We start from the raw sequence: 57207 nt of genomic DNA on the forward strand, positions 1-57207 counted from the left end.
ACTGCTCGGCCAGGTCGCCGTCGTCGGCCGGGACCAGCACCAGGAACGCGGCGCGGATCGCGGGCCATGCGGCCTCGTCGGCCGGGCGGGCCGTCAACGCGTCGCGCACCGCCGCCCCCAGGGCCACGGTGTCGCCCATGACCAGGTCTTCCTTGCTGGCGAAGTAGTGGAAGAACGAACGCCGGGAGATGCCGGCCGCGGCCGCGATCTGGTCGACCGTCGTCGCCTCGAAGCCGTGCTCGCGGAACAGGCGCAGCGCGGTCGCCGTGATCTCGGCGTGGACCGCGCGGCGGGTGCGCTCGCGCAGCGACGGGGGCTTGGTCATGCCCTCAGTGTAGTAACTTGCACCGGGTGCAACATTCTGCATAGAGTGCAGCGCATGGGTGCTATCGATTTTCGTGGACAGACCACTGTTGTCACCGGCGCCAGCTCCGGCATCGGGGCCGCGTTCGCCCGCGAACTGGCCCGGCGCGGGTCGGACGTGGTGCTCGTCGCCCGCCGGGTCGACCGGCTGGAAACGCTGGCCGGTGAGCTCGAGGACGCGTACGGGGGAAAGGTGTTGATCGTCGGTCTTGATCTGAGCGTGCCGGGCGCCGGGCAGAAACTCGCGGCCGAACTGGCCGGGCGCGGAGTCGAGGTGACCGGGCTGGTGAACAACGCCGGCTTCGGGACCGACGGCGCCTTTCACACCGAGGATCCGGCGCGGCTGGCCGACGAGATCACCGTCGACGTGGCGAACCTGGTCGACCTCAGCCGCGCCTTCATCGAACCGCTGCGCCGGGCCGGCACCGGCATCCTGGTCAACGTGGCCAGCATGGCGGCCTACACGCCGAATCCGGGCATGGCGGTCTATGGGGCGTGCAAGGCGTTCGTGCTCAGCTTCACCGAGGCGCTCTGGTACGAGTCGCGGGGCACCGGTCTGCGGGTGCTCTCGCTGGCGCCCGGCCTGACCCGCACCGAGTTCTTCGACGAACTGGCCGGCGGCGCCTACAGCGGCAGCTATCAGATGCCGGAGCAGGTGGTGGGTGAGGCGATGCGGGCGCTCGACCGGGGGCGGCGACCCAGCATCCAGTCGGGGTGGCGCAACGCGCTGGTGGTCAGCCTGCCGCGGTTCCTGTCCCGGCGGCGCACGGTGATGGTGGCCGGCCTGTTCGGCGCCCGCTCCCGCCAGGCCTAGCGGTAGCCGTCGTCGCCGGCTGGGCGGCCGGTCTGCATGACCTCGGTGAAGTAGCGCGGGAAGTCGGGGCGGGTGCCGTCGGTGTCGGTCAGGTCGTAGGTGTGGGCCAGGTCGATGCTGGACAAGGTCTGGCCGGTGAACCGGTCGTGGGCCGGGTCGGCGGCCAGCGCGGCCACCCCGCGGCCGACGAAATGCGGGGACTCGGTGATGCAGAAGTGCGGGTCGCGGGCGGTTCCGTCGCGCCAGGCGGCCTCGGTGGCGCCGTACTTCTCGAGCATGCGCTCGGAGCGCAGCCAACCCGGTGTGACCGCGACGGCGGTGGTGCCGTGCGGGCGCAGCTCGGCCGCCTGGGCCTGGGCGAGCCGGATCACCGAGACCTTGACCAGGTCGTAGTAGACCGACTCACGGTATTCGCCGTCGACCGCCTTGCCGTCGGTCATCTCGACGACCAGGCCACCCGGGCGGCGGATCAGCAGCGGCAGCAGGTGGTGGCTGGTGATCAGGTGGGTGTCGACGCCCTGGTGCAGCATGCGCAGGCCACGCTCGACCGAGTGCTCCCAGAGCGGCTTGCCCCACTCGGTGAACATGTCGCCGCCCCACACGTTGTTGACCAGCACGTCGAGGCGGCCCTGCTCGGTGCCGATCCGTTCGGCGAGAGCCGCTACCTGGGCCGGGTCGCTGTGATCGACGCGTACGGGGAAACCGGTCTTGATCTGCGCCGTTGTCTCCTCGATGGTCTCGGGCCGGTCCATCTCGGAGCGCCCGGCGGCCGACGACCGGCCGGTGACATAGACGGTGTAGCCCGCCTCGCCGAGGGCGATCGCGATGGCACGGCCCGACGCGCGGGTGCCGCCGGCCACCAGAGCTACGGGAGCGGTCATATCGGGGCACCGCCCAGCTGGTCGAAGATCTGTTTGACGATGGCGCGGACGCGGTCGCCCGAGGACGACGGCGGGGGAGTGGGGCAGTCGGGGCGGTTCGAGATGCAGTAGACCCAGCGCTGCTCGTCCTGGTCGAGTTTGGCCGGGCGGCTGCCGCCCGAGCAGCTCGAACCGAGCGTGCTGTAGATGCGGTCGATCGAGCACAGCGGCTTGTCGCCGACCAGGATGAAGAAGACCTGCACGCCGCGGTCGCGGTAGCGGCGGATCCCCTCGATGTCGCGCTGCTGCTCGGCCGAGCTTCCGGCGCCGGCCTGCTCGCCGTCGGTGATCACGATGACGGCCTGCTTGCGCGGGTTGTCCGCGTTGGCGCCGACCTCGTCACGGACCAGGTCGGCGGTGTCGCGGACCGCCTCGATCACCGGACTGTTGCCGCCCCGGTTGGGCACGTCGGGCACCGCTATCCGGGTCGGATCGCCGAAACCCTCGGGCGGGGCCAGCGGTTCGTACGCGGCGCCGCCCGCCCCGGGAAAGCCGTAGAAGGCCACCCGGTCGGTCGCCGACAGGCTGCGCAGGGCACTGGTCATCGCCGCGGCGACCTCGCGTTTGTACGGTTCGGTCGAGCCCGACTGGTCGATCGTGACGGCCAGGCTGATCCGTTTGCGCAGCGTCTCGCGCCAGCGTTCGAGGATGGCGCTGACCACCGGGCCGTTGCGCGGGGTGAGCCGGTGCGGGGCGTCGGCCTCGAACCCGTTCGCGTCGAACTCGGCCTGCCACTTGCTGCTGGTGAGCGTCTTGTGGAAGGCCTCGGCCAGCTCCTGCTTGCGGTGGTCGAGCTTGGGGCGCACCAGGAACGGGTGGTCGAGCGTCGGGTCGGGCCCGGCCAGGTCGAGTCCGCGGTAGTAGCGGGTGAGATCGGGGAAGCCCTCGGCCACGGCCTCCTCGTTGATCAGCGCGGTGGGCAGCGAGCCGACGTCGACCGGCGGCTTGAACGAATTGAGGTAATCGACGATCTCGCCCGGGTAGGACGCCACCGACCGCTCGATGGGTGCGGCCAGCTTGTCGAGCCGGCCGGCCCGCACGTCGTCGGCCGAGATGCCGCTGCCGCCGCCCGCCGCGGCCTCGAACGCGAGGATGGTGGCCATCGCGCCCGACGTCGAGTTGAGCGCGTTCTCCTTGAGCAGGTCGAGCCGGCCGTCGGTGGCCTGCTTGGCCAGATCGTTCCAGGTCACCGAGCCGGAACCGCCGAGTGCGGAGTCGAGCGGGGAACCGGATTTCACGTACAGGCGCATCCGGCTCGAGGCGAACGAGCCGAGGCTCTCGTCGTAGCGGGTCTCGTCGGCGAGCATCGCGTTCCAGAACGAGTGGGTGGGCAGCCACACGTCCGGCAGCTCGGCCGGGTTGGCCGAGCCCGCGATCGCCTGCTCGGCGAAGCCGGAACTGATCGGCACCACCGTCACGCATGAGTATTCGCGGGCGGCGCGCTGGACCACCCCGTTCGGCGGGTCGGTGCGGGCCTTCCCGGGCTCGGTCGACGACCAGACGATGATCGAGGTGCCGTGGCACTTGTCGCCGGACGGCAGCGCGACCTCACCCAGCACGTAGGCCAGCAGGCCCGCCACCACCACACTGAACAGGCTGACCAGGGCCCGTCCGCCCCGCAGGAAGTCGACCGTCATCGCAGCACCCAGATCGAGGTCAGGACCCGGATCGCATAGGCCGCGACGCCGCAGATCAGGGACAGGGTCAGCACGGTCCAGAACGATCCGGCGTCGGCGGCCGAGAGGCGGATGGCGAAGTAGATCGAGGCGCCGATGGCCACGAACGCGCCTACCGCGAACGACTGCGGGTCGAGCACGCTGTCGAGGTATTTGGACTGCGGGATCTCTTCGCGCCGCACCTCGCGGACCGCGTCGGCGACCGCGCGGGCGAGCCGGCCGGCGTCGGACGGGAGCTGGTCGGGCCGGTGCGTCTCGACCCGCTCGCGGAGCAGCCCGATCCGGCTGTCCGGCTTGTTGTAGTCGTCATCCTGGTGCCCGAGGGTCCAGTGGGGCTGGCGGGGGAGAACTCGCCACAGTCGCAGGCGGTTGCCGCCGTGATGCTGGGCGGCCACGGCCAGTTCGAGATCGCTGACCGACCGCTTGGTCGCGTCGAGCTCGCCGTACTGCCAGGCGTACAGGCCGACGAACATCTTGGCCTTCTCGATCGCCGCCGCGCGCTTCTTGGGCCCGGGATTCTCGACCAGCTCGACCGGCTGCCGGGCCAGGCGCTTCTTGACGGCCTCGCGGTGCTCCTCCATCTCGTCGTAGGACGCGCCGAGATAGACCGGCACCTTTTCCTCGGCCGACGCCCGCCACCGCCGGAACGGCCAGCTCACCGCCGCGACGAGGGCGGTGACCACCACGGACCCCAGGTAGGAACTGAGATTGTCGGTGATGGTGCGCCAGAGATCGGTCAAGGCCGCCCCTCCAGGGTGGATGGAGGCCCCATCGTAGGACGCGTTTGCTACAGCACGTGTACCCGAATGTGCGACGGGTGATCGGCGTCGTGGAAGATCTCGAACGCGCAGTCGCGCCCCTCGGTGGCCACGCCGAACGGCTCGGCCGTGCCCATGTTGCGCGCGTAACGCGGGAACGCACCCCCGCTGACCTGCACCCGCAGCCGATGTCCGGCCTTGAACCGATAGGCCGTGGGAAAAAGTTCCACCCCGATCTCCCGTACGCCGTCGGGGCCGGGCGCCTCAGCCGTCGTGCGCGGGTCGAGGCGTTGGATCCCGTCGACCACGTTGCGCGAGACGCCCTTCGGGTCCACATCGCACAGACGGACGAAGACATCCGCGTACGGAATGGAGGTGCGCGCGAACACGGTGGCGTTCACCGGGCCGACGACGTCGAGATCGTTGTCGAGCACCGGGCCGGTGAACACGAGCACGTCGTCGCGTTCCTCGATGAACCGGTTGTCGGCCTGCTTGCCCGGTGGTTGCAGCATCGGCCCGCCCACGGTCGGCGTCGGCCGTGCCGGCGAATACGTGAAACGGCTCGTCGCGCTTGTCTCGTCGGGCTTTTCTTTCAGGCCGCCTTCGCCCGACAGGTGAAGATCCTTTTCCCGTACGGCGGCGGGCGGCCACTCGTCGAACTCGAGCCACCGTTTCGCCTGTTGCAGATAGACCCGCACCGGTGCGCCCTCGGGTGCCGGGCCTCCGTTGAGGTGGTGGTCGAGCCATTTCGCGTCGCTCTGCAGAATGGCCCGCAACTCGCCCGGCTCGCCGTGCAGCCACGGCCCGACCACCAGCCGCGCCGGCACCCCGGCCGCGCGCAGCGCCGTGTAGTCGGCCAGGTTTCCGGCCACGAACAGATCCCACCAGCCGGTGACCGTGCTGACCGGCGGCATGCGGGTCAGGTCGGCGCCGTCGTGGTCGGCCTGATCCCAGAACGTGTCGCCCGGCTCGGCGTGCGCCACGAAGTCGCGCCAGAACGGCACGGCGGCGCCCGCCACCAGCACGTCGACCGCCTGCAGGGGCAGCTTGCCGAGCGCCCGCCGCACCCGGGTGCGTGCCCGCGGGTCGGGTAGCCCGGAGAGCAGGCCCGGCTGTTCCTGCGTGCCGATCGACGCGGACCAGGTCAGCGCGGTCTGGATCTGCGGGACGCCGTGCTCGTAGAACAGCCGGTCGGTCATGTTGGCCGAGGTGATGTGCGGGGCGACGCAGGTCAGCGGCGGGTCGGCGTAGGGCGCGACGGCCCACTGGGTGTGGCCGAAGTAGCTGCCACCGGCCATCGCGATGCGCCCGTCGCACCAGGACTGCTTGCGCAGCCAGTCGACGGTGGCCAGGCCGTCCGCACGTTCGGTGGTGAACGGCCGGAACTGGCCGCCGGAACCGAACGTGCCCCGGGTGGCCTGCATGAACACCTGGAATCCGCGCCGGGCCAGGGGAGCGGCGAAGACCTGCCCGTAGACGCCGGACCGCCCGTAGGGCACCCGGATGAGCACGACCGGCATCGGCTCGTCGCGGCCGGCCGGGCGGTAGTGGTTGGCCAGCAGCGTCACGCCGTCGGGCATCGGTGTGGGGACGCCCTCGCGCAGCTCGTAGGGAACCGCCCTGGTCGGCAGCCCCAGCGCCTTGTCGGCCACCAGCCCGGCCACCCGCGTGAATCTCGCCATGCCAGAGAACCTAACGCGCCCGGCCGTCCGGGGCACAGCTTCCGGGTGGTCATGTCATGCCCTGGCTATCGGGCCGGTCCGGCGGCAGGATCGGAGACATGCACGAGTCGGCACGCATCATCGAAGCCCGCGTCGAGCGGTTCGTCCGTGAGCACCTTCGGCCCGCTGTCGAGCGGCGACGATACGCGCTCGACGTGGAGGCGTGGGATGTGCCGGGCGAGCCGGTGCCGTTCGCCGAGGCGGTGAAGCAGCAGTTCACGCCGACTGCGCCCGGGGTGGCGTGGGGCCGGCCGTGGGGCACGACGTGGTTCCACGTCACCGGCGAGGTCCCGCCGTCGTGGGGAGCGGCCGACGGCGTACGGGAAATGGTGGTTGATCTCGGGTTCTCGCGGGCCCAGCCCGGGTTCCAGGCCGAGGGGCTGGTGTTCCGGCCCGACGGGTCGCTGGTCAAGGGGCTCGAGCCGCGCAACGACGCCGTACCCCTGGCGCCCGGTCCGATCGACCTCTACGTCGAGGCGGCGTCCAATCCCGATGTCAGCGCCAATGTGCCGACGCCGATGGGTGACCGGGCCACCGCGGGTGACGCGCTGCTCTACACGTTGCGGCGGATCGACGTGATCGACCGTGACCTGACCGTTTTCGGACTGTTGCAGGACATCGCGGCCCTGATCGGCCTGATGCGGGAGCTCGATCCGTCACTGCCCCGGCGGGCCGAGATCCTGCGCGCGCTGGAACGGATGGTCGACGCGATCGACCCCGACGACGTGACCGGCACCGCGGCCGACGGACGTGCGGCGCTGGCGGCCGTGCTCGCTTCCCCGGCCCACGCCAGCGCGCACCGGGTGGTGGCGGTCGGGCACGCCCACATCGACTCGGCCTGGCTCTGGCCGATCCGGGAGACCATTCGCAAGTGCGCCCGGACGTTCTCCAACGTGCTGGCGCTGATGGACGAATATCCGGACTTCGTGTTCGCCTGCTCGAGCGCGCAGCAGTACGCGTGGATGAAGGAGCACTATCCGGCGCTGTTCGAGCGCATCCGCGAGCGGGTCGCCGAGGGCCGGTTCGTGCCGGTCGGCGGCATGTGGGTCGAGTCCGACACGAACATGCCGGGCGGCGAGGCGCTGGTCCGCCAGTTCGTGCACGGCAAGGGTTTCTTCCTCCGCGAGTTCGGGTTCGAACCCGACGAGGTGTGGCTGCCCGACTCGTTCGGCTACACGGCGGCGCTGCCGCAGATCGTGCGCGCGGCCGGCTCCCACTCGTTCCTGACCCAGAAGATCTCGTGGAGCGAGACCAACCGGATGCCGCACCACACGTTCTGGTGGGAGGGCATCGACGGCAGCCGGGTGTTCACGCACTTCCCGCCGGTCGACACCTACAACTCCGACCTGGGCGGCGCCGACCTGGCCCGGGCGCAGCGGCAGTACGCCGAGAAAGGGCTGAGCAACATCTCGCTGGTGCCGTTCGGATTCGGCGACGGGGGCGGCGGCCCGACCCGGGAGATGCTGGAGGCGGCCGCGCGGACGGCCGATCTGGAGGGCTCGCCCCGGGTCTCGCTGAGCACGCCGCGGCAGTTCTTCGACGAGGCGCGGGCGTCGCATCCGGAGCCGGCCACCTGGTCGGGGGAGATGTATCTCGAACTGCACCGGGGCACCTACACGACCCAGGCCAACACCAAGCAGGGCAACCGGCGCAGCGAGCATCTGCTGCGCGAGGCGGAGTTGTGGTGGGCCACCGCGGCGTGGCGGGGGCTGGGCGACTATCCGTACGAGGAACTGGAATCGGCCTGGCAGACCGTGTTGCTGCAGCAGTTCCACGACATCCTGCCCGGGTCGTCGATCGCGTGGGTGCATCAGGAGGCCGAGCGCAACTACGCTGCTCTGGCCGACGCGGTGTCCCCGTTGATCCGGCGGGCGCAGGAGACGCTGGCCGGGCCGGGCTCTGCCGACGTGGTGTTCAACGCGGCGCCGGTAGCGACCGGGGCGCTTCAGCCGCTTTCGGCCGACGTGGTGCCGCCCTCTTCCTTCACCGCGCCTGTTGCCGGTGACGGCGGCTGGGTGCTGGACAACGGTGTGGTGCGGGCGGTCTTCGACGAGGCCGGGCTGCTGGTGTCCTTTGTGGTGGGCGGCCGCGAGCTGATTGCCGCCGGGCCGGCCGCGGTGCTGCTGGTCTTCCGGGACATCCCGAACCATTGGGATGCCTGGGATCTGGACGCGCACTATCAGCGGCACGTGACCCCGCTCCTCGAGGCGGACTCCGTCACGGTGTCCGCGTCGGGGTCACTGGTGGTGCGGCGGTCCTACCGGCGGTCGTCGTTCGTGCAGACGTTCCGGCTGGCCGAGGGAGCGGGCGAGCTCGAGATCGAGACGCGCGTCGACTGGCACGAGACGCAGAAGCTGCTGAAGCTGGCGTTCCCGCTCGCCGTGCACGCCGACCGCGCGACGTCGGAGATCCAATTCGGTCACATCCATCGGCCGACGCACGCCAACACGTCGTGGGACAGTGCGCGCTTCGAGACCGTGGCGCACCGGTGGGTGCACGTGGGGGAGCCGGGGTTCGGGGCGGTGGTGGCCAACGACTCGACGTACGGGCATGACATCACGCGGCGGTGGACGGACGACGGGGTGGCGTTCACGCAGGTGCGGGAGTCGCTGTTGCGGGCGCCGCGCTATCCCGACCCGCACGCCGACCAGGGAACCCATGTGATGCGGACGGTGCTGGGGGTGGCGCCGACCGTGCTGGAGGCGATGGCGGCGGGCTACCGGCTCAACCTGCCGACGCGGACGGTGACGGGTGGTGGGGCGGTGGCGCCGCTGGTCACCGTGTCTTCGGATCAGGTGGTGGTCGAGGCGGTGAAGCTGGCCGAGGACCGGTCGGGAGATCTGATCGTGCGGCTCTACGAGGCGCGGGGCGGCCGGGCTGCGGCGCGCATCGACGTGCCGGGGCGAGCCGGTCGGGCGTGGACGACCGATCTGCTCGAACGGCCGGCCCCGAACGCCGCGTGGGAGGCGGACGACCCGATCGACCTCACGTTCCGCCCGTTCGAGATCGTGACGCTGCGGGTGGCGGCCGCCGCTCAAGCCAGGTCGGCCCAGCCCCACGGGTCGGACGGGGAACGGTTGGGCTCGCGGCCGTAGGTGAGGAACTTGGCAGCCTCGGCGGGGGCGAGATCGGCGTATTTGGCGAAGTTGCCGGCGTCGCGGATGCGCTCCGCCAGCCGGACCACGAGGTCGTCCATTCCCAGCCCACGCAGGGTGGGGACGATGTCGTGGCGGACGAGCCTGCTGTTCCACGGGCCGCAGTCGGCGACCACCCGCGTCATGATCGACCGGGCCTGCGGGCCCGGTCCGAGCTCCGACGCCAAGAGGGTCAGGTGGTAATCGAGCCCGGTCAGGTCCAGCGGATCGAGGCGACGTACCAGGACGTCGCGGAGATCGTTCTGCTCGTCGAGCCGCAGCGCCCGGAGCAGGCTCATGACAGCATGCGGGTCGGTGCGGTCAGTTTCCTCGACCGCCTTGCTCGCGGCGTCCGGCGACAGGCCACGCAGGTCTTTCACGCGGTCGAAAACAGAGGGCTTACGAAGGCTGATCACTGGTCCGGCCGGTTGTTCCGGCGGTGGGCGCAGCCTGTCCCTGACGAACGGGGGAAGGTCTGTCCGCATCTGCTCCGTCCATGGTGGTTCCTGGTTGTCGATCAACTCGATGACGGCCGTCACCTTGTCGTCGAGACCCGAATCGATGAGCACGTGGAGGAGCCGCTGCACGTCTCTCGGATCGGTCGGCGCCGGATGATCCGAGCTGATCAAGTGCCGGACCTGAACGTCGAACCCATACTCGTGCAAGGCCTCCAGCAGCAGGAAGAAGGCGGTGGCGCTGGTCAACGTGTGGCCACTGACAAAGGGTCCTACCTCGTCGCGAAATCCCGCTCGGCTGAGGGCGCTCACGATCTCCGGGGCGAACAGGGTCGGGTCATCCACCAGGCGCTGGGCGAAGCGGGCGGCCGTGGGGCGATCGAGCTTGGCCAGCGGGACGAGTAGATCGGCCTCCAACGGCAACCACCGTGCGGGATCACGCTGCAGGAAGGCTGCAGTGGCCTCCGGGTCGTCCAACGTGTGAAGTTGTTCCAGAAGGCGGTCGACGCCCCATGCGTCCAGGTCGGCCTCGCGGGCGGCGCGGCGGTACAGCACGAGCAGAGAATCCTGCGCATTGCGAATCACGAGTTCGTTGATCAGCGGGAATACCTCGTGAGGTTTCGTGCAGGGCGCCTTCTCGGCCACCCAGCGAGTCACCTCGTGGCCCTCTATCCGATGCAGCAGCTCCTCGGGATCGGCCGACACTCCGGCCTCGATCGCCACCTTGCGCATCGACGCCGCGATCCGGAACAGTCCGTAGCCGTCGGCCTGCCGGGCCAGCATCGCCCAGGCAGTTGGGTCGAGGCGACGGCGTGCGGCCACCCAGAACGACTCGGGCGGGACTTCGGTCGCGCGCTCGGTCCTTCCGAGTTCTTCGAGGTATGGCGCGAGGGTGTAGCGCTTGGACTCGGCCGGCCTCCGCAGCCGTGACTTGAGGGAATGCAATGCGCCGGGCAGACCGCGTACAGAAAGGCTTGCCTCGGCCAGGGCGGGAGCCGGCCAATCATCGTCGACGGCGTCCCACTCGGCGTCGGTCGGGTAGCCGGTCGCCGCCTCGGTGAGGAACTCCGCGGACAGGCTTTGCGTCCAGCCGAGCCGCCGAGCGTCCATCGCGGCGGCGATCAGCGCGTGCACCATGACCGGTCCGAACCGGTAGGTGTCGTTCAGCGCGGGCACCCCGGCGAAGTACTGGATGACCTGGCCTTCTGCCTCGCCGGCGGCGCGTCGCCAGCGGCTGTCGGTCGCGACCGCGTTCCGGAGGTCGGCCGGGTCCTGCGGGATGAAGATGCGCGGGACCTCGATGACGGAACCGGCCAGTAGCAGGGTGCGGGCCCGGTGATGAGGGTGGATCTCGCCGGGACTCGCCTTGGCGGTCAGCGTCCGCCACTCGTCCGACCAGAGTGTGCACAACACCGTGACCGGCGCGCGGCCCGGGTCGGCGAGGATCCTCAGCAGCATCTCGGCGTTCTCCTCCGAGAGGTGGTCGTTGGCGTCGTTGAGCCAGACCACCGTGCGCGGACCGACCCGGTCGGCCTCGACCCAGGTCACCGGCTGCCACAGGTACCAGTCGTCGTCCAGCACTCGGACGGCCTCCCAGGCCGATCGTGACTTGCCCGTCGAGGAGTGGCCGACCAGGCTGACGACACCACCGGCAGCTACCCGCTGCGCGACGTCGTGGTCGTGGGAGCGCGGCACGAATGGAATCAGTCGTTCGGTGGACGGAGTCTCGGGGTCGAGCGGACCCCGCACACCGTGCGCCAGAGGGTCGCACTGGCGCACCGGCCGGCCGGCTCGGCTCGTCTCCAGTGCACGGCGTCCATAGGACTGGTTCATAGCCGCCGAGGTGTCCCCGGACCGTCGTCCGGCCGCCTCGCGATAGGCGGAGCGCCATTCCTCGTCCGTCCGTCTCACGATCGCTCGGTGCTTCGTGAGCGGGCCTTGCCGGAGCGCCTCATCGCGGATCGCCCGCACGACCAGGATGAACTTGTCGACGTCATCAGGGCGGCTTTCGCCGGCCAGCCACTTCCGAATCGTGTTGTGCGAGCAGGCCGCCGTCTTGGCCAGCGTGCTCTTGGGTGGGAGGCCTTGGAGCGAACTGTGGGCGTGACCCAGCGCTCTCGCCATCTCGAGGAAATCGTCGCTGCCCACCCGCACACAGTAGGCGGTGCGCACCGAGGGTGCGCCCATCGGTCCACCAGCACGAACGCAGATTTCTGGCTGCGCCCCGGGGTGCGCCGGGAGCGTTCTGTCCATGAATGAGACTGAGATCCTTGCCCTGCTCGTAGCCCTGCTCGTGGCGATCCTGGCCGGACTGGCGGCCGGTTTCCTGTCGTGGCGGTCCGGCCGGCCGGTCCCGTCGGCCGCGCTGGTCGGTGGGGGCGCCGCACTGACCTTCCTGGCGGTGTACTTCGCGGCGGTGAGCGCCTATCGGTGATCGGCGGTGAGCGCTTATCGAAAGAGTGGTTTCCGAGGGACGCGCGGACGCCGGCGCGTGGCCCGAGGCGGTGAGCCGGGCCAGGGGGCGATGCGGTGCAGCGGGGTGTGGAGCTGGTCGCCCGCGTCGCGCCCTGTCCCTCGACAAAAACGGTAATCATTGTCAGGGGAGGTATGTCACCTCGGGGAACGCGCGGCTCGGGCCTTCGAGCAGGCGCTGCCGACGGCCGCGGAGGTGCTGGTCGAAGAAAGCCAGCGGGTACGCCTGCTGGATCCGCACGCCGCGGCCGGGGTCGAGCGTGCCGCACCAGGCGGCGTAGTCCTCGGGGGTCATGCCGATCAGCGGCGCGATCTGCGGGATGAGCCACTGCGTATCGATGTACGAACTGTGGGCCGCGCCCCGGGCCTGGATGTTGAGGCGCCAGCCACGCAGGTTCTGCCAGAACTCCTCGACACTCTCCTCGGTGGACCGGGGGAACTCGGCGCTCATGATCATGAACGGGCGGTCGATCGTGGTGGGGCGGGGCTGCGACTGCATCTCGCCGTCGAACCCGATGCCGGCCCGGACGCGGCGGTCCTCGTTCATCACCAGGGCGGTCGAGGTGGCGCCCTTCGACCAGCCGTACATGCCGACGCGGCGCATGTCGATCGTCGCGCCCAGCGGGCCCCGCAGTCGCTGGAGGTGATCGAGCAGGGCCCGTACGTCGTAGGCCGAGTTCCACGGGTTGAATTCTTCGTCGTCCGGGGTGGTGACCTGGCCGCCGGGGAACTCGCTGTAGCCGTCGCCGGTGTGGTCGACGGTGGCGACGACGTAGCCGTGGCTGGCGAGTTCCTGCACCACGATCGTCGTCTCGGCTCGGCAGGAGTTGTTGCCGTGTGAATAGACGACGACCGGGCGGCCCTCGCCTGCGGGCAGCGGCGGTGCGCCCAGGAGTCCGGCGGTCAGCGGGGCTTCGGCGGCGTCGAGGTCGACCGAAGCGAACAGGGCGTGGTACGAGGCGGCGGGCATCCAGGGCGCGCGCGGGTAGCGGCGGCCGTCGTCGGCGGCGGGGTACCAGATGCTCGCCATGACGTCGCGGCCGTTGCCGCCCCTCAGGCGCTGCGCCACGGTCCCGATGCGGTGCGGGCCGGTGGGGCGGGGGAGCGTGAGGCGCTTCGTGACGGCGGCGACCGCCGGGCCGGTGCTGAGCGGAACGGCGACGCCGGCGGCGAGCGTGGCGGTCAGCAGGGTGCGGCGGGTCAGGGCGATGGTCATCGTTCCTCCGTGATTCGGTGATCTCGGCCCGGGCGGCCTGGAAAGCGCGTGGCCAATCCATCGGCAGTGCCAATAGGTTTCCACTGCAAACCAGTGGGCGCAAGAGAGCCCGCCATGATCATTTGCATGATCGGGGCGGGCGGGGCGGGCCGAGGCGGGGTTAGCCGGCGAGCAGCACGAAGATCAGCGCGAGCGCGGCGGGCGCGGTCTGCACGTACAGGATCCGGCGGCTGGCCGTCGCAGCCCCGTAGACCCCGGCGATCGCCACGCAGACCAGGAAGAAGATCTTGGCCGCCATCGAGTCGGCGATCAGGCCCCAGATCAGCCCGGCGGCCAGGAATCCGTTGTAGAGCCCCTGGTTGGCCGCGAGCGCCCGGGTCTGCTGGGCGAACTCGGGCGTCAGGCCGAACGCCTTGTATCCCCGCGGCGTGGTCCACAGGAACATCTCGAGCACCAGGATGTAGACGTGGATGAGCGCGACCAGCGCCACCAGGACATTCGCGACGATGATCACCGCGGCAGCCTACACGGGGCTTGACAGTGGGCCCCGTCACAGCGGATAACTAACGTACTAGTCCGTACATAAGAGGAGTGACCATGCGCTGCGGCCTCATCGGCGCCGGCATCGGCACGTCCCTGTCCCCGGCGCTGCACGAGGCCGAGGGCCGTGGCCAGGGTCTCGACCTCACCTACGAGTTGTTCGACGTGTCCACCGAGTCCGAGCTCCGGCGGACTCTCGGACAGGCCGAGCGCGCCGGGTTCGCCGGCGTCAACATCACCCATCCGTTCAAGCAGCAGGTGATCGGCCTGCTCGACGAGCTGTCCCCGCAGGCACGCGCGATCGGCGCGGTCAACACCGTGGTCTTCCGGAACGGCCGTCGGCGGGGACACAACACCGACGCGTTCGGCTTCCTGGAGGCGTACGGGAAGGAAATGTCAGGAAAGATCGTGCAACTGGGAGCGGGCGGCGCGGGTGCGGCCATCGCCCACGCGCTGCTCGGCCTGGACGCCGTCGAGCACCTCACGATCGTCGATCCCGATCCGCGCAAGGTGATCGGCGGCGAGCGCGTCACCCGCGTGCCGCCGCGAGACCTCGCGACCGTCCTCGAGCACGCCGGCGTCCTGGTCAACGCCACCCCGGTCGGCATGAAGGAACACCCCGGAATGCCCCTGCCGGCCGAGTTGCTCCACCGCGGCCTGCGGGTCGTCGACATCGTCTACATGCCCGTCGAGACGCCGCTGCTGCGCGCCGCCCGTGACCGCGGGCTGCGCGCGATCGGCGGGACGGCGATGTGCGCCCACCAGGCCGCGGCCGCCTTCGAGCTGTTCACCGGGCGCACCCCCGACATCGCCCGGATCCTGCGCCACCTCGATTCCGTCCTGGACGAGGACGCCGAAAAGGGAGCCCCCCATGCTCACCGAGACCAAGACTGACCTCCCCGAACCCCTCTCGCTGCGCCGGATGATCGGCCCCGGAGTGGTCGCCGTCGGCATCGGCATGGCCGCCGGCGAGATCATCCTGTGGCCCTATCTGACCGCGATCGGCGGACTCGGCCTGCTGTGGCTGGCCTTCTGCACGCTCGCCGTCCAGTTCGTCATCAACATGGAGATCGAGCGCTACACCCTGGCCACCGGGCAGACCGTGGTGGCCGGCTTCTCCCGCTGGTGGAAGGGCTGGGGCATCGTCATCTGCCTGGCCGGCGCCTTCCAGTACGTGTGGCCGGGCTGGGCGACCAGCGGATCGACCGTGCTCACATACCTGTTCGGCGGCGGCGATCCGGTCTGGATCACCGTCGTCGGCCTGGTGCTGGTCGGCGCGCTGCTGTCGGTCTCCAAGGTGATCTATACGACCGTCGAGCGTGTCGAGTGGGTCAAGGTCGGGCTGACCATCTTCTTCCTGGCCGTCGTGGTCGTCTTCGTCATCTCGCTCAGCACGTGGGGCGACGCCGCCCGGGCCACCGTCACCGAGTTCGGGCGGATCCCGGCGGGCATCACCTTCACGCTGATCCTGAGCGCGATCGGGGCCGCCGGCGCGGGCGGCGTCCACAATCTGGTCCTCAGCAACTGGATCCGGGACAAGCGCTACGGCATGGGCGCGCACGTGCCACGGCTGATCTCCCCGATCACCGGCCAGGAGGAGGCGGCCGGCACCGATCGCTACGACATGGCGACCGACGAGGCGAACCTGGCCCGCTGGCGGGTGTGGTGGAAACGGGCCAACCTCGAACACCTGGTCACCTTTGTGGCCGTGTGCTTCGTGACGATCAGCATCATGTGCCTGCTGGCGTACGAGACGCTGTTCGGCCGGGACGATCTCAAGAGCGACACCTCGTTCCTTCGCATCGAGGCTTCGTTGCTGGGGCAGTCCGGCGGCGAATGGCTGCGGCTTCTGTTCCTGGCGGTCGCGGCGGTGTCGCTGTGGGCGGCCGCGATGGGGCTGCTCGACATCATCGGGCGGGTCGCGTCCGACTTCCTGCGCCGCAACTATCTGCAGACGTCGGTGCGCTGGACCGAGCCCCGCCTCTATCTGACCGTGGTGTGGATCGAGATCGTGCTGGGCTCGCTGATCCTGCTGGCCGGCTTCACCCAGCCGCTCGGGTTGCTGATCGTGTCGACGTGTGCGGCTTCGGTGGTGACGCTGCTCTATTCGGCGCTGCTGGTGCGCCTCAACACCCGGGACCTTCCTTTGCCCGTACGGATGAAGGGCTGGCGTCTCGGCGGCATGCTCGTCGCGATCGGGTTCTACGGGTTCTTCGCCGTCGCCATGATCGTCACACAGTTGCAGCGGTTGTAGTCGGATCCCGCCCGCGCAGATCCACCGCGCAGATCCACCACGCAGATCCCGCCCACCCAGGGGGAACCTCCACCAGCCAGTCTACTGAAATCGGGTGATCTTCACGGCCGCCCTGTGGACAACTCCGCATTGTGGACAACGTCAAGATCGGCCATGTCGAGCACGAACCGGTACCGGACATCACCCTTCTCCAGCCGGTTCAGCGCCTCCTCGACCCGGCTCGAGGGCAGCAGCTCGATGTCGGCGGTGATGCCGTGCTCGGCGGCGAAGGACAGCAACTCGGCCGTATACCTGGTGCCGCCCGTACCGGAGGAAGTGAGGTTCTTGCGCCCGAAGGTCAGGTCGAGGATGCGGACCTCGGCCGGCATCGGGTAGCCGAGGACGCTCAGCGTGCCGTCGAGGCCGACCAGGCGCAGCAGCGGCGAGAAGTCGTGCGGCGCGGCGATCGTGTCGAGGATCAGGTCGAACCGGCCGACCGCCTCCTTCATCCGCGACTCGTCGGTGGTGAGCAGCAGATCGGCGGCGCCCAGCGCAGGGGCGTCGCCGGCCTTGTCCGGGGTGCGGCTGAGCACGGTGACCTCGGCTCCGAGGGCGACGGCGAGCTTCACGCCGAGGTGTCCGAGTCCGCCCAGTCCGGCCACGGCGACCCGGCTGCCGGCACCGATCCCGGCCGCACGCAACGGCTCCCACATGGTGATGCCCGCGCACATCAGCGGCGCGGCGGCGGCCGGGTCCAGCCCCGTCGGCAGGAGATAAGCAAACCTTTCCCGTACGACGTACGCGCGGCTGTATCCACCCTTGTTGACACTGCCGTACGTGGTGATCGGACCCTGATAGCAGAAGTTCTCCTGGCCGATGCGGCACATCGCGCACTCGCCGCACGAGTCGACGACGGTGCCGACGGCGACGAGATCGCCCACGGCGAAGCCGGTCACCTCGGGGCCGGTGGCGGTGACGGTGCCGGTGAACTCGTGTCCCGGAACCAGGCCCTCGGTCGCCTTGCCGGTCATGCCGTGGATGGCGTGCAGGTCGCTGTGGCAGACGCCGCAGTAGTCGACCCGGACCGCGATGTCGTCCGCGCGCAGGTCGCGGCGCTCAATGGTGACTCGCTCCAGCGCGGTGGAGTTTCCGGTGCTCTGCCAGGCGTACGTGGAAGCCATGGGTTTCTCCCTGTCAAAAACAAACTAGTTGGTCTGTCGTCCAACGTAGCCCGCTCGGCACGGCAAAGCAAACTAACTCGTCTGTTTGTATAGTGGGCCCATGCCCGAACTCCCGACCACGTCGCGCGGTGCGGCGACCAGCCGGCGCATCCTCGACGCGGCCGCGCAGGAGTTCGCCGAGTTCGGCATCGCGGGCGCCCGCATCGACCGCATCACCGCCGCCGCGAAGACCAACAAGGCCCAGCTGTACGGCTACTTCGGCAACAAGGAAGGCCTGCTCGACGCCGTGGTGGCCGACCTGCGCAGCCGCGGGGCGAGCGCGGTCGCGTTCGACGCGGGCACGCTGCCGGACTGGGCCGTCGCCATGTACGACCAGAACCTCCGCGACCCGCTGATGGCCCGCCTGATGGGCTGGATGCGCCTGGAACAGCGCCCGGTCGGCCTGATCTTCGACGACGAGGAGCTGGTGCCGAAACTGGCCGCGGTCAAGCGGGAACAACAGGCGGGCCGGCTGCGGGCGGGCGACCCGGCCGACCTGCTGACCCTGGTCGTGTCGATGGCCGACGCCTGGTCGGCGACGAGTCGTGCGTATGCGGCCTCGGCCGATGAACCCGCCGCCCGCCACGAAAGCCGCCGCCAGCTGCTGCGCGAGACCGTACGGCGCGCCGTCGCACCTTGATCAGGTTTGCCCGGACCCTGCCGATCGGACCGGCATGCGGGTCCGAATCTGGGCGTTGTGGCCGGTCGCCGGAACACTCGCCTGCCTGGCCTACGTCGCCCTGCCGACCGAGAACGAGCACGTCCTGCTCTCGGCCGGGGTCGGCGCGCTCGCCGTCGTGCTGGCGTTCACCGGCATCCGGCGCAACCGGCCGGTGCGCCGGGGCGCCTGGCTGACCTTCACGCTGGGCCTGGCCGCGTGCGTCGCCGGTGATCTCGGGGTGGCGGCCAACCAGTTCGCGCTCGGCTACCAGCCGTTCCCGTCGTGGGCCGACGGCTGCTACCTGATCGGGTACGTGCTGCTCACGGCCGCCCTGTTCGCCCTGACCCGGCACCGGCGCGGCCTCGACTGGACCCGCTTCCTCGATATGGCGATCATCGCGACCGGGCTCGGGCTGGTCTACTGGGTGCTGGTCGTCGTCCCGGTCGCCCTGGACGCCGAGCCGAGCCTCGCCTACGTGGTCACCCTCGGCTACCCGACCGCCGCCGTGCTGCTGTTCGCCGCGGTCGTCCCGCTGATCGTCCGGCCCGGCCCGCGGACGCCCAGCCTGTGGCTGCTCACCGCGGGCAGCACCGTCTGCCTGGCCGCGAGCGCGTTCTACAGCCTCGCCCCGTCGCTCACCCCGCTCGCCGCCCGGCTCGTGTCGGGCGGTTTCCTGTTCACCTACCTGTGCTTCGCCGGGGCCGCCCTGCACCCCACCGCGCACAACCCGCTGCCCCGCCCGTCCGCCGAACGGTTCGGCCCGGCCCGGCTGGTGCTGCTGACCGGCTCGACCCTGCTGGCGCCGACCGTGCTGATCACCGAGGGCGTCCACCGGCACGGCCACGTCGACTGGCTCGCCGCCAGCATCGGGTCGATCCTGCTGTTCCTGCTCGTCATGGCCCGGCTGTCCGGATTCGTGACCACGGTGCAGCACCAGTCCGGGCAGCTCGAGACGCTGGCCATGACCGACGGCCTGACCGGGCTGGCCAACCGCCGCCGTTTCTCCGACCTGCTGACCGCGACGGTCGACGGCCGGTCGATGCACCTGCTGATGCTCGACCTCGACGGGTTCAAGGCGGTCAACGACAGGCTCGGCCACGGGATCGGCGACCGTCTACTGCAGGTGATCGCCGACCGGCTCGCCTCCGTCCTGCGGCACACCGACCTGGTCGCCCGGCTCGGCGGCGACGAATTCGCGGTCGTCATCAGCGACGTGACCGACGAGGAGGTGGACGCGATCGCCGAACGGGTCACGTCCGCCGTCCGCCGCCCGGTCGAGATCGGCGAGCATCACGTCGCCGTCGGCACGAGCGTCGGAGTGGCCTCCGGGGCGAGCATTTCCGACGCGTACGAGGTGCTCCGCCGCGCCGACGTGGCGATGTACGCGTCGAAGCGGGCCGGTGCCGGTCGCCACCACTGGTACTCGGCCGACCTCGACGACCAGGCCGGCGACGAGGGCCGCCTGATCGACGACCTGCGGACCGCCCTGGACACCGGGCAGCTGCGGGTGGCCTACCAGCCGATCGTCACACTGCCGGACGGCGCCCTGGTCGCGGTCGAGGCCCTGATCCGCTGGCACCACCCGGAACGCGGCCCGATCAGCCCCGCCGTCTTCATCCCGCTGGCCGAGCAGACCGGCATCATCCACGAGGTCGGCGCCTGGGTGCTGCGGACGGCCTGCGCCCAGGCCGGCGCCTGGCGAGCGTCGTCGGTGGACGTCGCCCCACGCCGGGTCAGCGTCAACGTGTCGGCCCGCCAGCTCGCCGACCCCGGTTTCGCCGAGCTCGTCGCTTCGGTGCTGACCGAGACAGGGCTTTTCCCGTACGAGTTGGTGGTCGAAGTGACCGAGACAGCGGTGTTCGGGGGTGGGCAGGCGGTCCGGACCGTCAAGCGGTTGCACGAGCTCGGGGTGCGGATCGCCCTCGACGACTTCGGCACCGGGCACTCGTCGCTCGGCCTGCTCCAGACCGTCCCCGTGGACATCCTCAAGGTCGACAAGTCGTTCGTCGACCACATCACGACCGAGGGCCGCCAGGCGGTGATCGCGAGCGCGCTGATCCAGGTCAGTCAGGGCCTGGGTCTCGAGGCGGTCGCCGAGGGTGTGGAGACAGCCGACCAGGCCGACGAGCTGTACCGGCTCGGGTACCGCCTGGCGCAGGGCTACCTGTTCGGCCGCCCGGTCGAGGCGGACGAGGTGCTGCCCGCCCGGGGCTCGTTACGCTGAGCCCCCGCGTTGTCAGGTGCGCGGGGAGATCGAGCCGTTGAGCTGGGCGATCCGGCCCAGGTGGTCGAAGCTCACGGTGAGCTCGGCGCCGGCCGGGTGGTGCGCGATCAGCGACTCGCCCGAGTCGACCGGCCAGCCCTGCTGCTCGAAGAAGGCGCCGACGCCGGCCCGGTGATCGAACGGGAATGCCGAGATGGTCTGGCTGATCACCGTGAGCGCCCGCTCGGGCAGAATCTCCTGCTGCGGCACGCCTTCCAGGTGGAAGAAGAGCGCCCCACCCTCGTACGGCCCCCGGTAGTAGGGCCGCCCGGTGAGCCCCGACGCGACCAGGGCCAGGCGGTGCCCGTCCGCGCGCTCGAGCGGGAAGGACCGCTCGGTCAGCTCGGCCACACCCTGAGTCTCGCCATATCCCCGCAGCCACGTGCACAGCTGTGTCAGGGCTGGCGGCAGGTTGCTCGCGTGGTTGGCCCACGCCCACAGCCAGGAGTTGTCGCCGTGACTCTCGCTGCCCAGCAGCTGAAGGGGAAATCGCAGATCATCGCCGAACGTGGCGACCCCCGCCCCCATGTCGACGGCCCAGTTCCGTTCGCCGATCACATCGGCGAATGCGAACTGCCGGGCAATCCCGGTGAGCACGTGCCGGCTGAAAAGATCATCAAAGGCTGACATCGCGGCGACTTTACCCGCTCCGAACAACATCAAGGTGTCCACCACCAGGCCGGACGCCACCCTCCGATCAGCGGGTGGGTGTCGCCGTGACGTGCGCGACGACGAGGTCGCCGATCATCTGGCGCTGGTGATCGCGACGGCCCGGGTCGAGCAGGTCGCGGTCGAAGATGGCCCGGAACGTGTAGCGATTGGCGCCCCGGAAGATGCAGAACGAGCTGATGATCTGGTGCACGTCGAGCGCGTCCACGTCGTCGCGGAACAGGCCGGCCGCCCGCCCCCGCTCGACGATCCGGCTCAGCACGTCGAGAGCCGGCGCGGCCAGCCCCGCACGCGCCTCCGACTTGAGCAGATGCTGCGCGTAGTGAATGTTCTCGATCGCGACCAGCCGGACAAAATCCTGATGCTGCTCGTGGTGGTCGAAGGTCAGCTCAGCCAGTTTGCGCAACGCCTCGACCGGCTCGAGATGGTCGACGTCGAGCTTCTGCTCCAGCGCCCGGATGTGCTGATAGGCCTGTTCCAGCACAGCCAGGTAGAGCCCTTCCTTGCCCCCGAAGTAGTAATAGATCATCCGCTTGGTCGTCCGCGTCTTGGCCGCGATCTCGTCGACCCGCGCCCCCGCATAGCCCTGATCGGCGAACTCGTGCGTCGCCACCTCGATGATCTCGGCCCGCGTGCGCTCGGCATCGCGTACCCGCTCACCGGGTGTCACCGCTCCCGCTGCCATGCCCCGACTCTATCCGCGCCCAGTCACCCCCGGCGGTCGGCGTGCCGTGTGTTCCCCGGCCGGTCATCGTCGCCGGGCCGGTCTACGCCGTCGCGTTCCTGGTGTCCGGCGAGGCACGCCCGCGGTCGGAGCGGCGGTCCGGATCGCGCCGGGATAGGACGGTTTCGGTATGAGCGGAGAACATCGATGACCATCTTTGTATGGCTAGGGTCGGGAACCAGGAAACCCCCCGATCCCCCGCAGGAGGGCATTGATGCTTCGTCAACGACTGGCGGCCGCGCTGTGCGTGGTCGCCGCGATCGCCGGCGTCCAGGTGGCCGCGGCGGCGCCCGCTTCGGCCGCGCCCCGGGTGCTCTATTACGACGCGAGCCAGGCGCAGGAGTTCGTCTCGGTGGTCAACCAGGGCGCACAGATCTGGAACAGCCGGGCGACGAACGTGCGGCTCGAGCCGGTGACGGCCGGGCGCACGCCGAACATCCGGATCTACGCCGACAACGGCTGGCCGCGGGCGCAGACCACCTCGCTCGGCAACGGCCGGGTGTGGATGGGCCGGCAGGCGGTCGACCAGGGCTACTACCCGCCGCGGATCGCCGCCCACGAGCTCGGGCACATCCTGGGCCTGCCCGACCGGCGGACCGGGCTGTGCGCCGACCTGATGTCGGGCAGCAGCGCCCCGGTGTCGTGCACCAACTCGTATCCGAACTCGCGCGAGCTGGCCACGGTGAACGCGAACTTCGGTACGTCGGCCGCGGTCACCCCGCAGACCTACGTCTGGCAGCCCGCGCTCGCCGGCGCCGCGAGCTGACAGATACCCCGACCCGGCCCGGTGACGGCTCGCACCGCGGCCGGGCCGGGGACGGCGGGCGCTCAGTTGCAGGCCGGTTGCGCCGATTATTGGGTATGCGCGGCCTGCGGGAGTGGTGGCGTCCGGCGGTGGTACCCCTCGGGGTGTGGCTGCTGCTGGTCGTCGTGGGCAGTGGTGTGCTGCTGTGGCAGCAGGACAACAGCCGGCAGGCGGTGGCCGAGCGGTTCGACCACGGCGTGGGCACGCTGGGCGACTTCATGAACGGGGTTGCCACCGAGGTGCTCATGCGGGAACAGGTGCAGGCGCAGGCTTCGCTGGCCGATCCGGTGGTCGACGCCCGGGACTTCGAGCGGGCGGTCGACGGGTTCGGGTATTCGAACGCGGTGCTGCTCGATTCGCAGGGGCGGGTGCTCCAGATCGCGCCGAGCGACCCGGGCAAGATCGGGCGGGACATCTCCGTCCGGTACGAGCATCTGCGCACGGCGTTGCAGGGGCGTCCGGCGGTGTCGGGGGCGGTCGCCTCGGCGGCGCGGAACATCCCGGTTGTCGCGTTCGCGGTGCCGTTCGACACCAGTGCGGGGCGGCGGGTCTTCTCGGGCGCGATTCCGATCAGGGCCAGCCCTCTGGCGTCGTACTTCACCAGCGCGCTCTCGCTGGACGGGGCCCGGGTGCAGATGGTCGACACGAGCGGCAACGTGGTGGCCACGACCGAGCCGTTCGCCGGAGGTTCACCCACGCTGGCCGACCAGGATCCGGCGCTGGCCGGCGCGCTGACCCGGGATTCGGGCGGCCGATATCAGGCCGACGGCGGGTGGTGGCGCTACTCCTCGGTCGCGGTGCAGGGCACACCGTGGCGCCTGTCGGCGACCGTGCCGGAAGACGTGCTGTTCGGATCGTTGCACAACACCGAGATCGCCGGGCGGGCCGCGCTCGGTGGGGCGGCGGCGGTCGGGCTCGCGGTGGTGATCATCGCCGGACGGGCCCGGCGCAACCGGCGCGATCTGCTGCTCAGCGAGCGCAGCTTCCGCAAGGTGTTCGACGGCTCGCGGATCGGCATGCTGCTGGCCGACACCCAGGGCCGGTGCCTGCGGGTCAACCCGGCGGCCAGCCAGATCTTCGGCCGCGCCGCGGAAGACGTCGTCGGGCGGCTCATGTCCGACCTCACCCATCCCGACGACGCCGACCTGGCCGCCGGGCCGATGCGTGACTGCCTGGCCGGGCGGATCGACGGCTTCGACCTCGACAAGCGCTATCTGCGACCGGACGGCGAGGTCGTGGAGGCGTCGATCACCAGCGCGGTGCTGCGCGACGAGGAGGACCGTCCGCAGTATTTCGCGACCCAGATCATCGACGTGACCGAGCGCAACGCCCTGGAACGGGCGAGCGCCACCGCCCAGGCCGAGCTCGCCCAGCGGGCCGAGGAACTGCAGGACGCCAACACCCACCTGGCCGACGTGATGGCGATGCTCAGCCACGACGTGCGCCAGCCGCTCGCCAAGATCGTCGGGCTGGGCGGGCTGGTCGTCGAGGAGTGGGCCGGGCTGCCCGAGCACACGAAGGTCAATTACGTGCAGCGGATGACGGCGGCCGGCCACCGGGCGAACGACCTGGTCACCGACATCCTGATGCTGGCCCAGTTCGACGCGGGGGCGATGCTGGCCCGGCCGGTCCGGGTCGACGTCTCCCACGCGACCCGCGAGGCGGTCAAGGCCCACCACATCAGCTCGGGCACGCCGATCACGGTGATCGCCCCCGACGAGACCACCGGGCTGGCCGATCCCGGGCAGCTCACCCTCATTCTGGGCAACCTGCTGACGAATGCGTCCAAGTACGGGAAGCCGCCGATCGAGGTGCGGGTGGTCAACGCCGAGGAACAGGTCTCCATCCGCGTGGCCGACCGTGGCGAGGGAGTGCCGCCCGACTTCGTGCCGCACCTGTTCGACCGGTTCGCCCGGGCCGGGTCGGGAGTGGCGACGACGACGGCCGGCACCGGGCTCGGGCTCTATCTGGTGCGGCAGCTGGCCCAGGCGGGTGGACTCGACGTCTCCTACGAGCCCAACCACCCGCACGGCGCCGTCTTCACGGTCAGCGTCCCGCGTGCCGCGCCCGGCCCCCGCGTCCGGGAGCCCGAAGCCGAGTTCGCGACGTAGCGAAAGGGGCCGGTGCGGCGCCTGGCAGACGTCCGCGACCAGTTCGAATACCTCGGGCACGTCACGACCGCGGACCGGTAATCCGCGGCGCGGCAGGTGGCTGCGGTTGTGGGTGCTCAACGGCGTACGGGAAAGCGGGTCAGATGTTGGTCAGCTTCTCCAGGTGCTCGGGGTAGCGGCCGCCCTGGATGTCGATCTTCGCGGCGGCTGTGTCCAGCTCGGCCAGGTCGTCCGGGGTGAGCTCGACGTCGGCGGCGCCGATGTTCTCGTCCAGGCGCTCGAGGCGGCGGGTGCCGGGGATCGGGACGATGTAGGGGCCCTGGGCCAGCAGCCACGCCAGCGCGATCTGGGCCGTCGTCGCGCCCTTGCGGGTGGCTACGGTGGCCAGCAGGTCGACCAGGGCCTGGTTGTTCGCGCGCTCCGCCTCGCCGAAGCGGGGGATCGTGCCTCGGATGTCGCCCTCGGTGAAGGCCGTGTCGGCGCTGATCGTGCCGGTCAGGAAGCCCTTGCCGAGCGGGCTGTACGGGACCAGGCCGATGCCCAGCTCGTCACACATCGGCAGGATCTCGGCCTCGGGGCGGTGCCACCACAGGGAGTACTCGTTCTGCAGGGCCGTCACCGGCTGGACCGCGTGCGCCCGCCGGACCGTGGCCGCGGCCGCCTCGGACATGCCGAAGTGGCGCACCTTGCCCGCCTCGATCAGCTCCCTGACCGCGCCCGCCACCTCCTCGATCGGCACGTCGGGGTCGACCCGGTGCTGGTAGAACAGGTCGAGCCGGTCGGTCCGCAACCGCTTCAGCGACGCGTCGGCGACCTCCTTGATGTGGTCGGGACGGCTGTTCAGACCACCGGTGCCGATGGCGAAACCGAACTTCGTGGCGATGACGACCTGGTCCCGTACGGGCTGCAGGGCCTCGCCGACCAGTTCCTCGTTGACGTACGGGCCGTAGACCTCGGCGGTGTCGAAGAACGTGACGCCCCGCTCGACCGCCGCCCGCAGCAGCGCGATGTTGTCGGCCCGCCCGGGCCCGGGACCGTAGCTCTGGCTCATCCCCATCGCCCCGAAGCCGATCGCCGAGACCTCGAGGCCGTTACCCAATGTCCGCATTCGCATGACCCCGACGCTATGCCCGCCGGACCGGACGAGGGGGTTTCTGTCAGTACCTCTCACTACGCTGTGGGTCGTGAAACCTTCCTGCCCCACGTGCGGCGAGCCCAGTGTCCCGATCGTCTACGGCTATCCCGGGCCCGAGATGATGGCGGCGGGTGAGCGGGGTGAGATTGCGTTCGGGGGCTGCGCCATCCCGGAACGGATGGAGCACTGGGCGTGCGCCAACGGGCACCGCTGGGCCGAGACCGATGAGGAGGACGCGGATCAGGCGTCCAGGCAGCGGCCGTCCGGCAGCTTGCCCACGGCCGGCGGGGTGCTGGATCCGATGCCGCGCACGGCGTAGGCGACGAAACACGCACCGCCGGTCAGCGGGACCGCGTAGACCACGCTGCCGTCCGGGGCGGGGTCGCGCGGGCGGGCGAAGCGGACGGTCGCGGCGGGAAAGCCCTGGCCGGTAATCGTGGCGCGGACCAGGGCGATGTCCGTCGCGGGTGAGGCCTGGGCCGTACCGCAGGTGGACACGGCAGCGGGCGGGCACAGAGCCGCGGTCACCGCACCGGCGATGCGGTGCGTCTCGGCGTCGAAGTCGGCGGGGCTGGTGGTCAGGCTCGTGCGGCGGGCGCTGTCGGCGGCCGTACGGGAGCAAAGGTCGTCGCCACAGACGGACCCGGATCGCTTGGTCACGGGCTGAGCGGGAGCGGCCTGAGCGGCCTGACCGGTAGCGGCCTGACCGGGAGCGGGAGCGGCGGCCGATGGTGTGCCGGGCTGGGTCAACCAGAGGGCACCCGCGGTCAGGCACACAGCGGCCAGGACCGCCACACCGGTGAAGCCACGCCGGTCGCGAACTCCGGACTCGTCGAAGACGAACACGTCATCAGGGTCCGCCCCGCCGGTTGCCACCCGGGGTGCAGCCGGGTAGCAACCGGGCGGGGATCAGGCGACCTTGTCCAGGACCGCGAACTCCTCGTCGCTCAGCTCGAGAGCCCCCGCCGCCACGTTCTGCTCGAGGTGGGCGATCGACGACGTACCCGGAATGGGCAGCATCACCGGCGAGCGCCGCAGCAGCCAGGCCAGGGCCAGCTGGTTCGGCGAGGCCCCGAGCCGGGCGCCCACCTCGGCCAGGACGGGATCGGTCATGCCCGAACCGGCGAGGGGGAACCACGGGATGAACGCCATGTTCTCCTGTTCCGCGTAGTCGACCACGTCGGCCGCGGCCCGGTTGGTCAGGTTGTAGAGGTTCTGCACCGAGGCGATCGGCGTCACCGCCTGCGCGGCCCGGATCTGCGCCACGGACACCTCGGACAGGCCGATGTGCCGCACCTTGCCCTCCTGGCGCAGTTCGGCCAGCGTGCCCACCTGGTCCTCGATCGGAACCAGCGGGTCGACCCGGTGCAGCTGGAGCAGGTCGATCCGCTCGACGCCCAGGGTGCGCAGGCTCAGCTCGGTCTGCTGGCGCAGGTATTCGGGCCGGCCGACCGGCACCCACACGTCGGGGCCGGGCCGCGTGTTGCCGACCTTGGTCGCGATCACCAGGTCGGAGCGGTAGGGGTGCAGGGCGCGCCGGATCAGGTCGTCGGTGACGAACGGCCCGTACGCGTCCGCGGTGTCGATGAGGGTGACGCCGAGTTCGACCGCACGGCGCAGCACCGCGATCGCGTTGTCCTGGTCGGCCGGCCAGCCGAAGACGCCGGGGCCGGTGAGCTGCATGACGCCGTAGCCGAGACGGCCGACGGTCAGGTCGCCGCCGATGGTGAAGGTTGACATGCGTCCCACCTTGCGACGGGGGAACTCGAGGCGCCCAGACCCGGTCTTTCCTAGCCCTGTCAGGGCCAGGCAAGCCGACCGGGCGCGACGCATACTTGGCCGCATGACGACGATCGCGGGCACGCTGGGTGAGTTCCTGCAGGCGCATCGCGCGCGGATCACGCCGGAGCAGGCTGGTCTGAGCCTGTACGGCGACCGCCGGCGCGTCGACGGTCTGCGGCGCGAGGAGCTCGCCATGCTGGCCGGGGTCAGCTCGTCGTACTACACGCGGCTCGAGCAGGGCCAGTCCCGCAACGCGTCTCCGCAGGTGCTCGACGCCTTGGCCGCCGCCCTGCGCCTCGATGAGACCGAGCGGCTGCACCTGCACAGCCTGGCCTCCGGCACGAGCGGCCCGCGCCGCATCCGCCGGCCCGCGGTCGAGCGGCCCGAGCCGGGTCTGCTGGAGCTGCTGGGCGCCCTCAAAGATGTCCCGGCGATGGTGGTCGGCGCCCGCAAGGATGTGCTGGCCTGGAATCCGCTGGGCCATGCGCTGTTCGCCGGCCACCTGCCCGCCGACGCCCCGTCCACCCGGTCGGCCCGGCCCAACATCGCCAAGCTGATGTTCCTCGACCCTGAGATGCGCGAGCTGTTCACCGATTGGGAGGCCAAGGCGGGCGCCGACGTCGGGTGCCTGCGCCTGTTCGCGGGGAAGTATCCCGACGACCCCGCCCTGGCCGAGCTGGTCGGCGCTCTGGCCGTGGGCAGCCCTGAGTTCGCCGCGATGTGGGCCGACCACCGGGTGACGGCGTGCGCGTCGTCGATCCACGAGCTGCGGCACCCGCTGGTGGGCCGGATCACCGTCACCGAGCAAGGCCTGAGCACGGCCGACACGATCGGACAGCGGCTGGTCACCTACACCGCGCCGGCCGGGTCCCCGTCGGCCGAGGCCCTGACTCTGCTGGCCCAGCTGGTCGGCGAGGCTAGGGAGACTGAAGCCCTGGTTGCCCGTCGAGGATCGTGAGGGATTTGAGCGTACGGACGGGGGCGTCGCGCCGACTCACAAAATCGAGGCCGCGGAAGTCGGCGCGAAGCGAGCCCCGGCCGATCGTCGTCCGGACGTAGCCCCGCCGGTCGGAGTAGAACTTGAGGTGCGGGTTGACGCCGCCGAGCGGGATCGTGGTGGTGGCAGTGCCGTCGCCGCGTGAAGTGATCGAGGTGCAGACCAGCTCGGTGCCGATCGTCTTCGAGCGCGGCTCCCGGTAGTCGGCCTTGAGGTCGTTGGCCCACGCCGAGTGGATGTCGCCGGTCAGCACCACCGGATTGCGGACCTTCCGGTCGGCCCAGCCCTTCTGCAGCCGGTCGCGTGAAGACCGGTAACCGTCCCAGTAGTCCATTGCCCCCGCGCCCTTGGCGTCCAGGCGCTGGGCGAAGAACACCTGCTGGCCGATCAGGTCCCACGTCGCCGAACGCTGGGCCAGCCCGTCGAGCAGCCATTTCTCCTGGACCGCGCCGGTGATGCTGCGCCCCGGCCGGTCGGCGTCGGGACACGCTTTCCAGGTGCCGCCGCACACCTGCGCATCGCGGAACTGCCGGGTGTCGAGCATGTGGAACGTGGCCAGCCGCCCCCACCGGATGCGCCGGAACAGGGATCCGGGACGGAGCGGCTGATGCTCGTAATACGCGCGGTAGGCGGCCGCCCGCCGGGCCTTCCACTGCGCGTCGGTCAGCGGCGGGATGTTGTCGAGGCGGTGGAAACCGGCGTAGTCGTTCTCGACGTCGTGGTCGTCCGGCACGACCAGCCAGGGCGCGGCGGCGTGCGCGGCCTGCAGGTCGGCCTCGGCCTTGTACTGCCCGTAACGACGGCGGTAGTCACCCAGGGTCAGGATCTCGGGCCCGAGATGCTTGCGGGTGCGGTCCGGGCTGGGCCCGCCCTCATAGATGTAGTCGCCCAGATGCAGGATCAGTCCGGGTTGCTCCTCGGCCATCCGCCGATAGGCGGTGAAGTATCCGTGCTCGAAGTTGGCGCATGACGCGAACAGCATCGTCAGCCCGGCGCCGTACTCCCCGAGCGCCGGCGCGGTGCGGGTGCGGCCGACGGGGGAGAGGTGCCCCTGGGCGCGAAACCGGTAGAAATACTCGGCATTCGGTGCCAGCCCGCCCGCCACGACATGCACCGAGTGCGCGTCGTCCTTTCGAGCAGTGATTTTCCCGTACGACGTGAGCTTGCCGAACGATTCACTCGAGGACACCTGCCACTCGACGTCGACGTCGGCGCGGGACATGCCACCCAGCCCGTCCTCGGCGAGCGGCTTCGGTGCCAGCCGCGTCCAGAGCACGACACTGCCGGGGTCCGGATCACCGGACGCGACACCGAGCGTGAACGGAAAGGGGCTGGGCGCGGGCGCGACGGCGGCACCGAGACTGCCCAGGACGAAGGTTCGACGCCTCATGCCCCCAAACTGCTACGGCTCGCCGTCCACCGGGATCGGGATGCGCGCCTCTACCTCGAACGAGGCACGGTCGGCCCGGTAGACGTCGCGGGCGAACTCGATGCAGCGCCCCGTGGAGTCGTACGTGAAACGCGTCAGGAGGATGCCGGCCGACGCGCTGCGCAGGCGAAGGCGGGCGCACGACGTGTCGTCGATGACGATCGACTGGATGGTGGCGTGGGCGCTGACCGGGACGACGTCGTAGTGGGAGCGCAGCAGCTCCCAGAGCGATCCGGTCAGCGGTTGATCGAGCAGGCCGGGGGTCAGCTCGACCGGGAAGTACGTGGTCTCGAGCGCGATCGGCTCGTCGTCGGCGAACCGCAGCCGGTGCAGCGCGTGCACCCGGCCGGTCGACGGCATGTCGAACGCCGCCTGGGCCGATGCGCTGGGTTCGCGTTCTGAGGCCCAGAGGAGTTGCGCGGCCGGACGACGGCCCGCGCGGATGATCTCGTCGGAGAAGCTGCCGATGTGGAACGGGACCCGGGGCTCGGCGACGAACGTGCCGCGCGGGGGCTTGCGGTAGACGTATCCCTCGTTCTCGAGCAGCGAGAGCGCGTGCCGGGCCGTCATGCGGCTGACCGCGTACGTCTCGCTGAGCTCGCGTTCCGACGGCATCAACGTGTGCGGCGCCAGTTTCTCGCCGGTGATGCGATCGCGCAGCTCGGCCGCGATGGCCACGTATCTCGGGGATGTTGCACCCCGGGAAATTTCGCTCGACACCGTTGACAGGCTACCTCGTACGGACGATACCGTGTGGCCTCGACCACATGGTCTATACCATGCAGATAGAGGGGAGGCGCTCGTGACCGAGAGCAGGGACAGCGCGGAGCTCGCGAAGTTCGGCTACCAACCGTCGTTCGAGCGGCGCACCAGCAAGTTCGCGTCGTTCGCGGTGGCGTTCGCGTTCGTGTCGATCGCGACCGGCATCTTCACCACCTACGGCTCGGTGCTCAACTCGTCCGGCCCGCTGGGCATCTGGACCTGGCCGATCGCCGTCGTCGGCCAGCTCGCCGTCGCCTTCGTGATCGGCTCGCTCGCCTCGCGCATCCCGGTCACCGGGTACGCGTACCAGTGGATGTCCCGCCTGGCCAACCCGGTGCTGGGCTGGATCATCGGCTGGATCTCGTTCATGTTCCTGGCCGTCGTGGTCGTCGCCGTCGACTACACCGTTGCCTCCACCGTCCTGCCCGTGCTGCTCAGCTACGAGGCCACGGCCGGCATCACCTGGGCCGTCACCGCCGTCATCCTGATCGGCCAGGCCCTGCTCATCGGCCTGTCCCAGCGCTGGACCGAGAAGGTCAACAACACCGCGGTGAGCGCCGAGCTGATCGGCATGGTGCTGCTGACCGTCCTGCTGCTGGTGGTCGCGGCGATCCGCAGCCAGATGGACTTCGGCAACCTGTGGAGCCGGGGCGCGGTGCCGGCCGAGGGCTACTGGAGCTTCGGCGACTGGACCAGCGCCGGCCCGTGGATGCTCGGCTTCCTGCTCGGCGCGTTCACCATCGTCGGCTTCGAGTCGGCCGCCAACCTGGCCGAGGAGACCAACGACCCCGAGCGCGTCGTGCCCCGCGCGATGTGGCAGGCCGTCCTGGCCTCGGGCGTGCTCGGCTTCCTGTTCCTCATCGCGGTCACCCTGGCCGCCGGCGACCCGGTCGCCCTGGCCGAGTCGGGCACCCCGATCGCGGACGTCATCGAGCACACCCTCGGCTCGGTCGTCAGCACCCTGTTGCTGCTGCTCGTGGTGCTCGCCATCTTCGCCTGCGGCCTGGTCATCATGCTCACCGGCACCCGCCTGACCTGGGCCATGTCGCGCGACAAGCGGTTCCCGGGCTGGACCCAGCTGCGCCAGGTCTCGCCCCGGCACGGCACACCCCTCAAGGCCACCATCATGTACGTCGTCCTGGCCGAGGTGATTCTCGGACTGTTCTCGGCGTTCAGCGAGGACGCGCTGTTCACCCTGTTCGGTGCGGCGACCCTGCTGCCCGCCGTCATCTACGCGGCCACCGTCGCGCTCTATCTGGCCAAGCGGAAGTCACTGCCCGCCAACGGCAAGTTCGACCTCGGTAAGTGGGAGGGCCCGATCCTGGTCGTGGCCGTCGTCTGGCTCGTCTTCGAGCTGGCGCTGTTCCGCGACACGAGCTTCCGCGACGCCTGGCTCTATGTGCTGGCGCTGCTGGTGATCGGCGCGATCTATCTGATCGGGCTGCTCGTGACCCGGGGCCGGTCGGCCCTGGACATGCCCGACATGCACTCCATCGACGCTGCGCTCGACTCCCCCAAGGGACGCTGAATGCACATCCTCGCGATCGACCAGGGCACGTCCGGCACCAAGGCGGTCGTGACCGACGAGGCCGGGCGGGTCCTGGCGACCGTGGAGGAGCCGGTTCACCCGGTCTATCTGGAGGGCGGCGGCGTCGAGGTCGACCCCAGGGCGCTGCTCGAGTCGGTGCTCAGCACGGGCCGCCGGGCCGCCGCCGAGGCCGGGGTGCCGCTGTCCGCGGTCGCCCTGGCCAACCAGGGCGAGACCGTGCTGGCCTGGAACCGCCGCACCGGCGAACCGCTCGGGCCGGCCATCGTCTGGCAGGACCGGCGGGCCGAGGCGATCTGCGCCGCCCGCTCCGCCTCGTCGGGGCGGGTCACCGAGCTGACCGGGCTGATCCTCGACCCGTACTTCTCGGCGCCCAAGATGCGCTGGCTGCGTGACCACCGTACGGGCGAAGGGGTGGTCACCACGACCGACACCTGGCTCGTGCACCAGCTGTGCGGCGCGTTCGTCACCGACGTGTCCACGGCCAGCCGGTCGTTGCTGCTCGACCTCGGCACGGTCACCTGGAACGGCGAGCTGCTCGATCTGTTCGGGCTCGGCGGCGAGGAACTGCCCGCGCTGGTGGCCAGCGACGACATCGTCGGCACGACCAGCGCGTTCGGCGGGGAGGTGCCGGTCACCGGGCTCATCGTCGACCAGCAGGCGGCCCTGCTGGCCGAGAACTGCCTGGACGCGGGGACGGCGAAATGTACGTACGGGACCGGGGCTTTTCTTCTCGCCCAGCTCGGTGCGACGGCCGCGCGCTCGGACAACGGCCTGGCCACCTCGGTCGCGTGGCGGCTGCGCGGTTCGACCCGGTACTGCGTCGACGGGCAGGTCTACACGGCCGCTTCCGCCGTACGGTGGCTCGTCGATCTCGGTCTGATCGAGAGTGCCGCCGAGCTCGACAGTGTCTCCTCGGCCGACGCCGGTGGCGTGCTCTGCGTCCCCGCCCTGGCCGGGCTGGCGGCACCCTGGTGGGACTCGTCGGCCACCGCGTCGCTGTCCGGCATGACGCTCAGCACCGGGCGCGGGCACCTCGTCCGGTCCGTGCTCGACGGCATCGCGGCCCAGGTCACGGCCCTCATTGCGGCGCTCGGCACACCCCTGACCCGGCTGCGCGTGGACGGCGGTCTCACCCGGTCGCGGGTGCTCATGCAGGCCCAGGCCGACCTCGCGCAGCTGCCGGTCGACGTCTACCCCTCCCCGCACGCGACCGCCCTCGGCGCGGCCGCGTGCGCCCGTCTGGCGCTCGACCCCACCGTGCCGATCGCCGACGTCGTGGGCGGCTGGTCGCCGGCCGCCACCTACGAACCGGTCTGGTCCACCGACCAGGCCGCGCACCACCTCGAACGGTGGCACACCGCCGTCCGGGCCACCCTGAAGGAGTCCGTGTGAACCCGCCCCTCACCTGCGACGTCGCCGTGATCGGCGGCGGCATCGTCGGTGCTGCCATCGCCCGCCGGCTCGGCGGCACGTCGCTGTCCACCGTCCTCGTCGAGGGCCGCGACGACGTCGGCGACGGCACCAGCAAGGCCAACACCGCCATCCTGCACACCGGCTTCGACGCCACCCCCGGCACGCTCGAGTCCACCCTGGTCGCCCGCGGCTATCACCTGCTTTCCGAGTACGCGTCGGCCACCGGCATCCCGGTCGAACGCACCTCGGCCCTGCTCGTCGCGTGGGACGACGAGCAGCTCGCCGCCCTGCCCGGCCTGTGCACCAAGGCCGAGAAGAACGGCTACGACGAGTGCGAACTGGTCGGGCCGGACGAGGTCTACCGGCGGGTCCCCGACCTCGGGCCGGGCGCGCTCGGCGGGCTCACCGTCCCCGGCGAGTCGATCATCTGCACCTGGACGACGAACCTGGCCCTGGCCACCGACGCGGTCAACCGCGGGGTCACGCTGCTGCGCGGACGCCGGGTGGTCGCGGTCGACGACGGCTCGCTGACCTTCGCCGACGGGTCCTCGCTGCGGGCGCGCTGGGTGATCAACGCCGCCGGGCTGGGCGCCGACAAGATCGACAACCTTTTCGGGTACGACCGTTTCACCGTCACCCCACGCCGGGGCGAACTGCTGGTGTTCGACAAACTGGCCCGCGCCAAGGTGCCGGTGATCGTGCTGCCGGTGCCGTCCAAGGTGGGCAAGGGGGTCCTGGTCAGCCCGACGATCTACGGCAACGTCATGCTCGGGCCGACCGCCGAGGACCTCACCGACCGGACCGCGACGGGCACGTCCGCCGCGGGGTTCTCCTTCCTGCGTTCCAAGGGAGCGGATCTGATGCCGTCCCTGCTCCAGGAGGAGGTCACCGCCACCTACGCGGGCCTGCGCGCCGCGATCGACCGGAACGACTACCTGATCTCGCTCGACGCGTCCTTGCGCTACGTGCTGGTCGGCGGGATCCGCTCGACCGGGCTGACGGCCGGGATGGCGATCGCCGAGCACGTCGCCGGGCTGCTGTCCCCGCACCTCGATGTCGCGCCCCGGCCGGACCTGCCGGCGCCGCCGCGGATGCCGAACCTGGGGGAGGCGTTCACCCGGCCCTACCAGGACGCGGCGCTGATCTCGGCCGATCCCGAGTACGGGCGGGTGGTGTGCTTCTGCGAACGGGTCACCCGGGGAGAGATCCGGGACGCGTACGCCTCGCCGATCCCACCCGCCGACCTGGACGGGTTGCGGCGTCGCACCCGGGCCATGAACGGGCGTTGTCAGGGCTTCTACTGCGGTGCCGAGGTGCAGGCGCTGGTCTCGTCCCGCGGTGAAGCCTCTTCCTACGGCGACGCTTCGTCCCCCGGCGACGCTTCGTCTCGCGGCGACGTCTCGTCTCGCGGCGGCGCTTCTTCTTGCGGCGGCGTCTCGTCTCGCGGCGGCGTCTCGTCTCGCGGCGACGCTTCGTCTCGCGGCGACGCTTCGTCTCGCGGCGGTGCCCGATGAACGTCCGTGTCCTCATCGTCGGTGGGGGACCGGCCGGCCTGACCGCCGCGGCGGCCCTCGCCCCGCGCGTCGACGGGCCGGTGCTGGTGCTCGACCGGGAACGCACGATGGGCGGCATCCCCCGGCACAGCGACCACCCCGGATACGGCCTGCGCGACCTGCGGCGGTTCATCTCCGGTCCGGCGTACGCACGACGCCTCACCGACCTGGCCGCCGCGGCCGGCGCGCAACTCGAGACCGAGGCGATGGTGACCGGCTGGGCCTCGTCCCATGCCGTCGAGGTGACGTCGCCGCGCGGTCGGCGGACAATGACGGCCGACGCGGTCGTGCTGGCCACCGGAGCCCGCGAGCGACCCCGCCCGGCCCGGCTCATCCCCGGCGACCGGCCGGACGGCGTCTATACGACCGGTCAGTTGCAGAACCTCGTCCACCTGCACCACGCCGAGGTCGGCCGGCGCGCGGTCGTGATCGGCGCCGAACTGGTCAGTTGGTCGGCCGTGCTCACTCTGCGCGAGGCGGGCTGCCGCACGGTGCTCATGACGAGCGAGTTCGACCGTCCCGAGGCGTACGCGGCGTTCCACCTGCCCGGCCGCGTGGGATTGCGCGTTCCGGTCCGTACCCGTCACCGTGTGGTCGCGATCCACGGCAAGGGCCGGGTGTCCGGTGTGGACGTCGAGGATCTGCGTACCGGAAAACGCTCATTCGTTGCCTGCGACACGGTCATCACGACCGGCGACTGGATACCCGACCACGAACTGGCCCGGCTCGGCGGTCTGACCATCGACGCGGGCACGCTGGGTCCGCGGGTGGACGCCGGACTGCGCACTTCGGCGCCGGGAGTGTTCGCCGCGGGCAACCTGCTGCACCCGGTCGACACGGCCGACGTGGCCGCCCTGGACGGCCGTCACGTCGCCGCCGCCGTCCTCGACCACCTGGCCGCAGTGCCCCGCGGCAGTTCGGCCCCGGGTGCGGTCGAGGTAGTGGTCGACGCACCTCTTCAGTGGGTCTCGCCGCAGATCGTCGAGCCGGGCGGGCCCGGCCCCTCGCGCGACCGTTTCCTCGCGTGGACAACGGTTTTCCAGCGCTTCCCGACCGTGACGGCCACCCAGGGCGGGCGGGTCATCGGCTCGGTGCGGCTCGCCTGGCCCGCCGCCCCCGGCCGGGTGTTCCGCATCCCGTTCTCGGTCGTGCGCGACGCCGATCCGAACGGCGGGCCGGTGCACCTGTCCGTCACCGGACGCCGGGAGTCGACGGTCAGCGGGACAGTGGCGTCTCCCGGGTGAGGCGGGAGAGTTTCTGCGGGTTGCGGACGTAGTAGAGGGCGGTGATCCGGCCGCCCTCCACCACGGCGGCCATGACGCCGTCCAAGGCGTCGTCCAGGTGGACGGCCAGGGCGGGGCCGCCGTTGACCGTGGCTTCGGTGACCGTGGTCCGGTTGGTGTGCCGGCCGTAGCCGCCGAGCATGAAGCGGGCCGCCTTGTCCGCTCCGGTGATCGGGCGGGGCATGGCCTGTCTGAGGCCGCCGCCGTCGGCCACCAGCACCACGTCGGGGGCCAGCACGTCGAGCAGGCTCTGCAGGTCGCCGGTCTCCAGGGCACGGCGGAACGACTGCAGGGCGGCGCGCGTCTCGGCGGCGGTGACCGGCTCGCGCGGGCGGCGGGCATCCACATGTTTGCGGGCGCGGTGCGCGATCTGCCGTACGGCGGCCGGGGTCTTGCCGACGGCCTGCGCGATCTCGTCGTAGCCGACGTCGAACGCCTCGCGCAGAACGAACACCGCGCGCTCGGTCGGCGACAACGTTTCGAGCACCAGCATGAGCGCCATGGACACGCTCTCGGCCAGTTCGACGTCGTCGGCCACGTCGGGCGAGGTGAGCAGGGGCTCGGGCAACCACTGGCCGACGTACGCCTCCTTGCGGCGCTTCACCGTGCGCAGCCGGTTGAGGGCCTGGCGGGTGGTGATGCGGACCAGGAGCGCGCGGGGATCCCGTACGTCCGCAAACGGGATCCTGACCCACTGCAGCCATGTCTCCTGGAGCACGTCCTCGGTGTCGGCGGCCGACCCGATCATCTCGTAGGCGACCGTGAAGAGCAGGTTACGGTGCGCCACGAACGCTTCGGTGTGCGGCTCACTCATGCGGCGTTCCTTTCCCGGGGTGGACCCTCGAGTCACCGTTCGCCGCACGTTTGTGACACGGCTCAGGAACCGGGACCGGTGGTTCCGCGCAACTCGGCCAGCTGGCGGCCCGCGGTCCGGGTCTCGGGATGGTCCGGGCCGAGGACCCGCAGCACATCCGGAAGCAGGTGCTCGAAGGCCTCGACCGCCCCGGCCACGTTTCCCGACCGCCCGGTCCAGTAAGCGATCTTGCTGCGCGTCACCAGGGTGTGTGGATGGTCCGCCCCGAGGATGCGCAGTTGTTCGGGCAGGAGCCGTTCGAAGCCCAGCGCGGCGCCGGCCGGATCACCGAGCACGCCCTGCCATCGCGCGACCTCGTGCCGGACGGCCAGCGTCTCCGGGTGGTCGGGGCCGAGCACCCGCAGGAAGTCCGGCAGCAACCGGTCGAATGCGGCCGCGGCCTGTTCCGGTGCACCGGCACGGCCCTGCCAGTAGGCGAGGTTGCTGCGGGTCGCGAGGGTGTGCGGGTGGTCCGGGCCGAGCACGCGCAACTGGTCCGGGAGGAGTCGTGCGAATCCTTCGACGGCGGCATCGGGGTCGCCGGTGGCGCCGTGCCAGCGGGCCATCTCGTGCCGGGCGGCGAGCGTCTCCGGATAGTCCGGGCCGAGGACGCGTACGAGGTCGGGCAGCAGGCGGCCGAACGCGGCGATCGCCTTGGCGTGGTCGCCCGCCTTCCCGTGCCAGTAGGCGAGGTTGCTGCGGGTCGCGAGGGTCTGGGGGTGGTCGGGGCCGAGTACCCGGAGCTGATCCGGCAGCAGGCGTTCGAAGTCGGCGGTGGCTCCGGCGGGATCGCCCATCGCACCCCGCCAGCGGGCCATCTCGTGCCGGGCGGCGAGGGTCTCCGGGTGGCCGGTTCCCAGCACCCGTACGAGGTCGGGCATCAGCTCGTCGAATCCGCCGGCGGCCCGGGCCGGGTCGCCCGCCTGCCCACGCCAGCGGGCCAGGTTGCTCCGCGTCGCCAGCGTGTGCGGATGGTCGAGGCCGAGCACTCGCAGGCGATGGTCGAGCAGGTGCTCGAAGGCGAGCGCGGCGAGGGCCGGGTCACCCGCCTCGCCCCGCCACCACGCGAGGTTGCTCCGGGTCGACAGCGTGTGCGGGTGGTCGGGCCCCAGCACCCGCAGCTGGTCGGCCAGGAGCTGCTCGAAACCGGCGGCGGCGCCGCTCGGGTCGCCCGCCGTGCCCCGCCAGCGGGCGATCTCGTGGCGGGCGGCGAGCGTTTCCGGGTGGTCGCGCCCGAGGACCCGTACCAGGTCGGGATAGAGCTCCTCGAACGCGGTGACGGCACCCTGGCTGGCGCCGGCCTTGCCCTGCCAGTAGGCGAGGTTGCTGCGCGTGGTCAGGGTGTCCGGGTGGTCGGGTCCGAGGATCCGCTCGCGTTCGTCGAGCAGCCGCCGGAACGCGTCGGCCGCGCCCCGCGGATTGCCGCCCGCACCGCGCCACCGGGCGACGTTGTGCTGCACGGCCAGGGTCTCCGGGTGATCGGGCCCGAGCACCCGCAGAAAGACCGGATAGAGCTGTTCGAACGCGGCGGCGGCGCCACCGGGGTCGCCGGAGTGCCCGCGCCACCGGGCCACGTTGCTCTGCGCCGAGAGGGTGTCCGGGTGATCCGGCCCGAGGATCCGGAGCCGGTCGCGCAGCAGGTCGCCGAAGGCCCGGACCGCGCCCCGCGGGTCGCCCGCCTTGCCCTGCCAGAAGGCGAGATGGTGACGGACCGCCAGGGTGTCCGGGTGGTCGGGGCCGAGCCGTTCGGCGGCCTCGTCACGCAGTTGCGTGAAGTGCCGGCGGGCGGTGATGACCAGGCCGAGCTCGCCGAGGCTGCCGCCCGCGCGGAAGAGCACGGGATGGGCGCCGGTGCCGCCGTCCCGGGTGCGCCACAGCTCCGGTCCGGCGACCGCGTGCAGGATGGCGGTGTTGGCTCGCAGCAACTGGCCGAGTCGCGCTTTGCCCGGGTCGCTCTCGATGGCCGGCCACAGCTCCAGCAGGGCGTCGGCGGCGACCGTGGCGGCCACCTGCCGGTCGTGGTCGGGCCCGCTCTCCCGGATGGTCCGCTGGACCAGTGCGTGCACGCGGACGAGTCCGTCGTCGGCGTCGGCCAGGCCGAGCCGGTGCAGGGTCCGGACGGCGTCGTGCACGTCGTCGGCGTCGGTGCCGCGGTGCGGACGTGGCCCGTACCGGCGGAAAGCCGCACGGCTGGTGAACACCTGGACCGGGATGCCGTTCGGATCCAGCATCGCGGCGATCCGCAGCAACTCGTCGGCCAGGCCGTCGGTGTCGGCGTTGGCCAGCTCCACCGACACGGTCCAGGTCGCCGCGACGGGTTGCTGCTGGCCGTCCGGCCGTACCTTCGGGCTCAGGTCCAGCAGCCGGCGCCGGGTCAGCCGGCGGCGGTAGTCGGCGCAGGTCAGATCCTGATCGCGGATGAACGTGGCCGCCTGGGCCAGAGCGAGCGGCAGATAGCCGAGGTCGGACGCCAGACGGTCGGCCTCCTCGACGCGGTGCGGGGAGTCGCCCAGCTGGCGGCTCAGATAGGCGGCGGCCTCGGCGGCCGCGAAGACGCCCACGTCGACCAGGGCCCGTCCGGCCAGCAGGGCGGCGTCGCGGCGCCGGGTGGTCACCACGGTCCGGCCGTACGGGGTGTCCGGCGGCCACAGCCCGGACAACGCGGCGGGGTCGGTCACGTCGTCGAGCACGATCAGCCAGGGCCGGTCGGTGCCGGCCAGCCAGGCCAGCAACCGGGCGGCGGCCTGGCCGGGATCCGGATCGTCCACGCCGGTGATGTCGGCCCCGGTGCGGGCGAACGTGGTCAGGACGCCGGACCTCGTGTTCGCGGTCACCCACATGAGCAGGTCGATCCGGTGGGTCTGCCACAGCTGCTCGGCCAGGTGGGCGGCGAGCTGGGTCTTGCCGACGCCACCGAGACCCGAGATGACCTGGCACACCACCGCGGTGCCGCCGGACCGGACCGCCTCGGCCAGCGCGTCGTCGGCCGGGCGGGGCTGCCGCGCGGCCGCCAGGCGGGGCACCACCCCGACCCGGTAGGGCCACCGGATCGTGGCGCGGCCGGCGATGGTGACGGGCGCGAAGAACGTACCGACCGCTCCGGACATCTCCTGGACGGTCAGCGCTGGCGTGCGGGACGGGACGCCGGCAGTCGTCGCCTCTAGTCGGCTGCCGGGGCGGTCGGGGGGAGGTGCGTGCGCTGGTCGAACGAGACCGGCCCGGTGAACTCGCCGATGGCGCCGTGGTTGGTGTCGACCGAGATGGTCATGCCGGCCGAGGTCGCCGTTCCGGTGGCGGTCAGGAGCTCGCGCGCCGCCACCAGGATCTGTTCGTCGCCGGCGGCCCCGGAGTCGCTGAGGTCGGGTCCGATCCGGGCCCGCCACGTCCCGGGTTCGACCTCGTCGGCTTCGAGTTCGCGGCGGGCCTCGTCGCGTCCGGCGAAGCGGCGGCGGATGAGTGCCTTGAGCAGCTCGTAGGCGTCCTTCACGGCCTCGGTCGCGGTGCCGGAGACCCCGGCCGTGGCGCCCGCGGCCAGCGCGGTCACGATCGTGGTCATCTCGTCCACCGGCGTGTTACCTCCAGTGACCCGCCCGCCTGGATTCGGCGACGCCTCCCTCCACATTAGGGGCACGCGGTGGCCGCCGGTGCCCGCGGGCGTGCCGAATACGCAGTTTTCACCCGGGCGGGGCGAGGCACCCGACGTAAGTCATCATGTGATTACTTAGCTCGCGGCGTACTGGAGGACTGGATGAGCAAGGCACTTCTCATCATGGACGTGCAGGAGGCGGTCGTCGCCCGCTATCCGGATCCCGGATATCTGCCGCGGCTGGCCGGGGTGATCGCGCGGGCGCGGGCGGCGGGGACGACGGTCATCTACGTCACGGTCGGTTTCCGGGACGGGGCGCCCGAGGTGAGCGCGAACAACAAGATGTTCGGGCGTCTCGTGGGCGCGCCGGGGCGGCCCAACCCGATCCACTCCGGCGTGGCCCCGGCCGAGGGGGACATCGTGGTCGTCAAGCGGCGGGTCAGCGCGTTTGCCGGGAGCGACCTGGATGTTGTGCTGCGGGCCCGGGGCGTACGGGAAATGGTGCTGACCGGAATCTCGACGAGCGGGGTGGTGCTGTCGACGCTGCGCGAGGCGGCGGACCGGGATTTCGACCTGACCGTGCTGGCCGACGGGTGTCTCGACAACGATCCCGAGGTGCATCGCGTGCTGGTCGGGAAGGTGTTCCCGATGCAGGCCACGGTCGTCTCGTCGGACGATTTCACCGGGTGACAGGGGTCGCTACCCTGCCGCTGTGGAGACGATGATCGAAGTAGCGCCGTGGGTGTTCATGGGCGGGTTCGTGCTCATCTTTGTCGGAATCCTGCTGGTGGGGCGGGTCAAGAGGCGGAACGGCAAGGGGGTTCGGCGCCGGAACGACGACGGCGACGGCGGCTCCTCGGGCGCGAACGACTCGACCCCGGGCGACTGGGGCGGGGAAAGGTCGTACAGCGACGGCGGCTCGTCCGACGGCGGCGGTGGGGGTGGCGGCGGCGACTGAGCGGGCCGGTCGGGGGAGCGGGGCCGGTCGGGGGAGCGGGCGACGACGCCGGCATGGCGGATTCGGCGGCTCTGCGACCGCCGCACGCCGGCGCCGTCGCGGCGCGGGAAGCCGGGCGGCGTCCGGCGGGGACGACGTCGGCCGGCCGGGCCGTCGGAGCGGCCCGGATCGACCGGAATTCGAGTCCGATCGATGTCGTCAGTATTGGTCCGCGCGCGGAGTCGTGTCAACAACTTCCGGAAGGCCGCGATACTTCCTGTGCGGTGCTGAGCTGTTCGCGCGCTTTGAAACCGGCGAGCGGGCGTGCCGTCGTACGGGAAACCGGTCTTGAATTTGCCGGAAGTTTCAGACGCCGGGAGTGGGGCCCGGGCCGTCGGCGAGGGTCGATAGGATCGCGTCACCATGTTCGGAGTGCCGCTGCTGGAGCAGCATGTTCGACCCGACTTCCGTAAGACGGTCGTCTACGGGCTGATCGCGCTGGCCGCGTTGATCGTGGGCAGCCAGGTCGGCAACGTCGACTCGAACGAAGTGCGGGACAAGCTGATCGCGTACGGGTGCGCGGTCGTGGTCGCCGTGGGCGGGATTCTCGCCAGTCGCACGGCGGCGCGCGAGGTGCACCGGATCACGCAGGCGCGCGCGGGGGAGTCCGCCGCGACCCCGCTGCGGCTGGTCGTGCAGCTCGGCGGCTACCTGATCGCGCTGTTCGCGGTGACCGACCTGCTTGGCATCGGGCTGCAGCACCTGCTGGTCGGCGGCGCTGTCACCGGTGTCATCCTCGGTCTGGCCGCGCAGCCGGTGCTGAGCAACCTGTTCGCCGGGTTCGTGCTGCTGTTCGCCCGGCCCTACATTCCGGGTCAGCAGGTGCGCGTGCTGTCCGGCGCGATCGGCGGGCCGCACTACGGCACGATCATCTCGGCCGGGCTGCTCTACACGGTGCTCGACACCGACGAGGGTCCGCTCAACATCCCGAACTCGGCCCTGCTCGCCTCGGCGGTCGGCCCGTCCGACGGCGAACCGGTCAACCTGCCGCCGGGCCCGCCGCCACCACCCGCGGCCGACGACAGCGCCACCGACCCCGGCGTCGACGCGGGCGCGCTGGCCGGCGCGGTCGCGGTCGACGAGGCGAGCCGCAAGCACGACGACGACGCCTGACCGCTGGCACGCCTCATGCATGCTTGATCCGTGCGACTCATCCTCAACATCCTCTGGTTCATTTTCGGCAGCGGCTTCCTGCTCGCGATCGGATACGGGGTGGCCGCCCTCATCTGCTTCGTCCTGATCGTGACGATCCCGTTCGGCATCGCGTCGCTGCGGCTGGCCGTGTACTCGTTGTGGCCCTTCGGCCGTACGGTCGTCAGCCGGCCCGGCGCGGGCGTGGCGTCCGGCCTCGGCAACATCATCTGGGTCGTCGTGGCGGGCTGGTGGTTGGCCCTGACCCACATCGTGGCCGGGGTCGCCCAATGCGTGACGATCATCGGCATCCCGTTCGGCATCGCCAACTTCAAGCTGGTGCCGGTGGCGTTCTGGCCGCTCGGGCGGGACATCGTCGAGCTCGACTAGCTGTTCTTCGGCAGGCGGCCGGTTCGTCCGGCTGCCTGCCGCCACGGGTACACCGATGAGTTCTGTCGCGTCGCCTGGTCCTAGGGGCATGCGCAATGTGGTGCTCTACAGCCTGATGTCCCTCGACGGGGTCGGGGAAAGCCCGGACAAGTTCGTCTTCGAGTTCGACGACGTGATGCTGGCCAACCTGGCCACGGTCATCGGCCGGCAGGACGCGGTCGTGCTCGGCCGCACCATGTACGACGAATGGTCGACCTACTGGCCGACGGGCGACGACCAGCCGTTCGCCGATTTCATCAACAGCGTTTCCAAGTACGTGTTCACGTCCACGCCCCTGACCACACCGTGGGCTTCGTCGACCGCTTTCGGGTCGCTCGACTTCGTGCGGGAACTGAAGTCACAGCCGGGCGGCGACATCGGGGTGCACGGCAGCCTCCGCTTGTCGCAGGCGCTGCTGGCGGCGGGCCTGATCGACCGGATCAGCCTGGTCGTCTACCCGGCCGTGGCCGGCGGTGGTCGCAAACTGTTCGACGCGGACAAGGAACTGCACAAGTTGCGGTTGCTCTCGTCCCGGTCGACGCCGTCCGGCGGGCTGTTGCTCGACTACGAGGTGCTGAACTGACCGCGGCGCGCGGGATAGTGAGCGAATGAACATGTACGTCGTCCTGGAGGAGACCAGCGACGGTGCCTGGCGGTTCGTGGGCGAGGTGGCCCGCCGGCCCGGGCTTCCCGCCCGGCGGGGTCGTGCGCAGGCGGTGCACGATCTGCTGGGCGCGGCGCCGGCCGAGGGGCGGCGGTACGCGGTGATCCCCCGGAGCGAGTGGCGGGTCGGCCTCGACTGGTGAGCGTCCGCTTGGCGTGGCTTGTCAGCGGGATGGGGACTGGGTGTGGCCGGGGGCGATCGACGCTTGGACGACCAGGGCGGCGGCGCCGATCGCGGCGGCGTCGCGGGGCTGGGCCGACAGCTCGACGGTGACCTCGTGCCGGTGGCGCGCGTGCGCGGTTTCGGACAGGTGCGCGCGCAACCGGCGCGCATAGATCGACCCCGCCACGGCCATACCTGGGCCGGTGAGCACAAGGCGGCCCAGGTCGAGCAGGTTCACCATCGAGGTCACGGCCACCGCGAGATATCCGGCGGCCGCGTCGACCAGGGCGAACGCCTCAGGATCGCCGTTCACGGCCGCTCGCGCCACGGCGTCGTACGCGCTGAACAAGGGGTCGTCGAGGCGCAGGCGGGCGGCCAGACCGGGATGGGCGCGCGCGGCCTCGACCGTGGCGGCGATGGACGCGTACCGCTCGACGCAACCGCGGTTGCCGCAGGGGCAGGGCCGTCCGTCGTACGCGATCGACAGGTGACCCAGCTCGCCCGCGTCGAAGCTGGCGCCGCGGAACAGCGCGCCCGAGAAGACCAGGCCGGCGCCGATGCCCGTGGACAGATAGACGCTGCCGAACGACTGGTCGCGCGAGACCCGCCTGGTCCAGAACTCGCCCAGCGCCGCGGCGGCGCCGTCGTTCTCGACCAGCACGGGGATGCCGAGGCGCTCGGCCAGCACCACGCCCCGGTCGGCCGGGACGCGGGCGGCCGGGGCGACGATCGCCAGGCCCTCGATGCGGTCGCGGGGCAGGTCGAGCCCGGCCGTGAAATCCTCGAACCGCGCCCGCAGCACGTCCTCCAACCCGGCGTGCCGCAGGTCGTCGCCCAGCGGGACGACCTCGCGGCCGACCACGCCGCCGGTCAGGTCGATCGCCACGCATGTCACGGTCTCGGGTCCCAGCTGGAACCCGATCCCGAACCGGTTGGCCGGGTTGATCGCCAGCAGCTTGCGCGGGGCGCCGCGCACCGAGTCGGCCGAGCCGGTCTCGTGGATGACCCCGTCGGTGATCAGGTCGCGCACGATGCCCGAGATCGACGGCTGGGTCAGGCCGGTGACCTCGGCCAGCTCGACCCGGCTGATCGCGGTGGCCGACCGGACCACGTCCACGACGAGGGCACGGCTGCCGGGCCCGGCCGCGGGCGCTTCTCGACGTGCCATGCGGTGCAGTCCTTGTCTCGTGTGGTTCAGGCGTTACCGTACCCGGGTGACACAGCGTCAGCGGCGGGTCGGTCTCGTTCTCGCGCGGGCCTCCCGGGTGCTGGGCGAGGAACCGTACTATCACGAGTTTCTCGAGGGGCTCGAGCGTGTGCTCACCCCGGCCGGTGTGTCGGTGCTCGTGCAGGTGGTCACCGACCGCGAGGCCGAGGCCGCGGTCTACGAACGCTGGGCCGCCGAGGGCCGGGTCGACGGTGTCGTGCTCGTCGATCTCGCGCCGGACGACACCCGGGTCGAGCTGGTCGGCCGGCTCGGTCTGCCCGCGGTCGTGCTGGGCGCGCCGTCGACCGCGTCCGGGCTCCCGACGGTGTGGACCGACGACGCCGGATTCGCGCAGGAAGCTGTTCGTTTCCTGGCCGACCGCGGGCACGAGACGATCGGGCATGTGAGCGGTCCGCTCACTTTCGCCCATACCCAGCTGCGGCAGGCGGGGGCCGAGACCGAGGCTTCCGTACGCGGTGTGGCCCTGCTCCGAGCCGAGGGCGATTACTCGTACGAGTCGGGGCGCGCCGCCGCGGCCACGCTCCTGCCGCAGGGGCCGACCGCCATCATGTGCGACAACGACCTGATGGCGCTGGCCGTGCTCGACGAGTTGCGCGATCGTGGCCTGTCCGTGCCGGGCGACGTGTCGGTGGTGGCCTGGGACGACTCGGCGCTGTGTCAGCTCGCGACGCCGCCGCTGTCCGCGATGAGCCACGACGTGGGCCGGATCGGCGAGCTGGCCGGCGGAGCACTGCTCGACGCGATGGCCGGCAAGCCGCCCGCGGTGTACGAGGCGCCGGCCGCTCACTTGGTCGCCCGCGCGACAACCAACTGATCGGTCGTGCGCGCCGCAAGGAGCTGGCCGGTCGTGCGCGTCGCGAGGAGCTGACTGCGCTTCCGCGCCGCGACGAGCTGACTGGGCTTCCGCGCCGCGCGACGAGCTGGCCGGTCGCTCTTTCCGCTCCTTCGGGATGTGAGTGCTCACTTACGACTTGAGAGTGAGTACTCACATCGCCGGCTGACCGGGGATGGGGGTGCTGACTCTGGTCCTCGGCCACACTTAAATTATTAATCTAAGGTTGACAGGGTCGCAACGGGGATCGCATGCTTTGCCCTCAACGGGCCGGGGCGGCATTTGCTGACCTCGATGCGAACTCGAGTGGACGGGCATCGGCATGATCGATAGAAGAGGCTTCCTGGGGCTGGGCATGGTGACCACGCTCGCCCTTCTGGCCGGGTGCACCGGCGGCGCGGGCGGGGACTCGGAGGGCGACTCCGGCGGGTCGGTCACCGGCGAGATCACGGTGCTCACCAACCGCACCGACCTGGCCGAGAGCGCGCTCCCGGCGTACGGGAAGAAATTTGAAGCGAAGTTTCCCGGCACGAAGGTGAGCTTCGAGGCGGTCACGAACTATGAGGGTGACGTCACGACGCAGCTCAGCTCGGGCGACTACGGCGACGTGCTGCTGATTCCGAACACCGTCGCGGTCGATCAGCTGGGGCAGTTCTTCGAGCCGCTCGGCGCGGTCGGCGAGCTCAAGGCGAAGTACCGGTTCGTCGACGAGAAGGCGTTCGACGGGCAGGTCTACGGACTGTCGCTCGGCGGTGTCGCCAACGGGCTGGTCGTGAACAAGCGGATCTGGCAGCAGGCCGGCATCACCGCGCCGCCGAAGACCACGGACGAGTTCCTGGCCGGGCTGGCCGCCGTGAAGAAGACCGGCGCGGTGCCGTTCTACACGAACTACAAGGACGGCTGGCCGCTCAGTTTCTTCAACAGCCAGCGCGCGATCGTGGGCGATCCGAGCATCAACGACAAGTTCCCGGCCGATCCGGCGCCGTGGCAACCGGGCAAAATCATGTCCGTCACGGACGGTCTGCTGTTCGACATCGTGCACCGCGGGTTGAGCGAGAAGGACCCGCTCACCACGAACTGGGAAGGCTCCAAGCCGATGATCGCCACCGGCAAGGTGGCCACCATGCTGCTCGGTTCGTGGGCCGTGCCGCAGATGAAGGACGCGGCCAAGGCGGCCGGCGCCAACCCGGACGACATCGCGTTCTGGCCGTTCCCCTACCAGACCGGCGGCAAGTTCCATGCGCGCATCGAGGGCGACTACAAAGCCGCAGTTTCGCGCAGTTCGGACAACAAAGCGACGGCGCGCGCATGGCTTGACTGGTTCGTGAACGAGTCCGGCTTCGCGAACGATCAGGAGGCGATCCCGCCCGCGCTCGGCCAGCCGTTGCCCGCATCGCTCAAAGCGTTCCAGGACACCGGGGTCGAGCTCGTCGAACTGCCCGCCGCGACCACCAACGCGGGCAAGGAGGACGAGATCATCAAGGAGTCCGAGATCGACCTCACCGGCAATATCTACCGCCAGAAACTGGTCGACATCGCGCGCGGGGCGGCCAAGGGGGACAAGGAGTCGTACTTCGCCTCGCTCAACAAGCGGTGGGGCGAGGCCCAGGCCCGGGTCATGCGATGACCGTGCTGCTCGAGCGGCCGCCGTCGCCGGCCAAACCGGTGCCCGCGCCGCGCCGGCGCCGCCGGATCCCCGCCCACTGGTGGTACCTGGCCCCGGCCCTCGCGCTGCTCATCACGTTCACCTATGTGCCGGTCGGGAACATGGTCTGGTACAGCTTCCACAAATGGGACGGCCTGGACGTCACCATGGACCCGGTCGGCTGGGACAACTACGTCCGGGTGTTCACCGACGAGCGCTACTGGCGCGTTTTCCTGGTCAGCCTCTACTACTTCGTGGCGTCGTTCGCGCAGATCGCGATCGCCCTGTATTTCGCGGTCGTCCTGTCGTTCAGCACCAGGTTCCGCAATCTGTTCAAGGGCATCCTGTTCTTCCCCTATCTGCTCAACGGCGTCGCCGTCGGGTTCGTCTTCCTCTACCTGTTCCAGCCGGGCGGCACGCTCGACACGGTTCTCGGCCATCTGGGACTCGGCGACCACACGCGACTGTGGCTCGGCGATCCCGACGTCGCCAATCTGTCGCTGGCCGGCACATCGGTGTGGCGATTCACCGGGCTGAGTTTCGTGCTCTTCCTGGGTGCCATTCAATCGATTCCGGGCGAGATCTACGAGGCGGCCGATCTGGACGGCGCCAACCGGTGGCATCAGTTCCGCTACATCATCGCGCCCGGTATCCGCCGGATCATCAGCCTGAGCTTCATCCTGGCCATCTCGGGCAGCCTGGCCGTCTTCGAGATCCCGTTCATCATGACCGGCGGCGCGAACGGGACCCGGACGTTCGTCATCCAGGCCTACGAGACGGCATTCCAGTTCCGGCAGATCGGGCTCGCCTCGGCCATGGCCGTCGTCCTGCTGCTTCTGGTCCTGCTGGTCACGTGGGTGCAGCGCCGCCTTCTGCCCGACGACGAGGTGAGCTTGTCATGAGCGTTCGCACAGTCGATCCCGTCGCCCCGCGCTTCGCGCGTCGTCGCCCCCTCAGCGGTATAGCGGCATCGGGCAAATACCTATCCCTCGTCATCGCGTCGGCGGTCGTGCTCGTTCCGCTCGTGGTGGTGTTGTTCGCGGCGTTCAAGACGCACGGCGAATACAGCACGACCGGACCGTTGACGCCGCCGCGGGACTGGCTGAACTTCGAAAATTTCGCCACCGCGTGGTCGAAGGGGCACATGCTCCGCGGCTTCTGGAACACCACCGTCATCCTGGTGATCTCGCTCGTCGGCACGGTATTCGTCGGCACCCTGGCCGCGTACGCGATCAGCCGTTTCTCGTTCGCGTTGAAACGCCTCGTGCTCGGCCTGTTCCTGGTCGCCGCGCTCGTGCCCGGAGTGACGACTCAGGTGGCGACCTATCAGATCGTCAAATCGATGGGACTGGTGAACACGCCGTGGTCGGCCGTCGTGCTCTTCCTCGGCACCGACATCGTCTCGATCTACATCTTCATCCAGTTCATGTCGTCGATTCCGCGCAGTCTCGACGAGGCCGCGGTCATCGATGGCGCCAACCGGTTCACCGTCTATCGCCGCATCATCCTGCCGCTCATGCGGCCGGCGATCGCGACCGTGGTCATCATCAAGGGGATCGCGATCTACAACGAGTTCTACATCCCGTTCCTCTATCTGCGCTCACCCGATCTGAACGTCATCTCGACCGCGCTGTTCCGGTTCAAGGGGCCCTACGGCGCGCAGTGGGAGACGATCGCCGCCTGCACGATGATCGTCATCCTGCCCACGGTCGTGATCTTCCTGTTGTTGCAGCGCTTCATCTACAACGGCGTCACCGCCGGAGCCACCAAGTGAGCGCCGGTGTTCGCGTCGCTCACCTTGTTCACGCGGGAGTTGTCACATGAGCAGAATCGAGCAGTCGCTGTCCGGTCCGTGGACAGTTTCCGGGCCGCCGGGCGACTTGCCGGCCACCGTGCCCGGATGTGTGCACACCGATCTGCTCGCGGCGGGCAAGATAGTCGACCCGTTCCTGGGCGAGAACGAGAAGGCCGTCGACTGGGTCGGCCGGACCGACTGGGTCTACTCACGCGACATCGCCTGGGACGGCCCGCGCCCTGACCGTGTCGAGCTGGTCTTCGACGGGCTCGACACGGTGGCCGACATCGAGCTCGGCGGCGTCGTGATCGGCTCGACCCGCAACATGCACCGCGGCTACCGCTTCGACGTGAGCGCCCTGGTCGGCGCCGAACCCCAGCCCCTGCGCGTACGTTTCACGTCCGCTTACACCGAGGCGTCGCGTTTGCAGGCGCAGCTCGGGCCACGGCCGAACGCCTACCCGGAACCGTTCAACTTCGTGCGCAAGATGGCGTGCAGCTTCGGCTGGGACTGGGGGCCGACCCTGGTCACCGCCGGAATCTGGCGCGACGTGCGGCTCGAGGGCTGGAGCACGGCGCGGCTGAGCGAGGTCAAACCCTTGCTCACGTACACCGATGGCCGTGGCCGCGTCGACCTGTCCGTCACGGTCGAACGTGCACGACCGTGCAATCTCCGGCTGCGTGTTCGGCTGGACGATCGTGTGCTTTTCGACGGGCCGTACGCGGAAACGCTCACTTTCGACGTTGACGATGCCGAGGCGTGGAACCCGCGCGGCTACGGGCCGGCCACATTGCACAACCTGAGCGTTTCATTGCTCGATGACGGCGCTTCCGACGGTGGTGCCCTCGAACCGGTCGAGCTCGATCGCTGGGAACGGCGGACCGGCTTCCGCAGTGTCCACATCGATCAGACCGGCGGGCAGTTCGTCTTCCACGTCAACGGCGAAGCCGTGTTCGTGAAGGGCGTCAACTGGATCCCCGACGACATCTTCCCGTCCCGGATGACCCGCGAACGGTACGCGCTGCGGCTCGGCCAAGCGGCCGCGGCGGGCGTCAACCTGATCCGGGTCTGGGGCGGTGGCCTCTACGAGAGCCGCGACTTCTACGAGGTCTGCGACGAACTCGGCCTGATGGTGTGGCAGGACTTCCTGTTCGCCTGCGCCTGCTATCCCGAGGAGGAGCCGCTCTTCTCCGAGGTCGTCGCCGAAGCGCGCGAGAACGTCGTCCGCCTGACACCGTATCCGAGCCTGGTCGCGTGGAACGGCAACAACGAGAACCTCTGGCTGTACGGCGCGGACGACTGGGCCTCCCGTCCCGGCGGTGACCGCAGCTGGGGCGAGACGTACTACCTGAAGACGCTGCCCGACATCGTCTCGGAGGTGGACCCGACCCGCCCCTACATGGCGGGCAGCCCGTGGTCGGGTTCGTGGGAGCACGAACCCAACGACGTCGACCACGGCACCTTCCACTCGTGGGATGTGTGGAACCGCGAGGACTACCTCCACTACCGCGACTCGGCTCCACGTTTCGTCGCCGAGTTCGGCTGGCAGGCGCCCCCGGCCTGGCGCACGCTGCGCTCGTCGGTGACGGACGAGCCCATGCGCCCCGACTCACCGGGCGTCCTGCATCACCAGAAGGCGATCGACGGCAACGGCAAACTCGCCCGCGGCCTGGCCGCCCACTTCCCTGAAACGCGCACCGTCGCTCACTCCGAACCGGCTGTGGCCGCGCAACCAGCGTCCGGGCAGCCCGAAACGCGACTGGTCGAGAGCGGCGATGGGTCGACGGCCGCTGGGTCTCGCAGCACGGAGGCGTGGCACTTTTTGACGCAGCTGAACCAGGTGCGTGCGGTGCGGACGGGAATCGCTCATTGGCGCTCACACTGGCCGCACACGGCCGGGGTGATCCTGTGGCAGCTGAACGATCTGTGGCCGGTCATCTCGTGGGCGGCGATCGACGGGGCCGGGCGTTACAAGCCGCTCTGGTTCGAGATGCGGTCGCTCTTTGCCGCGCGTTCGCTCACCATCCAGCCGCGCGACGGCGGACTGTCCGTGGCACTCATGAACGACCACGCGGAACCGTGGGCGGAGGTGCTCACCGTTGAGCGTCTGGACCGCGATGGCACGGTACTGGGCAGTTTCGAAGTGTCCGTGGAGGTGGCGGCGCGATCGAATTCGCTCATTCCGGTGCCCGGCGAACTGACGGCGGACGGCGCGAACCCCTCGGACGTGCTGGTCGCGCGGGCTGCCGGCGTGCGGGAAACGTGGTTCTTCGAGGATTTTCACCTCGACGCCCCGGGACTGACCGTGGACGTGCGGGTCGTCGCCGACGGGCTCGATGTGACCGTGCGGGCCGCCGGGCTCGCTCGAGACGTGCTGCTGCAGCCCGATCGCATCCACCCCGACGCGACTGTCGACCAGGGCTTTGTGACCCTGCTCCCCGGCGAGAGCACCACCTTCCGCGTACGTGGTGCGGCTGCGCTCGACCCCGCCCTCGTGCACGCGCCATGGGTGTTGACCGACCTCGCCACCGTCCTGAAGGAATGAGCGCCGGCGTGCGCGTCGATGGAGCGGCCGACCGCCGGCGGCTGCGCGACGGTCAGTAATGGCTGCGCGTAGCGGTCAGAAACGGCCGCGCGTAACGGTCAGGAAGCGCGCAGTCGGCGGTGGCCGCCCAACTAGCTCCGCGAGCCCGGGTTGATGGGCCCGCGGTGGAACGTCCGTCCCCCAACGGAAAGGAATCCCCTCGTGAAGATCCCCCGTCCCGCCTGGGTCGTCGGCGCCGTCACGGTGCTGCTCGGCTCGGGCATGGTCTACACCGCGTCCAGCGCCTCGGCGTTCGCGGCGACCCCGAAAGCGACCGTGATCAACTACCTGCGGTCGATCAGCGGCACGTCGATCGTGTCGGGGCAGCACAACAAGGAGCCGGCCAGTCAGCCCGGGCAGTACACCCAGCAGGTGCATGACGTGACCGGTCAGTGGCCGGGCCTGTGGGGCGGCGACATGATGTTCCGGGCCGACGACATCAACAACCGGCAGCGCGTCGTCGACCAGGCCAAGACGGAATGGCGCAACGGATCGCTCGTCGCGCTCACCTGGCATGCGTGTTCGCCGACCGTTTCGCGCACCTGTGAGTTCGAGGGCGGCGTCAAGACGCGCATCTCGGACAGCCAGTTCCTGCAGGTCGTCACCGGCGGCACCGCGCTCAACCAGACCTGGCGCAGCCGGATGGCCGAGGTCGTGCCGTACCTGCGCCAGCTCAAGGACGCGGGCGTGCCGGTGCTGTGGCGGCCGTTCCACGAGATGAACGAGACCTGGAACTGGTGGGGCGGCCGGCCCGGCGCCAACGGCGGGTCGAAGATCTTCCAGCAGATGAAGGACTACTTCGACAGCCAGGGCCTGGACAACCTGATCTGGGTCTGGAACGTGCAGGACAACCCGGCCGGTGGCTGGTCCCAGTACTACCCGGGCAGCAACTACGTCGATGTGGTCTCGCTCGACGCCTGGTACAAGAACTTCCCGTCGTCCGGCGACTACCAGCAGATCCAGTCGATCGCGGCCGGCAAACCGATCGCGATCGCCGAGATGGGCAAGGTGCCGGACAACGCGTTGCTGACCTCGCAGACCCGCTGGTCGTACTTCATGGTCTGGTCCGAGCAGTTGCGCGGCAGCAACACGAACGCCGCGATCCAGGCCGCCTACTTCCACCCGCGGGTACTCAACCAGGGCGAAGTGCGTTTCTGACCGTTGCCCGGAGCGGGGTGAGCGAGACGTGCAGTTTCGCTCACCCCGGTGCGGTCAGGCGGTCTCGGCCAGGTCGCGCCACTGCTGCCAGGTTTCCTGGCGCTGCCGGTAGGCCGATTCCGCGATCGCGTACGGGTATTCACCGAGGAACAGGCGCAGCGGCGGCTCGTCGAGGTCGACGAGTGTCAGCAGGGCGTGCGCGGTGACGGACGGGTCCCGGGGTGCGCGGGCCGAGGCACCGGCACGGCGAGCCTCGCGGACCGGCTCGTACGCATCGAGCGGCGTCGCGCGGACGGCGGAGTCGCCGGACCAGTCGGTGCCGTACGGGCCGGGCTCGACGATCGTCACCCGCAGGCTCAGCGGCTTGACCTCCTGGGCGAGCGCCTCGCTCATCCCCTCGAGAGCCCACTTCGACGCGTTGTAGAGGCCCAGACCCGGGAACGCGGCGATCCCGCCGATGCTCGACACCTGCACGATGTGACCGCTTCCCTGCGCACGCAGGACCGGGAGGGCCGCCTGGGTCACCCACAGCGCGCCGAACAGGTTGGTGTCGATCTGGGCGCGGGCCTGCGCCTCGGTCGTCTCCTCGACCATGCCGAACAGTCCGTAACCGGCGTTGTTGACGACGACGTCCAACCGGCCGAACGTTGTCGCCGCTTCGTTGACCGCGGCGAACACGTTCGCGCGGTCGGTGACGTCCAGGCCGATCGGAAGCAGCCGGTCTCCGTACTTCTCCTTGAGCCCGGCCAAGGCCTCCGGGTTGCGGGCGGTGGCGGCGACGCGGTCACCGCGGTCGAGGGCGGCGGTTGTCCATACCTGTCCGAAACCGCGCGAGGCGCCGGTGATGAACCATGTCTTCATGATTCCGACCCTGCCGTTGCGCGCGCCGGGCAGCCAGCACCCGGCCAGGGATACCCTCGACCCGACATGAGCGATCTCGGCGAGTTCCTGCAGGCCCGGCGGGGCCGGGTGCGTCCGGCGGACGTCGGCCTCACCGCCTACGGCCCGCGGCGGGTGCCCGGCCTGCGGCGCGACGAACTGGCCGCCCTGGCCGGCGTCTCCGTGCAATACCTGACCAGACTCGAACAGGGCGTCGACCGCCACCCGTCCGCGCAGGTGCTCGACGCCCTCGCCGCGGCCCTCCAGCTCGACCGCGACGCGACGGCTCACCTGCACGCCCTGGCCACCCCACCGAGCACCGCCAACACCTGGCTGAAGGCGGCGGTAGGACCACGCGCTGCTGCCGGCCCGGGTGCCACTGCCGGTTCAGGGGCTGGGACACAGTCAGCTGCAGCGGCCAGGCCCGGCGGGACGGGGAGTGCGGCGCCGACGGGCGCTGCTTCCGGAGCGGGTGACGCCACCGGGCCGGCAACTGTGGGACAGCCGGCGGCTGCTGACCGGGCGAGTGCTGGTGATCGGTCGGGCGCTGGGGCACAGCTTGGCGCCGGTGGTTTCCTGGAGCCGGCCCCGCGCGCACGCGGGGCGGGCGGTCCCGAGTCCGCGTCGGGCGATGTGCGGCGGCTGCTCGATGCGTGGAGCGGCATTCCGGCCTATGTGCGGAACGGACGCTTCGATGTGGTGGCCGCCAACAAGCTCGCGATGGCGCTGGCGCCGCTCTATCAGCCCGGGCGCAACCTGGTGCGCGACATGTTCCTCGATCCGGCGGTGCGCGTGGTGTTTCCGGACTGGCCGGAAATCGCCGCGCAGACGGTCGCCGCGTTGCGCGCTTCGACGGATTCGCGCAATGCGGAACTGGCCGCCTCGCTCAACGGCAGCGACGAGTTCCGGCGGCTGTGGGCGTTGCACGATGTCCGCCCGGCGCGGGACGAGACGAAGCGGTTCCTGCATCCGTACGCGGGAATGCTTGTGCTTCGACGTCAGAGTCTGGCCGTCGCGGGCAGCGATCTCGTCATTATCGCCTACCAGCCGGAACCGGGAAGTCCCTCGGCCGACTCCTTGGCCGATCTCGCGTAGGCCACGGCGTCACGCATGCGTACGGCGCGCGCGTGCGAACGGCGCGCGTATGCGAACGGCGCGCGTATGCGAACGGCGCGCGCATGCGAACGGCGCGCGCATGCGAACGGCCGCACATGCGAACAGCGCGCAGATACGAACGGCGAACACATGCGAACGGCGAACGGGCCCGCACGGCGCTGTGGTTTCTCCGGTGGGGGATCGGGCGTGACGTCCCGCCCTCAACCAGGTCGCCCTCCAGGCGGAACTAGGCGAGTTTGCCGGCGGCGTGGCGGGCCGCTGCGTAGCCGAAGCTCAAGCCCTGGCCGATGGTGGCGCCTGGGCCGGGGTAGACGCGGCCGAACGCGTTTCCGGCCGCGTTTCCGGTGGCGTACAGGCCCTCGATGGCGGTTCCGTCGGGGCGCAGGGCCCGGCCGAAGCCGTCGGCCCGGATGCCGCCGCAGGTGCCCAGGTCGCCGGGGACGACCTTGACGGCGTAGAACGGGGCCTGGTCCAGCGGGCCCAGACACGGGTTGGGAGTGATGGTGGGGTCGCCGTAGTAGCGGTCGTAAGCGCTGTCGCCCCGGTGGAAGTCGTCGTCGCGGCCGGCGGCGGCCTGAGCGTTGAAGCGGGTGACCGTGGCGGGCAGGTCGGTCAGGCCCAACTGCTTGGCCAGGTCGTCCAGGGTGGCGGCCTTGACTGCCACGCCGGCGTCGTACCAGGACTTGGGGAGTGGCTGGCGGGGGAAGACGCCGCCGCCGAAGACGTAGCGGTTGCGGTAGCGCTGGTCGAAGACCATCCAGACCGGGAGCTGCTGCTGGATCATGTGCTGGCCGGCCGTCATGTAGTTGACCGCCTCGTTCATGAAACGGCGGCCCTGCTGGTCGACGATGATCTGGCCGGGCAGGCTGCGTTCGGCCAGCAGCACGCCGGGCATCGGGCCGGGTGCGGGGATGGCCGGGAACCACCAGGCCTCGTTCATGAACGCGAGGTCGGCGCCGGCCGCCTGGGCCATGGGCAGGATGTCGCCGGTGTTCTCGGGATTGCCCAGGCACCAGTCGGTGTCGAGCTGCTCGGACTGGTATTCGTGGCGCAGGGCGGCGTTGCGGTCGAAACCGCCGGCCGACAGGAGGACGCCGCGGTTTGCGCGAATGCGTTCGCCGTGGACGATGACACCGGTGACCCGGTCGTTCTCGACGATCAGTTCCTGCAACGGGGACTCGAAACGGACGGGAATGTTCGCGGCGCGCACACCGGCGAACAATCCGGCGGCCAAGGCGCCGCCACCGGCCACATACTCGCGGCGGATGGCCAGGCCGCCGAGCCCCAGGCCGAGCAGGCGGGCGCCGGTGACAATGCCGCGCGGGTGGCGGGCGACCAGGTTCAGCCACTTGTACGTGCGGCCGGATACCGGCATCGGGAACGGCGCGGCCAGTGCGGGCGGGCGCAGGCGGGCCCGGTCCGGCCCCAGACGGCGTACGTCGAAAGGCTTGGGTTCCATCGCCCGGCCCGTGGCCGAACCGCCGGGCAGC

49 protein-coding genes (2 of these 49 cut by a window edge) are annotated in these 57207 nt (G+C 70.5%); 27 read left to right on the plus strand and 22 right to left on the minus strand.

The window, feature by feature from the left end; all coding sequences use genetic code 11:
* Positions 1–325: the 5' portion of a TetR/AcrR family transcriptional regulator gene (locus tag KOI35_RS14995; protein WP_246613064.1), read on the minus strand. It extends 266 nt beyond the left edge of the window; the window shows 325 of its 591 coding nt (coding positions 1–325); its start codon is at positions 323–325; its stop codon lies off the left edge, out of view.
* Positions 326–379: 54 nt separating this feature from the next.
* On the opposite strand from KOI35_RS14995, the gene KOI35_RS15000 reads away from it, so the two are divergent.
* The gene (locus tag KOI35_RS15000) at positions 380–1177 is read left to right on the plus strand and encodes an SDR family NAD(P)-dependent oxidoreductase (RefSeq protein ID WP_215787744.1); all 798 of its coding nucleotides are present in this window, start codon (positions 380–382) and stop codon (positions 1175–1177) included.
* Here the strand turns inward: KOI35_RS15000 and KOI35_RS15005 are convergent.
* From KOI35_RS15005 to KOI35_RS15020, 4 genes are read right to left on the minus strand one after another with little or no spacing between them, the layout of a single operon-like run.
* Complete coding sequence (locus KOI35_RS15005) at positions 1174–2058, minus strand: SDR family oxidoreductase (RefSeq protein ID WP_215787745.1); 885 nt, start codon at positions 2056–2058, stop codon at positions 1174–1176. The genes KOI35_RS15000 and KOI35_RS15005 overlap by 4 nt on opposite strands.
* Positions 2055–3734: a vWA domain-containing protein gene (locus KOI35_RS15010; protein WP_215787747.1), complete on the minus strand. Its 1680-nt coding sequence runs from the start codon at positions 3732–3734 to the stop codon at positions 2055–2057. The genes KOI35_RS15005 and KOI35_RS15010 overlap by 4 nt, the downstream gene beginning before the upstream one ends.
* Positions 3731–4513, minus strand: coding sequence for a DUF4062 domain-containing protein (locus tag KOI35_RS15015; RefSeq protein ID WP_215787750.1), 783 nt, complete (start codon positions 4511–4513; stop codon positions 3731–3733). The genes KOI35_RS15010 and KOI35_RS15015 overlap by 4 nt, the downstream gene beginning before the upstream one ends.
* A gap of 47 nt (positions 4514–4560) precedes the next feature.
* On the minus strand, positions 4561–6213 hold the full coding sequence (locus tag KOI35_RS15020) for a CocE/NonD family hydrolase (protein ID WP_215787752.1): 1653 nt from the start codon (positions 6211–6213) through the stop codon (positions 4561–4563).
* Positions 6214–6311: 98 nt separating this feature from the next.
* On the opposite strand from KOI35_RS15020, the gene KOI35_RS15025 reads away from it, so the two are divergent.
* A complete protein-coding gene (locus KOI35_RS15025; protein WP_215787754.1) occupies positions 6312–9347 on the plus strand; it encodes an alpha-mannosidase in 3036 nt (1011 codons plus the stop codon).
* Here the strand turns inward: KOI35_RS15025 and KOI35_RS15030 are convergent.
* A complete protein-coding gene (locus KOI35_RS15030; protein ID WP_215787756.1) occupies positions 9287–12028 on the minus strand; it encodes a hypothetical protein in 2742 nt (913 codons plus the stop codon). The two genes, KOI35_RS15025 and KOI35_RS15030, sit on opposite strands and share 61 nt — an antisense overlap.
* Before the next feature lie 64 nt (positions 12029–12092).
* Between KOI35_RS15030 and KOI35_RS15035 the strand changes: the two genes are divergently transcribed.
* Positions 12093–12275 (plus strand): hypothetical protein, encoded by a 183-nt coding sequence (locus KOI35_RS15035; protein ID WP_215787758.1) that lies wholly within the window; start codon positions 12093–12095, stop codon positions 12273–12275.
* 162 nt (positions 12276–12437) lie between these two features.
* On the opposite strand, the gene KOI35_RS15040 is transcribed toward KOI35_RS15035, so the two are convergent.
* Both KOI35_RS15040 and KOI35_RS15045 read right to left on the minus strand, forming a co-directional pair.
* Positions 12438–13529, minus strand: a complete 1092-nt coding sequence (locus tag KOI35_RS15040; RefSeq protein ID WP_215787760.1) for an alpha/beta hydrolase family protein — start codon at positions 13527–13529, stop codon at positions 12438–12440.
* 160 nt (positions 13530–13689) lie between these two features.
* The gene (locus KOI35_RS15045; protein ID WP_215787762.1) at positions 13690–14043 is read right to left on the minus strand and encodes a DUF1304 domain-containing protein; all 354 of its coding nucleotides are present in this window, start codon (positions 14041–14043) and stop codon (positions 13690–13692) included.
* An 83-nt stretch (positions 14044–14126) separates the two neighbouring features.
* Between KOI35_RS15045 and KOI35_RS15050 the strand changes: the two genes are divergently transcribed.
* Both KOI35_RS15050 and KOI35_RS15055 read left to right on the plus strand, forming a co-directional pair.
* On the plus strand, positions 14127–14963 hold the full coding sequence (locus KOI35_RS15050; protein WP_215787764.1) for a shikimate dehydrogenase: 837 nt from the start codon (positions 14127–14129) through the stop codon (positions 14961–14963).
* Positions 14941–16323, plus strand: coding sequence for an Nramp family divalent metal transporter (locus KOI35_RS15055; RefSeq protein ID WP_215787766.1), 1383 nt, complete (start codon positions 14941–14943; stop codon positions 16321–16323). Before KOI35_RS15050 ends, KOI35_RS15055 begins: the two co-directional genes overlap by 23 nt.
* A gap of 101 nt (positions 16324–16424) precedes the next feature.
* Here the strand turns inward: KOI35_RS15055 and KOI35_RS15060 are convergent, their stop codons facing one another.
* Complete coding sequence (locus KOI35_RS15060) at positions 16425–17483, minus strand: NAD(P)-dependent alcohol dehydrogenase (protein ID WP_215787768.1); 1059 nt, start codon at positions 17481–17483, stop codon at positions 16425–16427.
* 100 nt (positions 17484–17583) lie between these two features.
* Here KOI35_RS15060 and KOI35_RS15065 point away from each other — a divergent pair, with 100 nt between their 5' ends.
* Both KOI35_RS15065 and KOI35_RS15070 read left to right on the plus strand, forming a co-directional pair.
* Complete coding sequence (locus KOI35_RS15065) at positions 17584–18162, plus strand: TetR/AcrR family transcriptional regulator (RefSeq protein WP_215787770.1); 579 nt, start codon at positions 17584–17586, stop codon at positions 18160–18162.
* Between the two features lie 34 nt (positions 18163–18196).
* Positions 18197–20407, plus strand: a complete 2211-nt coding sequence (locus KOI35_RS15070; protein ID WP_215787772.1) for a putative bifunctional diguanylate cyclase/phosphodiesterase — start codon at positions 18197–18199, stop codon at positions 20405–20407.
* Positions 20408–20419: 12 nt separating this feature from the next.
* Here KOI35_RS15070 and KOI35_RS15075 read toward each other — a convergent pair whose 3' ends face one another.
* Positions 20420–21076, minus strand: coding sequence for a DUF6882 domain-containing protein (locus KOI35_RS15075; RefSeq protein WP_246613065.1), 657 nt, complete (start codon positions 21074–21076; stop codon positions 20420–20422).
* Positions 21077–21143: 67 nt separating this feature from the next.
* Positions 21144–21800, minus strand: a complete 657-nt coding sequence (locus KOI35_RS15080; protein WP_215787777.1) for a TetR/AcrR family transcriptional regulator — start codon at positions 21798–21800, stop codon at positions 21144–21146.
* Positions 21801–22053: 253 nt separating this feature from the next.
* On the opposite strand from KOI35_RS15080, the gene KOI35_RS15085 reads away from it, so the two are divergent.
* Together KOI35_RS15085 and KOI35_RS15090 are read left to right on the plus strand one after the other, a co-directional pair.
* Entirely contained in the window at positions 22054–22605 is a 552-nt protein-coding gene (locus KOI35_RS15085) for a snapalysin family zinc-dependent metalloprotease (protein WP_215787779.1), read from the plus strand.
* Between the two features lie 95 nt (positions 22606–22700).
* On the plus strand, positions 22701–24755 hold the full coding sequence (locus KOI35_RS15090) for a sensor histidine kinase (protein ID WP_215787781.1): 2055 nt from the start codon (positions 22701–22703) through the stop codon (positions 24753–24755).
* A gap of 139 nt (positions 24756–24894) precedes the next feature.
* On the opposite strand, the gene KOI35_RS15095 is transcribed toward KOI35_RS15090, so the two are convergent.
* From KOI35_RS15095 to KOI35_RS15105, 3 genes are all read right to left on the minus strand, one after another.
* Positions 24895–25869: an aldo/keto reductase gene (locus KOI35_RS15095; protein WP_215787782.1), complete on the minus strand. Its 975-nt coding sequence runs from the start codon at positions 25867–25869 to the stop codon at positions 24895–24897.
* Positions 25870–26130: 261 nt separating this feature from the next.
* Positions 26131–26736, minus strand: coding sequence for a hypothetical protein (locus KOI35_RS15100; protein ID WP_215787784.1), 606 nt, complete (start codon positions 26734–26736; stop codon positions 26131–26133).
* A 63-nt stretch (positions 26737–26799) separates the two neighbouring features.
* Positions 26800–27630, minus strand: coding sequence for an aldo/keto reductase (locus tag KOI35_RS15105; protein WP_215787786.1), 831 nt, complete (start codon positions 27628–27630; stop codon positions 26800–26802).
* A gap of 103 nt (positions 27631–27733) precedes the next feature.
* Here KOI35_RS15105 and KOI35_RS15110 point away from each other — a divergent pair, with 103 nt between their 5' ends.
* Complete coding sequence (locus tag KOI35_RS15110) at positions 27734–28630, plus strand: helix-turn-helix domain-containing protein (RefSeq protein ID WP_215787787.1); 897 nt, start codon at positions 27734–27736, stop codon at positions 28628–28630.
* On the opposite strand, the gene KOI35_RS15115 is transcribed toward KOI35_RS15110, so the two are convergent.
* Together KOI35_RS15115 and KOI35_RS15120 are read right to left on the minus strand one after the other, a co-directional pair.
* On the minus strand, positions 28590–30059 hold the full coding sequence (locus KOI35_RS15115) for an alkaline phosphatase D family protein (RefSeq protein WP_215787790.1): 1470 nt from the start codon (positions 30057–30059) through the stop codon (positions 28590–28592). The genes KOI35_RS15110 and KOI35_RS15115 overlap by 41 nt on opposite strands.
* A 12-nt stretch (positions 30060–30071) precedes the next feature.
* Entirely contained in the window at positions 30072–30818 is a 747-nt protein-coding gene (locus tag KOI35_RS15120; RefSeq protein WP_215787792.1) for a GntR family transcriptional regulator, read from the minus strand.
* 82 nt (positions 30819–30900) lie between these two features.
* Here KOI35_RS15120 and KOI35_RS15125 point away from each other — a divergent pair, with 82 nt between their 5' ends.
* From KOI35_RS15125 to KOI35_RS15140, 4 genes are read left to right on the plus strand one after another with little or no spacing between them, the layout of a single operon-like run.
* Positions 30901–32388, plus strand: coding sequence for an amino acid permease (locus tag KOI35_RS15125; protein ID WP_215787796.1), 1488 nt, complete (start codon positions 30901–30903; stop codon positions 32386–32388).
* The gene (locus tag KOI35_RS15130) at positions 32389–33801 is read left to right on the plus strand and encodes an FGGY family carbohydrate kinase (RefSeq protein WP_215787798.1); all 1413 of its coding nucleotides are present in this window, start codon (positions 32389–32391) and stop codon (positions 33799–33801) included.
* Complete coding sequence (locus tag KOI35_RS15135) at positions 33798–35336, plus strand: NAD(P)/FAD-dependent oxidoreductase (RefSeq protein WP_215787800.1); 1539 nt, start codon at positions 33798–33800, stop codon at positions 35334–35336. The genes KOI35_RS15130 and KOI35_RS15135 overlap by 4 nt, the downstream gene beginning before the upstream one ends.
* Positions 35333–36619: an NAD(P)/FAD-dependent oxidoreductase gene (locus tag KOI35_RS15140; RefSeq protein ID WP_215787802.1), complete on the plus strand. Its 1287-nt coding sequence runs from the start codon at positions 35333–35335 to the stop codon at positions 36617–36619. The genes KOI35_RS15135 and KOI35_RS15140 overlap by 4 nt, the downstream gene beginning before the upstream one ends.
* On the opposite strand, the gene KOI35_RS15145 is transcribed toward KOI35_RS15140, so the two are convergent.
* The 3 genes from KOI35_RS15145 to KOI35_RS15155 all read right to left on the minus strand — a co-directional run bounded on the left by KOI35_RS15145 (position 36591) and on the right by KOI35_RS15155 (position 41067).
* Positions 36591–37472: an RNA polymerase sigma-70 factor gene (locus KOI35_RS15145; protein ID WP_215787804.1), complete on the minus strand. Its 882-nt coding sequence runs from the start codon at positions 37470–37472 to the stop codon at positions 36591–36593. The two genes, KOI35_RS15140 and KOI35_RS15145, sit on opposite strands and share 29 nt — an antisense overlap.
* Before the next feature lie 62 nt (positions 37473–37534).
* Complete coding sequence (locus KOI35_RS15150) at positions 37535–40618, minus strand: tetratricopeptide repeat protein (RefSeq protein WP_215787806.1); 3084 nt, start codon at positions 40616–40618, stop codon at positions 37535–37537.
* Positions 40619–40671: 53 nt separating this feature from the next.
* Positions 40672–41067, minus strand: a complete 396-nt coding sequence (locus KOI35_RS15155) for a Het-E N-terminal domain-containing protein (RefSeq protein WP_215787809.1) — start codon at positions 41065–41067, stop codon at positions 40672–40674.
* A gap of 192 nt (positions 41068–41259) precedes the next feature.
* Here KOI35_RS15155 and KOI35_RS15160 point away from each other — a divergent pair, with 192 nt between their 5' ends.
* The 6 genes from KOI35_RS15160 (at position 41260) to KOI35_RS15185 (ending at position 44460) form a co-directional block, all read left to right on the plus strand.
* Complete coding sequence (locus KOI35_RS15160) at positions 41260–41787, plus strand: cysteine hydrolase family protein (protein ID WP_215787811.1); 528 nt, start codon at positions 41260–41262, stop codon at positions 41785–41787.
* 22 nt (positions 41788–41809) lie between these two features.
* The gene (locus KOI35_RS15165) at positions 41810–42055 is read left to right on the plus strand and encodes a hypothetical protein (protein WP_215787813.1); all 246 of its coding nucleotides are present in this window, start codon (positions 41810–41812) and stop codon (positions 42053–42055) included.
* 402 nt (positions 42056–42457) lie between these two features.
* A complete protein-coding gene (locus KOI35_RS15170; RefSeq protein WP_215787815.1) occupies positions 42458–43207 on the plus strand; it encodes a mechanosensitive ion channel family protein in 750 nt (249 codons plus the stop codon).
* 30 nt (positions 43208–43237) lie between these two features.
* Positions 43238–43615: a YccF domain-containing protein gene (locus KOI35_RS15175; protein ID WP_215787817.1), complete on the plus strand. Its 378-nt coding sequence runs from the start codon at positions 43238–43240 to the stop codon at positions 43613–43615.
* A gap of 88 nt (positions 43616–43703) precedes the next feature.
* On the plus strand, positions 43704–44237 hold the full coding sequence (locus KOI35_RS15180) for a dihydrofolate reductase family protein (RefSeq protein ID WP_215787819.1): 534 nt from the start codon (positions 43704–43706) through the stop codon (positions 44235–44237).
* 25 nt (positions 44238–44262) lie between these two features.
* Positions 44263–44460: a hypothetical protein gene (locus KOI35_RS15185; RefSeq protein WP_215787820.1), complete on the plus strand. Its 198-nt coding sequence runs from the start codon at positions 44263–44265 to the stop codon at positions 44458–44460.
* Positions 44461–44481: 21 nt separating this feature from the next.
* Here KOI35_RS15185 and KOI35_RS15190 read toward each other — a convergent pair whose 3' ends face one another.
* Complete coding sequence (locus tag KOI35_RS15190) at positions 44482–45648, minus strand: ROK family protein (RefSeq protein ID WP_215787824.1); 1167 nt, start codon at positions 45646–45648, stop codon at positions 44482–44484.
* A gap of 46 nt (positions 45649–45694) precedes the next feature.
* Here KOI35_RS15190 and KOI35_RS15195 point away from each other — a divergent pair, with 46 nt between their 5' ends.
* From KOI35_RS15195 to KOI35_RS15220, 6 genes are all read left to right on the plus strand, one after another.
* Positions 45695–46522, plus strand: coding sequence for a LacI family DNA-binding transcriptional regulator (locus KOI35_RS15195; RefSeq protein WP_308120997.1), 828 nt, complete (start codon positions 45695–45697; stop codon positions 46520–46522).
* A 340-nt stretch (positions 46523–46862) separates the two neighbouring features.
* Entirely contained in the window at positions 46863–48167 is a 1305-nt protein-coding gene (locus tag KOI35_RS15200) for an ABC transporter substrate-binding protein (protein ID WP_215787828.1), read from the plus strand.
* Entirely contained in the window at positions 48164–49087 is a 924-nt protein-coding gene (locus KOI35_RS15205; protein ID WP_215787830.1) for a carbohydrate ABC transporter permease, read from the plus strand. Before KOI35_RS15200 ends, KOI35_RS15205 begins: the two co-directional genes overlap by 4 nt.
* Positions 49084–49959, plus strand: coding sequence for a carbohydrate ABC transporter permease (locus tag KOI35_RS15210; RefSeq protein WP_215787832.1), 876 nt, complete (start codon positions 49084–49086; stop codon positions 49957–49959). Before KOI35_RS15205 ends, KOI35_RS15210 begins: the two co-directional genes overlap by 4 nt.
* Positions 49960–50005: 46 nt before the next feature.
* A complete protein-coding gene (locus KOI35_RS15215) occupies positions 50006–52525 on the plus strand; it encodes a glycoside hydrolase family 2 protein (RefSeq protein WP_215787835.1) in 2520 nt (839 codons plus the stop codon).
* Between the two features lie 201 nt (positions 52526–52726).
* A complete protein-coding gene (locus tag KOI35_RS15220) occupies positions 52727–53722 on the plus strand; it encodes a glycosyl hydrolase (protein ID WP_308120999.1) in 996 nt (331 codons plus the stop codon).
* 54 nt (positions 53723–53776) lie between these two features.
* Here the strand turns inward: KOI35_RS15220 and KOI35_RS15225 are convergent, their stop codons facing one another.
* Positions 53777–54583 carry an SDR family NAD(P)-dependent oxidoreductase gene (locus tag KOI35_RS15225; RefSeq protein WP_215787837.1) on the minus strand — a complete coding sequence of 269 codons (807 nt, stop codon included), beginning with the start codon at positions 54581–54583 and terminating at the stop codon, positions 53777–53779.
* 66 nt (positions 54584–54649) lie between these two features.
* Between KOI35_RS15225 and KOI35_RS15230 the strand changes: the two genes are divergently transcribed.
* Entirely contained in the window at positions 54650–55696 is a 1047-nt protein-coding gene (locus KOI35_RS15230; RefSeq protein ID WP_215787840.1) for a helix-turn-helix domain-containing protein, read from the plus strand.
* A gap of 247 nt (positions 55697–55943) precedes the next feature.
* On the opposite strand, the gene KOI35_RS15235 is transcribed toward KOI35_RS15230, so the two are convergent.
* On the minus strand, positions 55944–57207 hold the 3' portion of the coding sequence (locus KOI35_RS15235; protein ID WP_308121000.1) for an FAD-binding protein. It continues 362 nt past the right edge of the window; the window shows 1264 of its 1626 coding nt (coding positions 363–1626); its start codon lies off the right edge, out of view; the stop codon is at positions 55944–55946.

Source organism: Paractinoplanes bogorensis (genome assembly GCF_018829635.1).
GTDB lineage: Bacteria > Actinomycetota > Actinomycetes > Mycobacteriales > Micromonosporaceae > Actinoplanes > Actinoplanes bogorensis.

Bases quoted from the DNA above. Each gene is read 5' to 3' on its own strand.
- KOI35_RS15000 (WP_215787744.1), top strand. From the start codon at position 380: ATGGGTGCTATCGATTTTCGTGGACAGACCACTGTTGTCACCGGCGCC.
- KOI35_RS15005 (WP_215787745.1), bottom strand. From the start codon at position 2,058: ATGACCGCTCCCGTAGCTCTGGTGGCCGGCGGCACCCGCGCGTCGGGC.
- KOI35_RS15010 (WP_215787747.1), bottom strand. From the start codon at position 3,734: ATGACGGTCGACTTCCTGCGGGGCGGACGGGCCCTGGTCAGCCTGTTC.
- KOI35_RS15020 (WP_215787752.1), bottom strand. From the start codon at position 6,213: ATGGCGAGATTCACGCGGGTGGCCGGGCTGGTGGCCGACAAGGCGCTG.
- KOI35_RS15025 (WP_215787754.1), top strand. From the start codon at position 6,312: ATGCACGAGTCGGCACGCATCATCGAAGCCCGCGTCGAGCGGTTCGTC.
- KOI35_RS15030 (WP_215787756.1), bottom strand. From the start codon at position 12,028: ATGGGCGCACCCTCGGTGCGCACCGCCTACTGTGTGCGGGTGGGCAGC.
- KOI35_RS15035 (WP_215787758.1), top strand. From the start codon at position 12,093: ATGAATGAGACTGAGATCCTTGCCCTGCTCGTAGCCCTGCTCGTGGCG.
- KOI35_RS15040 (WP_215787760.1), bottom strand. From the start codon at position 13,529: ATGACCATCGCCCTGACCCGCCGCACCCTGCTGACCGCCACGCTCGCC.
- KOI35_RS15050 (WP_215787764.1), top strand. From the start codon at position 14,127: ATGCGCTGCGGCCTCATCGGCGCCGGCATCGGCACGTCCCTGTCCCCG.
- KOI35_RS15055 (WP_215787766.1), top strand. From the start codon at position 14,941: ATGCTCACCGAGACCAAGACTGACCTCCCCGAACCCCTCTCGCTGCGC.
- KOI35_RS15060 (WP_215787768.1), bottom strand. From the start codon at position 17,483: ATGGCTTCCACGTACGCCTGGCAGAGCACCGGAAACTCCACCGCGCTG.
- KOI35_RS15065 (WP_215787770.1), top strand. From the start codon at position 17,584: ATGCCCGAACTCCCGACCACGTCGCGCGGTGCGGCGACCAGCCGGCGC.
- KOI35_RS15070 (WP_215787772.1), top strand. From the start codon at position 18,197: ATGCGGGTCCGAATCTGGGCGTTGTGGCCGGTCGCCGGAACACTCGCC.
- KOI35_RS15075 (WP_246613065.1), bottom strand. From the start codon at position 21,076: ATGTCAGCCTTTGATGATCTTTTCAGCCGGCACGTGCTCACCGGGATT.
- KOI35_RS15080 (WP_215787777.1), bottom strand. From the start codon at position 21,800: ATGGCAGCGGGAGCGGTGACACCCGGTGAGCGGGTACGCGATGCCGAG.
- KOI35_RS15085 (WP_215787779.1), top strand. From the start codon at position 22,054: ATGCTTCGTCAACGACTGGCGGCCGCGCTGTGCGTGGTCGCCGCGATC.
- KOI35_RS15090 (WP_215787781.1), top strand. From the start codon at position 22,701: ATGCGCGGCCTGCGGGAGTGGTGGCGTCCGGCGGTGGTACCCCTCGGG.
- KOI35_RS15095 (WP_215787782.1), bottom strand. From the start codon at position 25,869: ATGCGAATGCGGACATTGGGTAACGGCCTCGAGGTCTCGGCGATCGGC.
- KOI35_RS15105 (WP_215787786.1), bottom strand. From the start codon at position 27,630: ATGTCAACCTTCACCATCGGCGGCGACCTGACCGTCGGCCGTCTCGGC.
- KOI35_RS15110 (WP_215787787.1), top strand. From the start codon at position 27,734: ATGACGACGATCGCGGGCACGCTGGGTGAGTTCCTGCAGGCGCATCGC.
- KOI35_RS15115 (WP_215787790.1), bottom strand. From the start codon at position 30,059: ATGAGGCGTCGAACCTTCGTCCTGGGCAGTCTCGGTGCCGCCGTCGCG.
- KOI35_RS15130 (WP_215787798.1), top strand. From the start codon at position 32,389: ATGCACATCCTCGCGATCGACCAGGGCACGTCCGGCACCAAGGCGGTC.
- KOI35_RS15140 (WP_215787802.1), top strand. From the start codon at position 35,333: ATGAACGTCCGTGTCCTCATCGTCGGTGGGGGACCGGCCGGCCTGACC.
- KOI35_RS15145 (WP_215787804.1), bottom strand. From the start codon at position 37,472: ATGAGTGAGCCGCACACCGAAGCGTTCGTGGCGCACCGTAACCTGCTC.
- KOI35_RS15150 (WP_215787806.1), bottom strand. From the start codon at position 40,618: ATGTCCGGAGCGGTCGGTACGTTCTTCGCGCCCGTCACCATCGCCGGC.
- KOI35_RS15155 (WP_215787809.1), bottom strand. From the start codon at position 41,067: ATGACCACGATCGTGACCGCGCTGGCCGCGGGCGCCACGGCCGGGGTC.
- KOI35_RS15160 (WP_215787811.1), top strand. From the start codon at position 41,260: ATGAGCAAGGCACTTCTCATCATGGACGTGCAGGAGGCGGTCGTCGCC.
- KOI35_RS15170 (WP_215787815.1), top strand. From the start codon at position 42,458: ATGTTCGGAGTGCCGCTGCTGGAGCAGCATGTTCGACCCGACTTCCGT.
- KOI35_RS15180 (WP_215787819.1), top strand. From the start codon at position 43,704: ATGCGCAATGTGGTGCTCTACAGCCTGATGTCCCTCGACGGGGTCGGG.
- KOI35_RS15185 (WP_215787820.1), top strand. From the start codon at position 44,263: ATGAACATGTACGTCGTCCTGGAGGAGACCAGCGACGGTGCCTGGCGG.
- KOI35_RS15190 (WP_215787824.1), bottom strand. From the start codon at position 45,648: ATGGCACGTCGAGAAGCGCCCGCGGCCGGGCCCGGCAGCCGTGCCCTC.
- KOI35_RS15200 (WP_215787828.1), top strand. From the start codon at position 46,863: ATGATCGATAGAAGAGGCTTCCTGGGGCTGGGCATGGTGACCACGCTC.
- KOI35_RS15205 (WP_215787830.1), top strand. From the start codon at position 48,164: ATGACCGTGCTGCTCGAGCGGCCGCCGTCGCCGGCCAAACCGGTGCCC.
- KOI35_RS15210 (WP_215787832.1), top strand. From the start codon at position 49,084: ATGAGCGTTCGCACAGTCGATCCCGTCGCCCCGCGCTTCGCGCGTCGT.
- KOI35_RS15215 (WP_215787835.1), top strand. From the start codon at position 50,006: ATGAGCAGAATCGAGCAGTCGCTGTCCGGTCCGTGGACAGTTTCCGGG.
- KOI35_RS15225 (WP_215787837.1), bottom strand. From the start codon at position 54,583: ATGAAGACATGGTTCATCACCGGCGCCTCGCGCGGTTTCGGACAGGTA.
- KOI35_RS15230 (WP_215787840.1), top strand. From the start codon at position 54,650: ATGAGCGATCTCGGCGAGTTCCTGCAGGCCCGGCGGGGCCGGGTGCGT.